At 54.9% G+C, this 57671-nt stretch carries 43 protein-coding genes and 1 tRNA gene (2 of these 44 cut by a window edge); 22 read left to right on the top strand and 22 right to left on the bottom strand.

Translation table 11 applies throughout. From position 1 onward, the window contains the following. The 3 genes from GOW93_RS12195 to GOW93_RS12185 form a co-directional block, all read right to left on the bottom strand. Nucleotides 1–517, bottom strand: partial view of a sulfatase-like hydrolase/transferase gene (locus GOW93_RS12195; protein ID WP_170384465.1) — the beginning only. Its footprint begins 1172 nt before the window's first position; 517 of the gene's 1689 nt are visible here — the first part of the coding sequence; the start codon lies at nucleotides 515–517; the stop codon falls past the left edge of the window. 63 nt (nucleotides 518–580) lie between these two features. Next, nucleotides 581–823 carry a (Na+)-NQR maturation NqrM gene (gene nqrM, locus GOW93_RS12190; RefSeq protein ID WP_170384464.1) on the bottom strand — a complete coding sequence of 81 codons (243 nt, stop codon included), beginning with the start codon at nucleotides 821–823 and terminating at the stop codon, nucleotides 581–583. Nucleotides 824–837: 14 nt separating this feature from the next. Continuing rightward, nucleotides 838–1863 carry an FAD:protein FMN transferase gene (locus GOW93_RS12185; RefSeq protein WP_254443527.1) on the bottom strand — a complete coding sequence of 342 codons (1026 nt, stop codon included), beginning with the start codon at nucleotides 1861–1863 and terminating at the stop codon, nucleotides 838–840. A 373-nt stretch (nucleotides 1864–2236) separates the two neighbouring features. Between GOW93_RS12185 and GOW93_RS12180 the strand changes: the two genes are divergently transcribed. Together GOW93_RS12180 and tviB are read left to right on the top strand one after the other, a co-directional pair. Then, on the top strand, nucleotides 2237–2761 hold the full coding sequence (locus GOW93_RS12180) for a CBS domain-containing protein (RefSeq protein ID WP_170384462.1): 525 nt from the start codon (nucleotides 2237–2239) through the stop codon (nucleotides 2759–2761). A gap of 193 nt (nucleotides 2762–2954) precedes the next feature. After that, nucleotides 2955–4238, top strand: coding sequence for a Vi polysaccharide biosynthesis UDP-N-acetylglucosamine C-6 dehydrogenase TviB (gene tviB, locus GOW93_RS12175; RefSeq protein WP_170384460.1), 1284 nt, complete (start codon nucleotides 2955–2957; stop codon nucleotides 4236–4238). 36 nt (nucleotides 4239–4274) lie between these two features. Here the strand turns inward: tviB and nqrF are convergent, their stop codons facing one another. Genes nqrF through GOW93_RS12145 form a run of 6 tightly spaced genes read right to left on the bottom strand, consistent with a single transcriptional unit; the run spans nucleotide 4275 to nucleotide 10147 of the window. Next, nucleotides 4275–5498, bottom strand: coding sequence for an NADH:ubiquinone reductase (Na(+)-transporting) subunit F (nqrF, locus tag GOW93_RS12170; protein ID WP_170384458.1), 1224 nt, complete (start codon nucleotides 5496–5498; stop codon nucleotides 4275–4277). 10 nt (nucleotides 5499–5508) lie between these two features. Further along, entirely contained in the window at nucleotides 5509–6117 is a 609-nt protein-coding gene (gene nqrE / locus GOW93_RS12165) for an NADH:ubiquinone reductase (Na(+)-transporting) subunit E (RefSeq protein ID WP_170384456.1), read from the bottom strand. Continuing rightward, nucleotides 6117–6770, bottom strand: coding sequence for an NADH:ubiquinone reductase (Na(+)-transporting) subunit D (locus GOW93_RS12160; protein WP_170384454.1), 654 nt, complete (start codon nucleotides 6768–6770; stop codon nucleotides 6117–6119). Before GOW93_RS12160 ends, nqrE begins: the two co-directional genes overlap by 1 nt. Further along, entirely contained in the window at nucleotides 6770–7597 is an 828-nt protein-coding gene (locus tag GOW93_RS12155) for a Na(+)-translocating NADH-quinone reductase subunit C (protein WP_170384452.1), read from the bottom strand. Before GOW93_RS12155 ends, GOW93_RS12160 begins: the two co-directional genes overlap by 1 nt. Continuing rightward, the gene (locus tag GOW93_RS12150) at nucleotides 7590–8798 is read right to left on the bottom strand and encodes an NADH:ubiquinone reductase (Na(+)-transporting) subunit B (RefSeq protein WP_170384451.1); all 1209 of its coding nucleotides are present in this window, start codon (nucleotides 8796–8798) and stop codon (nucleotides 7590–7592) included. Before GOW93_RS12150 ends, GOW93_RS12155 begins: the two co-directional genes overlap by 8 nt. A gap of 5 nt (nucleotides 8799–8803) precedes the next feature. After that, nucleotides 8804–10147, bottom strand: a complete 1344-nt coding sequence (locus GOW93_RS12145; RefSeq protein WP_170384709.1) for a Na(+)-translocating NADH-quinone reductase subunit A — start codon at nucleotides 10145–10147, stop codon at nucleotides 8804–8806. Between the two features lie 288 nt (nucleotides 10148–10435). Between GOW93_RS12145 and GOW93_RS12140 the strand changes: the two genes are divergently transcribed. From GOW93_RS12140 to GOW93_RS12120, 5 genes are all read left to right on the top strand, one after another. Beyond that, nucleotides 10436–11551: a THUMP domain-containing class I SAM-dependent RNA methyltransferase gene (locus GOW93_RS12140; RefSeq protein WP_170384449.1), complete on the top strand. Its 1116-nt coding sequence runs from the start codon at nucleotides 10436–10438 to the stop codon at nucleotides 11549–11551. A gap of 96 nt (nucleotides 11552–11647) precedes the next feature. After that, a tRNA-Pro gene (locus GOW93_RS12135) sits at nucleotides 11648–11724 on the top strand. A gap of 189 nt (nucleotides 11725–11913) precedes the next feature. After that, nucleotides 11914–15456, top strand: a complete 3543-nt coding sequence (locus GOW93_RS12130) for an ATP-binding protein (protein ID WP_170384447.1) — start codon at nucleotides 11914–11916, stop codon at nucleotides 15454–15456. A 29-nt stretch (nucleotides 15457–15485) separates the two neighbouring features. After that, nucleotides 15486–15743 carry a DUF4242 domain-containing protein gene (locus GOW93_RS12125; protein ID WP_170384445.1) on the top strand — a complete coding sequence of 86 codons (258 nt, stop codon included), beginning with the start codon at nucleotides 15486–15488 and terminating at the stop codon, nucleotides 15741–15743. Between the two features lie 116 nt (nucleotides 15744–15859). Continuing rightward, a complete protein-coding gene (locus GOW93_RS12120; RefSeq protein ID WP_170384443.1) occupies nucleotides 15860–17275 on the top strand; it encodes an FAD-binding oxidoreductase in 1416 nt (471 codons plus the stop codon). A 32-nt stretch (nucleotides 17276–17307) separates the two neighbouring features. Here the strand turns inward: GOW93_RS12120 and GOW93_RS12115 are convergent, their stop codons facing one another. Together GOW93_RS12115 and GOW93_RS12110 are read right to left on the bottom strand one after the other, a co-directional pair. After that, nucleotides 17308–20013 (bottom strand): DUF6493 family protein, encoded by a 2706-nt coding sequence (locus GOW93_RS12115; protein ID WP_170384441.1) that lies wholly within the window; start codon nucleotides 20011–20013, stop codon nucleotides 17308–17310. Further along, on the bottom strand, nucleotides 20010–21116 hold the full coding sequence (locus tag GOW93_RS12110) for an SWIM zinc finger family protein (RefSeq protein WP_170384439.1): 1107 nt from the start codon (nucleotides 21114–21116) through the stop codon (nucleotides 20010–20012). The genes GOW93_RS12115 and GOW93_RS12110 overlap by 4 nt, the downstream gene beginning before the upstream one ends. 640 nt (nucleotides 21117–21756) lie before the next feature. Here GOW93_RS12110 and GOW93_RS12105 point away from each other — a divergent pair. After that, nucleotides 21757–23484 (top strand): type I secretion system permease/ATPase, encoded by a 1728-nt coding sequence (locus GOW93_RS12105; protein WP_170384707.1) that lies wholly within the window; start codon nucleotides 21757–21759, stop codon nucleotides 23482–23484. Further along, nucleotides 23474–24790, top strand: coding sequence for an HlyD family type I secretion periplasmic adaptor subunit (locus GOW93_RS12100; protein WP_170384437.1), 1317 nt, complete (start codon nucleotides 23474–23476; stop codon nucleotides 24788–24790). Before GOW93_RS12105 ends, GOW93_RS12100 begins: the two co-directional genes overlap by 11 nt. A 14-nt stretch (nucleotides 24791–24804) precedes the next feature. Here GOW93_RS12100 and GOW93_RS12095 read toward each other — a convergent pair whose 3' ends face one another. Beyond that, nucleotides 24805–26844, bottom strand: a complete 2040-nt coding sequence (locus GOW93_RS12095; protein ID WP_170384435.1) for a dockerin type I domain-containing protein — start codon at nucleotides 26842–26844, stop codon at nucleotides 24805–24807. A 210-nt stretch (nucleotides 26845–27054) separates the two neighbouring features. On the opposite strand from GOW93_RS12095, the gene GOW93_RS12090 reads away from it, so the two are divergent. The 5 genes from GOW93_RS12090 (at nucleotide 27055) to GOW93_RS12070 (ending at nucleotide 36544) form a co-directional block, all read left to right on the top strand. Then, nucleotides 27055–30876 (top strand): Ig-like domain-containing protein, encoded by a 3822-nt coding sequence (locus tag GOW93_RS12090; protein WP_170384434.1) that lies wholly within the window; start codon nucleotides 27055–27057, stop codon nucleotides 30874–30876. A gap of 60 nt (nucleotides 30877–30936) precedes the next feature. After that, on the top strand, nucleotides 30937–31755 hold the full coding sequence (locus tag GOW93_RS12085) for a SapC family protein (protein ID WP_170384432.1): 819 nt from the start codon (nucleotides 30937–30939) through the stop codon (nucleotides 31753–31755). A gap of 151 nt (nucleotides 31756–31906) precedes the next feature. Further along, nucleotides 31907–33106, top strand: a complete 1200-nt coding sequence (locus tag GOW93_RS12080) for a TolC family protein (protein ID WP_170384430.1) — start codon at nucleotides 31907–31909, stop codon at nucleotides 33104–33106. Continuing rightward, nucleotides 33103–35250 carry a type I secretion system permease/ATPase gene (locus tag GOW93_RS12075; RefSeq protein WP_254443526.1) on the top strand — a complete coding sequence of 716 codons (2148 nt, stop codon included), beginning with the start codon at nucleotides 33103–33105 and terminating at the stop codon, nucleotides 35248–35250. Before GOW93_RS12080 ends, GOW93_RS12075 begins: the two co-directional genes overlap by 4 nt. Next, nucleotides 35234–36544 (top strand): HlyD family type I secretion periplasmic adaptor subunit, encoded by a 1311-nt coding sequence (locus tag GOW93_RS12070; RefSeq protein WP_170384428.1) that lies wholly within the window; start codon nucleotides 35234–35236, stop codon nucleotides 36542–36544. The genes GOW93_RS12075 and GOW93_RS12070 overlap by 17 nt, the downstream gene beginning before the upstream one ends. Before the next feature lie 490 nt (nucleotides 36545–37034). Here the strand turns inward: GOW93_RS12070 and GOW93_RS12065 are convergent, their stop codons facing one another. The 3 genes from GOW93_RS12065 to GOW93_RS12055 form a co-directional block, all read right to left on the bottom strand. Continuing rightward, nucleotides 37035–37736: a response regulator transcription factor gene (locus GOW93_RS12065; RefSeq protein WP_170384426.1), complete on the bottom strand. Its 702-nt coding sequence runs from the start codon at nucleotides 37734–37736 to the stop codon at nucleotides 37035–37037. Next, a complete protein-coding gene (locus GOW93_RS12060) occupies nucleotides 37736–39646 on the bottom strand; it encodes a hybrid sensor histidine kinase/response regulator (protein WP_438826193.1) in 1911 nt (636 codons plus the stop codon). The genes GOW93_RS12065 and GOW93_RS12060 overlap by 1 nt, the downstream gene beginning before the upstream one ends. 61 nt (nucleotides 39647–39707) lie before the next feature. After that, nucleotides 39708–41240 carry an alkaline phosphatase family protein gene (locus GOW93_RS12055; RefSeq protein WP_170384422.1) on the bottom strand — a complete coding sequence of 511 codons (1533 nt, stop codon included), beginning with the start codon at nucleotides 41238–41240 and terminating at the stop codon, nucleotides 39708–39710. Between the two features lie 262 nt (nucleotides 41241–41502). Here GOW93_RS12055 and GOW93_RS12050 point away from each other — a divergent pair, with 262 nt between their 5' ends. From GOW93_RS12050 to GOW93_RS12035, 4 genes are read left to right on the top strand one after another with little or no spacing between them, the layout of a single operon-like run. After that, a complete protein-coding gene (locus GOW93_RS12050) occupies nucleotides 41503–42627 on the top strand; it encodes an ABC transporter permease (RefSeq protein ID WP_170384420.1) in 1125 nt (374 codons plus the stop codon). A 1-nt stretch (nucleotide 42628) separates the two neighbouring features. Further along, nucleotides 42629–43444, top strand: a complete 816-nt coding sequence (locus GOW93_RS12045; protein WP_170384418.1) for an ABC transporter ATP-binding protein — start codon at nucleotides 42629–42631, stop codon at nucleotides 43442–43444. A gap of 5 nt (nucleotides 43445–43449) precedes the next feature. Then, on the top strand, nucleotides 43450–44766 hold the full coding sequence (locus tag GOW93_RS12040) for an MCE family protein (protein ID WP_170384416.1): 1317 nt from the start codon (nucleotides 43450–43452) through the stop codon (nucleotides 44764–44766). Next, nucleotides 44763–45413: an ABC-type transport auxiliary lipoprotein family protein gene (locus GOW93_RS12035; protein WP_170384415.1), complete on the top strand. Its 651-nt coding sequence runs from the start codon at nucleotides 44763–44765 to the stop codon at nucleotides 45411–45413. Before GOW93_RS12040 ends, GOW93_RS12035 begins: the two co-directional genes overlap by 4 nt. 38 nt (nucleotides 45414–45451) lie before the next feature. Here the strand turns inward: GOW93_RS12035 and GOW93_RS12030 are convergent, their stop codons facing one another. The 3 genes from GOW93_RS12030 to GOW93_RS12020 all read right to left on the bottom strand — a co-directional run bounded on the left by GOW93_RS12030 (nucleotide 45452) and on the right by GOW93_RS12020 (nucleotide 49612). Beyond that, the gene (locus tag GOW93_RS12030) at nucleotides 45452–47434 is read right to left on the bottom strand and encodes a vWA domain-containing protein (RefSeq protein WP_170384413.1); all 1983 of its coding nucleotides are present in this window, start codon (nucleotides 47432–47434) and stop codon (nucleotides 45452–45454) included. After that, nucleotides 47431–47970 (bottom strand): RNA polymerase sigma factor, encoded by a 540-nt coding sequence (locus GOW93_RS12025; protein WP_170384411.1) that lies wholly within the window; start codon nucleotides 47968–47970, stop codon nucleotides 47431–47433. Before GOW93_RS12025 ends, GOW93_RS12030 begins: the two co-directional genes overlap by 4 nt. Nucleotides 47971–48031: 61 nt before the next feature. Continuing rightward, entirely contained in the window at nucleotides 48032–49612 is a 1581-nt protein-coding gene (locus tag GOW93_RS12020) for an FMN-binding glutamate synthase family protein (protein WP_170384409.1), read from the bottom strand. 199 nt (nucleotides 49613–49811) lie between these two features. Here GOW93_RS12020 and GOW93_RS12015 point away from each other — a divergent pair, with 199 nt between their 5' ends. Both GOW93_RS12015 and crcB read left to right on the top strand, forming a co-directional pair. Further along, nucleotides 49812–50207 (top strand): CrcB family protein, encoded by a 396-nt coding sequence (locus GOW93_RS12015; RefSeq protein WP_368039666.1) that lies wholly within the window; start codon nucleotides 49812–49814, stop codon nucleotides 50205–50207. Next, the gene (gene crcB / locus GOW93_RS12010) at nucleotides 50204–50566 is read left to right on the top strand and encodes a fluoride efflux transporter CrcB (RefSeq protein ID WP_170384406.1); all 363 of its coding nucleotides are present in this window, start codon (nucleotides 50204–50206) and stop codon (nucleotides 50564–50566) included. Before GOW93_RS12015 ends, crcB begins: the two co-directional genes overlap by 4 nt. A 96-nt stretch (nucleotides 50567–50662) precedes the next feature. Here crcB and GOW93_RS12005 read toward each other — a convergent pair whose 3' ends face one another. From GOW93_RS12005 to GOW93_RS11990, 4 genes are read right to left on the bottom strand one after another with little or no spacing between them, the layout of a single operon-like run. Next, nucleotides 50663–50989 (bottom strand): cytochrome o ubiquinol oxidase subunit IV, encoded by a 327-nt coding sequence (locus GOW93_RS12005; RefSeq protein WP_170384404.1) that lies wholly within the window; start codon nucleotides 50987–50989, stop codon nucleotides 50663–50665. Continuing rightward, nucleotides 50982–51614 carry a cytochrome c oxidase subunit 3 gene (locus GOW93_RS12000; protein ID WP_170384402.1) on the bottom strand — a complete coding sequence of 211 codons (633 nt, stop codon included), beginning with the start codon at nucleotides 51612–51614 and terminating at the stop codon, nucleotides 50982–50984. The genes GOW93_RS12005 and GOW93_RS12000 overlap by 8 nt, the downstream gene beginning before the upstream one ends. Continuing rightward, on the bottom strand, nucleotides 51611–53695 hold the full coding sequence (locus GOW93_RS11995; protein WP_170384401.1) for a cbb3-type cytochrome c oxidase subunit I: 2085 nt from the start codon (nucleotides 53693–53695) through the stop codon (nucleotides 51611–51613). Before GOW93_RS11995 ends, GOW93_RS12000 begins: the two co-directional genes overlap by 4 nt. Beyond that, nucleotides 53692–54612: a cytochrome ubiquinol oxidase subunit II gene (locus GOW93_RS11990; RefSeq protein ID WP_170384399.1), complete on the bottom strand. Its 921-nt coding sequence runs from the start codon at nucleotides 54610–54612 to the stop codon at nucleotides 53692–53694. Before GOW93_RS11990 ends, GOW93_RS11995 begins: the two co-directional genes overlap by 4 nt. 229 nt (nucleotides 54613–54841) lie before the next feature. Between GOW93_RS11990 and GOW93_RS11985 the strand changes: the two genes are divergently transcribed. Both GOW93_RS11985 and GOW93_RS11980 read left to right on the top strand, forming a co-directional pair. After that, a complete protein-coding gene (locus tag GOW93_RS11985) occupies nucleotides 54842–56077 on the top strand; it encodes a lytic murein transglycosylase (protein ID WP_170384397.1) in 1236 nt (411 codons plus the stop codon). A 388-nt stretch (nucleotides 56078–56465) separates the two neighbouring features. Further along, nucleotides 56466–57671 carry the 5' portion of a peptide ABC transporter substrate-binding protein gene (locus GOW93_RS11980; protein WP_170384395.1) on the top strand. It continues 423 nt past the right edge of the window, so 1206 of the gene's 1629 nt are visible here — the first part of the coding sequence; it begins with the start codon at nucleotides 56466–56468; the stop codon falls past the right edge of the window.

Raw genomic sequence — 57671 nt, 5'->3', positions numbered from 1 at the left:
GCCAGGGGTTATCGCTCTCGTATCCTTTTTCCGTCAGGTAGGTGTTATAGGCCTTGGCACCGTCCGGGTCGTAAAACCCATCCGGTCCCTCGGGGCGCATGCCATCGTCGCGCTCAAACACATCAAATCCGCACTCGCCCACGCGAGCGCCAATCAGGCTGTCAGGCTCGAGCCCCAGTCGCGCCATCCCTTCGGCATCCGCGCGCATATGGGTTTTGCCGACCAGCCAGCAGTCCATCCCAGCTTTGCGCAGATGGTCGCCCATCGTCATTTCGCCCACCTTTAGCGGAATACCGTTCCACGAGGCACCGTGCGAATGCACATAGCGCCCAGTATAGGTGGACATGCGCGAGCTGCCACAAATCGGGGATTGGATATAGGCGCGGTTGAACCGCACACCGCGCGCGGCAAGGCGGTCAATGTTCGGAGTATGCAAATGCGGATGGCCGTAACAGCTCAGATAATCCCAGCGCAGCTGGTCAAACATTATGAACAGGATGTTTTTGGCTTTGGCCAACTTAGTGTCCCCCTATGGTCAGGGACCTAGTTAGCCAATTCCTGGCCTGCAGCGAAGCGTAAACTATGCTTCGGCCTGCTGTTCCATCTGGTCCAGCATCTTCTTCGCACGCTTGCATTGTAACTGATCGCGCAGGGGGCTGTTGGGGTCCACATCCTTTTTGCAGACCACGCATTTATCCGCTCCTGAAATCGCATTCAGACCGCCACAACTGCCCTTGATTTTCTTGCCCATCAGCATGACACCCAGGGACATACCAACAACGATGATCAGCAACAAAATGAAGGCCAGAATAAAAGTGCTCATCTCAGGTTCTTCCGTCAGTTAGAGCTCAAAGCGTCTTTGAACGCCGTGCTGTGTACCGTGATATAGGCATCTTCACTACCTGTCACATCCCGCGAGATGAAATACACGGCAAGTTTATGCTTTTCGGCCAGTTCCAGACCCTTTTCCTGACCCAGAGCTAACATCGCAGTGGCCCAAGCATCCGCCATCATGGCGTTTTCGGCCAGAACAGTGACCGATGTAGTCCGGTGTGTGATAGGGCGCCCGGTTGTCGGGTCGATGATATGCGAATATCGTACGCCGTCCTGCTCGAAGAAATTCTTGTAATCGCCCGAACTGGCCATACCAAGATCACCCACAGACACGATCAATTGCGGTGACTGCGCGCCTGCCTGCGGTTTTTCGATGCCGATCCGCCAGACTTCGCCCTTGTCGTTCTCGCCTTTGGTGACGAGATCGCCACCAATCTCGACCAGATAGTTCTCGATGCCGGCATCGCGCAGAGTTTCCGCAACCGCATCAATGCCATAGCCCTTGGCAATAGCCGACAGGTTGATCCCAACGCTGGCATCGGATTTGCTCAGCGTGCCGGCCTCGGCATCCAATTTCAGCAATCTGTTCTGACCCACACTTTCCAGTGCAGATTGAATGTCCTCATCCGAGGGCACCGGGTCTTCCGGTGTGCGCGGACCAAATCCCCACAGCTCGATCAAAGGCCCAAGGGTCACGTCGAACGTACCACCAGTCTTTTCGTGCACTTCATTGGCGGCTTGCATCACATGCACGAATTCTGCGGAGACCGGCATGGCATCGGTGCTGGTTGCAGCAGAAAATGTCGAGACCTCGGAATTCGGGTCCCAGTTGGACATCTTGGAGTTGACGTCAGCCAGCGTTGCTTCGACCGCAGTGGCCAGGGCGTTTTCGTCCAAATCCTCACCGATAGCCGTGATATTGAACGTTGTTCCCATCGTCTCGCCCGACAGGCGGACCACCTCGGGTTCCTTGTCGAACAGGCAGCCGGATAGAAGTGTGGCAAAAGCCAGTACAGGCACAAGACGCATTGGGGTCTCCTGGAAACTTGGTGCCCGGCATATGCCAGCCACCCCAGCCAGAGTCAAACCGACATCAGAGTTTGAGTGGCATAAAGCCCAAGACTAAAAGGCCAATCACCGCTGGCACCCCGAAAAGCCACGCCCGTTTCTGCCACCCCTTTGGCTGCTGTTTCCAGGCCATACGAAAATTATGGCCACACACTACCACCACAAAGAATATCAAGACAGCGACAGGCGGGGTAAGATACAGGTCGGTCAAAGGCTTAAGCTTCCATTATTGCGGGTGATTTTGCCTTTCAGCGCAATTGTACCCTATACACGTCGTTTAGCTGCGCTAAGGTGAAAGGGAAAGACTTAGCAATAACCAGGAAGGAGATTGCCCATGGCCCCAACCTCTTACCAGTCCCCAACGCGCGGCGATAAGGCTGAAAAGACCACGTATAGCCAATCGACAGAGTCGAACCTGTCCCATTCGCAGACCACCGTGTCAAAATTGCTTGAGGGCAAAGGGGATGCGGTTTTTTCGGTACGTCCGAACGAAACTATTCATTCGGTCGTCAATACGCTTAAGGAAAAGCGGATTGGTGCGGTTCTCGTGACTGATCAAAATGGCAGCTTGCAGGGTATTCTGTCCGAACGCGACATCGTGCGGCGTATGGCGGATACACCCGGTCAAACCCTGCCGCAATCGGTCGAGGATCTGATGACACGCGAGGTGAAGACTTGCTCGCCAGACGATCTGCTGAATGATGTATTGAAAAGCATGACCGAAGGCCGCTTTCGCCACATGCCGGTCCTGCGGGATGGCAACCTGTGCGGCGTGATTACCATCGGTGACGTCGTGCATTTCCGTTTGAAAGAGCTGGAATACGAAGCACTGCGCATGAAGCAGATGATCGTCGGCTGAACGGAATCTCGGAAAATCCCCTTGACCTTGGCCCGGTGACAGTATCCCTGATGCGTCAAAGACTGCTTCAAGGTCGAGGGATGAATGATACGTGATCTGGTGACAGGCACTGCGAGACTGATTGGTTTCCATCTGAAAAAACTCCTGCTCTCCAATTGGGAGCGCGGCCTTGCCCCCGGCCCGAGGTTTTCTGATGTTTGAAACCAACCCAAACTCTCGTCGGATCGCAGTAATTGGGCTGGGTTATGTCGGCCTGCCATTGGCAGTGGCCTTCGGCAAGATCGGCCCGGTCGTAGGCTTCGATATTAACGCATCCCGTATTGCCGACCTACGTTCAGGGCATGACGCGACGCAAGAGGTCGAGCCCGATGATCTGGCCGCGGCCTCAGAATTGGTTTTCACAACCGATCTGGCCGATCTGGCCGCGTGCGATACCTATATCGTGACTGTGCCAACGCCTATCACGGCGGGAAAGCAGCCAGATCTTTCTCCGTTAATCAACGCGTCTGAAATGGTTGGTGGGTTGTTGAAACCCGGAGATCTGGTGATTTACGAATCCACAGTTTACCCCGGCGCGACCGAGGAAGACTGCGTGCCGGTTCTCGAGCGCATGTCGGGGCTGGCATTCAATGCGGATTTCTTCGCAGGCTACAGCCCGGAAAGGATCAACCCTGGCGACAAAACGCACAGGATTTCCGATATCTGCAAGGTGACTTCGGGGTCTACTCCCGAAGTCGCCGATTTGGTTGATGCGCTTTATGCGCGGATTATCAGTGCCGGCACCCACAAAGCGGAGAGCATCCGGGTGGCTGAGGCGGCGAAAGTTATCGAAAATACGCAGCGCGACTTGAATATCGCGCTGGTCAACGAGTTGGCGATGATCTTCGGACGGATGGGCATCGACACCGAGGCAGTTTTACGGGCTGCTGGTACCAAATGGAACTTCCTGCCTTTCCGCCCTGGCCTAGTCGGCGGACATTGCATTGGCGTCGACCCCTATTACCTGACCCACAAAGCCGAAGCAGTTGGCCACCACCCTCAGATCATTCTGGCCGGGAGGCGGCTGAACGACGCCATGGGCGGCTACGTCGTGTCACAACTGGTCAAACGGATGATGCGAGACGGTATTAACGTGGCCCGCGCACGCGTGCTGGTCATGGGGTTGACGTTCAAGGAAAACTGTCCCGATCTGCGCAATACTCGGGTGGTCGATATCATCGATGAGCTACAGGATTACGGGATCGCAGTCGATGTCTACGACCCCCACGTCGACAATCAGGCAGCGCATGCGGAATACGGGATTTCAATGATCAAAGAGCCCGAGGACGGCATCTACGACGGCATAGTTCTTGCGGTGGCTCATGAGGAGTTTCGCGCGCTCGACCCCGAACAAATTCGCTCTTATGGCAAAGAGCAGTCCGTGCTCTACGACGTGAAATCCTGTTTACCCAAAGACGCAAGCGACCTGCGGCTGTAAAAAAACCGACGCATTTCGCGCCGGTTTCTTCGTCTCTTACCCGCCGAAATCGTCGAGCATGATGTCTTCGCGGTCCACGCCCAAATCCAGCAGCATGTTGATGACCGACTGGTTCATGATTGGCGGCCCACACATATAGAACTCGCAATCTTCAGGCGCTGGGTGGTTCTTGAGGTATTCTTCGAACAACACGTTGTGGATGAAGCCGGTATAGCCTTTCCAGTCATCCTCAGGCTGCGCGTCGGACAGGGCCACGTGCCATTCGAAATTGTCAAATTCCTTGGCCAGCGTGTCGAAATCCTCGACAAAGAACATCTCTTTCTTTGACCGCGCGCCGTACCAGAAGCTGATCTTGCGGTTACGGTTCTCAAGGCGCTTGAGCTGATCAAAGATGTGGCTCCGCATTGGTGCCATGCCAGCACCACCGCCGATAAACACCATCTCTTTATCTGTCTCGCGCGCAAAGAACTCACCAAACGGACCTGAGATCGTAACCTTGTCGCCCGGTTTCAGGTTGAAGATATACGACGACATCTGACCCGGAGGGATACCCTCGGAGCCCGGAGGCGGCGAGGCAACCCGAACGTTCAGCATGATCATGCCTTTTTCATCGGGATAGTTCGCCATCGAATAGGCGCGCTCGATCGGCTCATTCACCACAGATTCATACTGCCACAGATTGAAGCGATCCCAATCCTCGCGATATTCCTCTTCCACGTCGAAATCGGTGTATTTCAACTGGTGCGCAGGAGCTTCGATCTGGATGTAACCACCAGCGCGGAAGTTCACATCCTCACCTTCAGGCAGGTCTAGAGTTAGCGCTTTGATGAATGTCGCCACGTTCTCATTCGAACGCACGGTGCATTCCCATTTCTTGACGCCGAAGACCTCTTCGGGAACCTCAATATCCATGTCCTGCTTGACCGCAACCTGACAGGACAGACGGTCACCGCATGAGGCTTCTCGTTTGGTGATATGGCTTTCCTCGGTCGGCAGGATCGACCCACCGCCTGAATGCACCTTCACTCGGCATTGTGCGCATGTACCGCCACCGCCACACGCAGACGGGACAAACAGTTTCTCAGCCGCCAGCGTTTGCAGCAGTTTGCCGCCTGCGGGCACCGAGATGGTTTTCTCACCATTGATTGTGATGTTGACGTTACCGGTCGAGACCAGACGCGAGCGCGCGGCCATGATGATGGCGACCAGTGCCAGAACGATCAGTGTAAAAAGGATGACGCCTAAGCTAAAAGTTTCCATTGCGCCCTCCTTACAGTTTCACGCCCGAGAAGGACATAAAGGCCAAGGCCATCAGTCCAGCGGTGATGAAGGTGATCCCCAGACCCTGCAGGCCGTCGGGAATATCCGAGTATTTCAACTTTTCGCGCACACCCGCCATCGCGGTGATCGCCAGTGCCCAGCCAAAGCCGGAAGACAGACCGTAAGTTGTTGCCTCGGCAAAGTTGTAATCGCGTTCCACCATGAACAGCGAACCACCCAGAATGGCGCAGTTCACCGTGATCAGCGGCAGGAAAATCCCCAGCGCGTTGTAAAGCGGTGGGAAGTACTTATCCAAGATCATCTCAAGGATTTGCACCATCGCCGCAATAACGCCGATATACGAGATCAGGCCAAGGAAGGTCAGGTCCACATCCGGGAACCCAGCCCAGGCCAACGCACCCGGTTTCAAAAGATAGCTCAGCAGCAGGTTGTTGGTTGGCACGGTAATTGCCTGCACCAGCATCACCGAAATACCCAGACCAAGCGCGGTAGAAATCTTCTTGGAAACGGCGATGAAAGTACACATCCCCAGGAAGAAGCTAAGCGCAAGGTTTTCGACAAAGATGGCCTTTACGGCCAGTGAGATCAGACCTTCCATCAGTGGGCCTCTACCTGCTGAATTTTGTATTCACGTTCTTCCACCTGGTTTGGCTTCCACGTGCGGAAGGCCCAGATGATCAGACCGATGATGAAGAACGCCGACGGCGGCAGCAGCAGCATGCCGTTTGGCACGTACCACCCACCATTGTTGACGGTCTCCAGAATGGTGATACCGAACAGCGAACCAGCGCCGAACAATTCACGAATGAAACCGACCAGCAGCAGGATCAGGCCATAGCCCATCCCGTTGCCCAGACCGTCGATGAATGATGCGACCGGCGGGTTTTTCATCGCAAACGCCTCGGCGCGGCCCATCACGATACAGTTGGTGATGATCAGACCGACGAAGACCGACAGGGTTTTCGAGATTTCGAACGCATATGCTTTCAGCACCTGATCCACCAGGATCACCAGCGAGGCGATGATCACCATCTGCACGATGATCCGGATCGAGCCCGGGATCTGGTTGCGCAAGCACGAGATAAAGAAGGACGAGAACGAGGTCACAAAAGTCACCGCCAGCGCCATAACGAAGGACACCTGCAGCGATGAAGTTACCGCCAGTGCCGAACAGATACCCAGCACCTGCAGGGTGATCGGGTTGTTGTCGACAAGCGGGTCGACCAGCATCTCTTTCTTGGTCTGGGACATCAGAACTCTCCTGCTTGCAGTTTGGCCAGGAAGGGACCGTAGCCCGCATCACCCATCCAGAATTTCACCAGGTTATCAACACCAACCGAAGTCAGCGTGGCACCAGCCAGCGCGTCGACATAAAAGTCAGGGCCAGCCGCTGGTTGTGATTTGGCGACGGTGATTTGCAGATCACCGTTGTCGTCCCGCAACCTCTTACCGTTCCACAAGGCTTTCCAACGCGGGTTGTCCACCTCGGCGCCGAGGCCCGGGGTCTCACCATGCTGATAGAACTGTAGGCCGAAGATATCGTTGCCGTTGTTCTCAAGCGCGATAAAGCCATAGAGCGTGGACCACAGCCCATAGCCGTGCAGCGGCAGGATTACCTTGTCCAAATCGCCTGCATCATCGCGCAGCAGATAGATCACGCGATACTGGGATTTGCGGCCAATCCCGGCTGGATCATCGTCCAGAGCGACGCTCAATTCCGGATCGCTTGCGGCAGCGATATCGTCGAAAGTGGCCGGATCGAACTGATCGTCAACGAATTCGCCACTAGACAGTTCCAGCACATGCGGCTCGAATGCGGCGAATGCTTCGGTCACGTCGACGCCGGGTTCATAGACGCCCGCCACCTGCAGGACGTTAACCTGCTTGTCTTTCAGCTTGTTCGCCTCTTGCACGGGGCGCAGGCTGACAGCAGCCGACGACACGACCATCGAAGCAACAAGACATACGGCGACAGCGATAAAGATCGTTTTGCCAACCGAATCTGGCGAGGCCGCCAGAAACTTGGCAATCGCGCCCTTGGGTGCCTCGTTATTGTCTGGGGATTGCGTATCAGACATGGCGACGCGCCCTCCGTTTAATGTTGGCCTGAACGACGAAATAATCGATCAGCGGTGCGAAGACGTTGCCGAACAGGATAGCCAGCATCATGCCTTCGGGGAAAGCCGGGTTAACGACACGGATCATCACAACCATGAAACCTATCAGCGCGCCGTAGATATAGCGGCCCAGATTGGTGTGACTGGCCGAAACCGGTTCGGTGACCATGAAGACAAGGCCAAAGGCGTAGCCACCAACGACAAGGTGCCAGTACCACGGCATTGCAAACATCGGGTTGGTTTCCGAGCCGATCAGGTTCAGCAGCAGGGAAAAGACGATCATACCCCCCAAACAGCCAACGATCAGGCGATAGTTCGCTATGCGCGTCGCCAGCAGGAAGCACAGACCTATCAGACAGGCCAGTGTCGAGGTTTCGCCAAAGCTACCCTGCATGAAGCCCAAGAAGGCATTCCACCAGGTCAGACCTTCGGCTGCCAGCGCCTGATAGCCTTCGGACGCAGAAACCGACAGTGCAGTTGCGCCCGAAAAGCCGTCAACCGGTGTCCAGACCGTGTCACCCGACATGTTCGCCGGATAGGCAAAATACAGGAATGCACGACCGACCAGCGCAGGGTTGAGGAAGTTTTTGCCGGTGCCGCCAAAGACCTCTTTACCGATGACCACACCGAAAATAATGCCCAGAGCCACCTGCCACAATGGCGTGGTCGCCGGCATGATCAGCGTGTAAAGCATTGAGGTCACAAGGAAACCTTCGTTCACCTCATGGCCGCGCACAGTAGCGAAGATAACCTCGAAAATGCCCCCCGCCACAAGAGTGACGATGTAGATGGGCAAGAAATACAACATCCCGTGCATAACATTAGCAAACAGGCTGGACGGGTCCAGCGAGATGCCAAACATCTGCAGCAAAGCGATGCGCCAGCCGGTAGCGGCGTCCGGTCCCAATGCGGCAATGGCCGTGTTCGCCTGATAGCCGGTATTCCACATCCCGAACAGGATGCAGGGGATCGTCGCAATCACGACATAAGTCATGATCCGCTTCATATCCACAAAGGACCGCGCATGGGGAGCGACGGAAGTGACAGTTTTCGGAGTGTAAATGAAGCTCTCCACCATCTCGTAGATGGGGAAATACTTCTCGTACTTGCCGCCCTTGGTAAAGTTCGGCTCGATCCGATCAAAGAAGTTGCGCAAACCCATTTGGATCAGCCCTCCTTTTCGATTTTGGTCAGGCAGTCGCGCAGCGCCAGCCCGTATTCATATTTCGCCGGACAGGCAAAGCCGACAAGGCCCAGATCCTCTTCGTCCAACTCGAGCGCACCCAATGCCTGAGCGCTGTCGGTATCCATTACCAGAAGCGCGCGCAACAACTGCGTCGGCAGGTAATCCTGTGGCATCAGCCGTTCAAACACACCTGTCGGCACCATCGCACGACGGCCCCCATTCAGGTTGCTGGTCAGGTTGAACAATTTGTTCGAAAGTGCCGACCCCAACACCGGCTGTACCGAGTATTTCGATGGCATTGGACGAATCCAACCCATTGGAATCTGGTCGTGATCTTCGCGGATGATAGAAATCTGGCGCGCGAAACGACCCAGATATGCAGTGGGGCCTTCCGCATGGGTTCCGGACAGGATCGAGCCCGAGATGACCCGCGGCGTACCATCTACAGCGATCTCATCACGGGTCAGGTCGTCGGTCGAAGCACCCATCACAGTACGGATCAGGCGCGGTTGACGCGCGCCCGGGCCGCTTATTGCGATCACGACATTCGGGTCCAAATGACCGGTCTGCATCAGACGGCCTATGGCAATCACATCTTGATAACCGATGGTCCAGACCTGCTTATTCCCTGCCAGCGGCTCGAGGAAATGGATGTGTGTACCAGCCAGACCCGCTGGATGCGGCCCTGAGAATGCCGCGGCCTCAACCCCAGGCACATCCGCGCCCGGAATAGAATCGCCATCTTTTTGGCACAGATAGGTTTTGCCCTCTGTAAGCTTGGCAATCGCGCCCAGGCCTGCTGCAAACGCCTCACCAGCATCGGCAATGATCACGGCCGCGTCAGCTGCAAGTGGCTCACTATCCATGGCGGTAACGAAAATAGCCTCAGGCTTGGTGCCCGGCACTGGCATTTTCGAATAGGGCCGCGTGCGGAACGCCGTCCAAAGACCAGCCGCGCACAGCTTTTCGGTCACACCTTCAGCGTCGTCCGAATTACCAACGCCCGAGAAATCCAGCCCCGTATCGTTGGGGTCGGACACCTCGATCACCACACTCTGCAACACACGGCGGGCGCCGCGATTGACGGCCACAATCTTGCCGCTGAGCGGGGCAACCATCATCGCCTCTGGCGCGTCCTTATGACAGAACAGCGGCGTTCCACGCTGAACCGTATCACCTTCCTGAACCAGCATGCGTGGTTTTAGGCCCAGGTAATCCCCGCCCAATACCCCAACGGTCCTAAATTCAGGTCCTGGCTGGATAATCTGATCCGGCGCACCCAGCACCGGCAGCTCCAACCCCTTTTTAAGTTTGAACGTTTGCATGTCGGTACGGTCTTCCAAGCCTCATTCCCTGCGCCTTAATATATCTACCCCATATCCGGTCCAGACAATAACGCGTGATTTCTTTGGCGTCGCCGCAAAAGCGTCAGAATGCGTTAAAAGTCCGCGGGCGGAATTCAGATTTGGCACCGTTTACGCGGGGATGACGTCAAAAGCAAACCCGTTGACGCGCAAATTGGCCGTGATCGCCGCTTTCCGTTGTAAATTTACGATTTGTCGCAGGAAAATTTGCCGGTCGCACCCGGAATGCTTCCGGTGTAGGTACTGCCAATGGAACAAAACACCGAATTTGAAATTTTTTTGGTCGCCACACCCGGGCTTGAGGCTCCGCTACATGCCGAAGCTTTGGAAAAGGGATTCGCAGACGCTAAAATCGTGGCTGGCGGGGTAAACGTCCACGGTGCCTGGCCTGAAGTCTGGCGTGCAAACCTATGCCTGCGCGGAGCCAATAAAGTTCTTGCCCGGATAGGCAGTTTCCCGGCTGTCCATTTGGCGCAGCTTGACAAACGCGCACGCAAGTTCCCTTGGGCCGAGTTCCTGCGCTCGGACATTCCGATCAAGGTTGAGGCTACAAGCCGTAAATCCCGCATTTACCATGCAGGAGCAGCTCGGCAAAGGGTCGAACGAGCGATCACAGAAACACTCGGTGCGCCGATCTCGCCCGATGCGGGCCTGCGCGTTTTGCTACGCATCGAAAAGGACATTTGTACTTTCTCGATCGACACCTCCGGTGACCCGCTGCACAAGCGCGGCCACAAGTCAGCAGTAGCTAAGGCACCCATGCGCGAAACCATGGCGGCAATGTTCCTACGTGAGTGCGGTTTTGACGGGACCGAACCAGTTGTGGACCCAATGTGTGGGTCAGGCACCTTTGTCATCGAAGCCGCCGAGATCGCACTAGGGTTAAACCCCGGACGCTCTCGCAGTTTCGCTTTCGAAGATATGCCTGGTTTCGATTCAAACGCATGGTCCGCAATGCGCCAGGACAGATCAAAAGTGGAAACTGACACAGTGTTCATTGGGTCCGACCGGAATGCCGGGGCCGTCGATGCGGCCAGTACAAATGCCCATCGCGCCGATGTTGCCGCGCATACCCAATTTCTGTGCCGATCGGTCAGCGACGTAAAACCCCCGACAGGCTCAGCGGGCTTGGTAATTGTCAATCCCCCATATGGTGCAAGAATCGGAGACGAAAAACGCCTCCGCTCGCTGTATGGCAGCCTAGGTAAGACCCTAACATCACGATTTTCCGGTTGGCGCGTCGGCATCGTAACCAGCAATCAATCACTCGCCCGCGCAACGCGCCTGCCTTTGCTGCCCGCAGGACCAGTTGTGGACCACGGCGGCACTAAGATTCGGCTTTATCGAACCAACCCTCTACCTTGAAGGGAATGTGGACGAAGAGGCTGATGAATTCCTGATCACCGCCAGAAAATCCCTCTTGCACATCCATATCCTCGGGTATAGATCACCCGCCACGGTCGGAGTGTAGCTCAGCCTGGTAGAGCACTGTCTTCGGGAGGCAGGGGTCGGAGGTTCGAATCCTCTCACTCCGACCAATTTTTAAGTGTCTCAATTTCCGAAGTTTCGCAATTCCGACAGTTCCGAAACGTCTCTTATCTTCTTCACAAAAGTTTCGACGCCAAAATGTCCAGAATAGTTCATCTATCGAAGGCCATCGATAGGTTTAGGATAGGGAAAACAAGCGCGATCTTGATCAGGCATTAATTCCTACGCATGATCTCCTTATGGGCTTAGAGGTCGCTGAATGGCTTAAGACACTTGGGCTGGAGCAATATGTTGACGCATTTGCCCACAATGATATCGACACGCGTGTATTGCCCCTGCTGACCAACGACGATTTGCGCGAAATAGGCGTGTCTTTGGGACACAGAAAAATCCTGCTCGCTGCTCTACAGGGTTTGCGCGAAACACAGCAGGACAACGTCGTCTCACCGAGCTTTGCACCAGACCGCACTCAGGCACAGACCTCGCCAGCGGCCGAGCGGCGCCACTTGACGGTTTTTTTTGCTGATTTGGTTGGCTCGACAGAGCTTACCAATCGCCTGGACGCCGAGGACATGCGTGTGTTGCTGCAAAATTACCAAGACGCCGTGGCCGGGGCCGTTACGCGGTACGGTGGTTATGTTGCCAAGTATCTGGGCGACGGGCTGTTGGTTTTCTTTGGCTGGCCGCACGCTTTTGAGGATCACGCTATTCGCGCGGTTAAAGCTGCGTTGGATGCGGTCGAGCGCGTAAAAACCTTGAAAACCCTGGATGGTGAACCCCTATCTGCCCGCGTAGGCATAGCTAGCGGGGACGTCGTTGTTGGCGACACAATTGGGGAGAACACCTATGAAGAAGGGGCGATGACCGGGCCTATCCTCAACCTTGCCGCACGCATTCAGGAAAAGGCCGCGCCGAATACCATTGTTCTGCCCAAGGAAGAAACCGAAAGCACCTTACATAGGATTTTCGAATTTTCTTCGCAGGGCTCGGTCTCTTTGAAAGGGTTCAAAGACCCGCGCACGCTGTTGCAGGTGGTCGCAGAGCGCAGTGCTGAAAGCCGGTTCCGCGCTGTCCACGGGGAAGACGCCAGTAGCACTTTGATCGGGCGAGATTTCGAAAAAGACATTCTACATCAGGCATGGAAACGCGTCCAAGGTGGCGAGGGCGAAGTTGTTCTCTTGGCTGGTGAGGCTGGCATTGGAAAGTCGCGGCTTACCGAAGATTTTCTGAGCAACAAAGACATTGCCAATACCGCGGACATACTGCGGCTGAACTGTTCGCCCTATCTTAACACCAGCCCGTTTTACCCAGTAACGGAACGCATTGCCCAGGATGCTGGGGTCGGCCCGGACTACGAAGATGACAAGGTCGTGGGCCATGTTCGCGCCATGTTGGAAACTCGACCAGGGATCGAACTTGATCAGGTGCTGCCAGTATTTGCTGCACTCGTTGCCCCTCGCAGCGGCCTGGCCAAGCAAGTGCTCAACCTCTCTCCGCAGGAGCAGCGTGACCTGACCATTCAAACCTTGATCAGCACGGTAAAGGCACGCTCAGCGGTTCGCCCGGTTGTCCTATGTGTTGAGGATGCCCATTGGATCGACCCTTCGACCCAAGCACTGCTGGGCCGCCTCAAATCCATCTGCACCGACTTGCCCTTGATGATCCTGATAACGCATCGTCCGGGTTGGGATCTAGATAGGGACGAAGGCGATACCCACGTGCATACGCTGCAACTTCGACGCTTCGACAGCAGTCATGTGGCTAACCTGATCCGCAATGTTTCGGGGAAGGAACCGGATGACAATCTGGTGGCTTTGATCGCTGAAAAAACCGATGGGGTTCCCCTGTTTGTCGAAGAGATGACGCGCACCATGATGGCCTCGGGCACCCAGGGACAAATCGGCGTACCTTCATCACTGAAAGGCGCCCTCATGGCACGGCTTGACGCCGTATCCCCCGATGCCAAACAAGTGGCCCTAACCGGCTCGGTGATTGGTCGTGAATTCGAGCCCACGCTTCTGCGTCAGGCCATGGGAGCAGACGCCGCGATGGTGCAAACCGGGTTGGAGGAACTGTGCAAATCAGGCTTGATATTTGAAAGCGGCCACAACAAGGATCACTTTGTCTTTCGCCATGCCCTCATCCGCGACACAGCCTACCAATCCATGCTCAGTGCAACCCGCAGAGCGCAGCACGCAAATGTTGCCAAAGCCCTGATCGAATTGCGGGCGGCCGAGACCGCGCGCCGCCCCGAATTGGTTGCCCACCATCTGACCCAGGCTGAGGACTGGTCTGCCGCTTTTTCACGTTGGAAATCGGCTACCGAAATGGCGCTAGCCCGTTCTGCAAGCCAAGAGGCTATGGCCAGCGCCAAAGAGGCTCTCAATGCAGCGCAAAACCTAGGCCCGGACAATAAGGTCGAAAGAATCCTGGGGCTGGTTTTGCGGGGCCGAAGCCTAGACAGCGTCGGGCGATTGTCTGAGGGTGTTCGACTGCTCAAGGAAGCATCAGATGCAGCCCGCGAGTTAGAAAACGCGGAATTGGCCGCCGATATCGCAGGCTACTTCGCAGATTCCTGCATGATGTCCAGTGAACGACACGATGAAGCGATTGAAGTTTGTCTGGACGCACTTACCAATCTGCCGGACAGCGACGACGTTCGCCAATGCGGGCTGCAAAGCCAGTTGGCACGGGCCTACATGTTTATCGGCCAACACAAGGAAGGTGCTCGGTACGGCCAGCAATCCATGGAATTGGCAGCCCGCTTGGGGGATTACAAATCCCAGTTTTCGGTCATGATGATGAGGTATGGGGCACCGTTTATTGCGCGGCGGGAAAATGAGATGCGCAATTGGCGCGAAAACCTTGAAGCGATGCACACGGTTGCTGAAAACCTAGGAACAATCGATCAGGGCCGCGACAGGACGCTCAGCCTTTTTGTTGGAGCTGAAATGGCGGACCGGCAATTGATGGATCACTCTCTGAACTTGCTGACGGAAGTATCGCAAAAGGACAACCACTTACAGCTTTATTGGGTGCAAACGCATGCTCGGGCGATGGTGGCCATTATGGATGGGCAGTTTGAGGATGCCGAACAATACGCCAATGAGGCTGTCCGGATCGGGCGGCAAACACACGGCAAGCACGTTGAAGGCGTATTTGGGGTTCAAATGTTCACCATACGCCGCGAACAGAACCGCTTGCATGAAGTCGCACCAGTCATCAAACATCTCATGTCCGAAAACCCCGAGGACCAAACCTGGAAGCCCGGGTTCGGATTGATCGCTGCCGAACTGGGCTATACCGAAGCTGCAGAACGCATCTTGAATGAGCTGGCGGAAGGCGGGTTCGCCCTACCCCCGGATGCGATGTATTCGACCACTCTGTCCTATCTGGCGGATATCTGCGTCATTGTACAAAGCAGGGATCACGCCCAAACACTGTATGATTTGTTGGCTCCGTTCGAAGATCTGACCATCACTGCCGGGGCCACGACAGTTTGCACCGGATCAGCCGCACGACGGTTGGGGAGCTTGGCCGCATTGCTTGGCGATTGGCCGACCGCCGAAAAGATGTTCACAAAGGCCATCGAAATCGACACCAAAATGGCCTGCCCCCCGTGGATCGCCCATAGCAAAGCGGCGTTCGCCCAGGCATTACGAGGTCGCGGCTCAAAGCAGGATCATGATCTGGCTTTGCATCTGGAGGCCGACGCGTTGGCAACAGCCCAGAAATTGAGTATGGTTTCCCTTAGGTCAAAACTGGAAGGACCTGTCAGTTAAAGCCTGATTACATGCTCTGGGGGGTGCATATGCCAAGGTATATTATCGAACGTAATTTTGCTGAACAGCTCAGCATCAGCGACGATGACAAAGCTCATATCAAAGAGATAAACGACGAAACCGGAATCGAATGGATTTTCTCGTTCCTCAGCGCTGACAAACGCAAAACCTATTGCCTTTACGAAGCACCCGATGAGGAGAGCCTGAGAAAAGCAGCTGAACGGCTGAATATTCCGGCAGATGTCATTACACCTGTGGATCGGATCGATCCCGGTATTTTTGCCTGACCCGGTTCAACTGCCCGCCGCGCCGGAACACCGGTCGTAGTTAAGTACAAACCCAACGCATTCCCATTGAGGCAGTCAGACAAGAAACCTTACCAACGCAAGGAAGGTTTAAAGTCATGTTTGATTTGAAAGCACTTGATGGCCAATCGGCCTCGATAGATCAGGCCGCGCTGGACGCATTGGACGCATCACTGAGAGGGGCCGTCCATCTGCCCGGCAGCCCCGGTTATGATGAGGCACGCACAACCTGGAACAGCGTCGTTGACCGTCGGCCTGGCTTTGTTATCCGCGCCCTTGGCGCCAGCGACGTGCAAAAAGCAGTGAATTTCGTACGCAATGCCGGATTAGTCATGTCGGTACGTTCCGGCGGCCACCAGATTGCCGGGCACGCCGTTGCGGACGACGCGGTTATGTTAGACCTGTCACAGATGCGTTCAGTGCACGTTGATCCTCAGGCCAGAACCGCTCGGGTGGCTCCGGGTGCGGTTCTGGGTGATGTCGATCGCGAAACTCAGGCGCACGGGCTGACAGTTCCGGTGGGCATAAATGGCACCACTGGAATTGCAGGCCTAACGTTGGGCGGAGGATTCGGTTGGACAACCCGCAAATTTGGCATGACAATTGACAATCTGATCTCAGCCGAAGTCGTCACAGCAGATGGTTCCATCGTCCATACCTCGGCCACCTCGCATCCCGATCTGTTCTGGGCCATTCGTGGTGGAGGAGGAAATTTCGGCGTAGTGACGTCATTCGAATTTCAGTTACACCCCCTAGGCCCCGAGGTCCTGTCAGGTTTGGTGGTTCATCCAATCGAAGCAGCGCCAGACCTACTGGCACAGTATGTCAAAATTGCCGATACAGCACCAGATGAGCTGACGGTTTGGGCCGTGATGCGAATGGCTCCTCCCCTACCCTTCCTGCCCGAAGAATGGCATGGGCGCGAGGTTCTGATCTTTGCCGCCTGTTACGCCGGTGCGATGAACGACGGCGAAGCAGCCATGGCCGAGTTGCGCGGGCTGGGTAATCCAATTGTGGACGTCATATCGCCTCACGCCTTTGTGGACTGGCAATCCGCGTTTGACCCGTTACTGGCTTCAGGCGCGCGCAACTATTGGAAAAGTCATGATTTCAGCACCCTGACGCCCGACGCGATTTCCGGTCTGCTAGAGGGGATCGCCAAATTGCCGGACCCGGCCTCGGAAGTTTTTGTTGCCCATGTGGGCGGCGCCATGGCCCGTGTTCCGACCGATGCTACAGCATATCCGGAAAGATCCGCGCATTTTATTATGAACGTCCATAGCCGTTGGGAGGACCCGACCAAGGATGAGGCCTGCATCAACTGGGCGCGTGCTCTCTATGATCGGATGACCCCGCACGCCACCGGAAGCGCCTATGTCAACTTCATGCCCGCTGATCAAAGTGACGCGCTGGATGGCGCCTATGGAGCCAATGGAAGCAGGCTTGCCGAGATAAAGCGAAAATACGACCCGGACAACCTATTCCGGATCAATCATAATATTCTGCCTGCCTGACGCCCTCTCCATCACTGGAAAGGGCCTGCGCGTCAGGAAGTGTTCTTCTGGAATGCAACTATCTGACGCGCAAATTTTCCTGTTTTGCCACCAGCTTTTACATTCTCCAATGCTGCTAAAGACGACGCCGATCCAATCCCGTCACTGGAGGCGACACAAAGTTCGTACAGCAATTCCAGAATTCCACCCAAATCGCGCGGTAGTTCGGTTGGCAGGTCAATCATCATCGCCCCCAGCGCAGTCTTGATAGACTGCGCGTGTAAGTCAGACGTTCTGGCAACTTCGGCCATTCTTTTTGTCCAGCGACGTAGTGGAATTCCTGCGTCAAAGACAAGGGAATGCGCCGCGGAACTAAAGACCAAAGGATCAAACCGCTCCTGTGCAACCAATGTGGTTATCGCGTCTATAGTGGTGGATCCGATACCTTCATCCGCGCTGGCCAAATACCAGGCAAGCATGGCGTGAGCCATAACGCCGGGATTGGGGTCGGGACGGAAAAGCGGTTCCAAAAACATCAAGCAGTGATGGTTTGTAAGCTTTTGGTCCAATTCCAACTCAAATATCCCAGTTGAAAAAAACAACTCGGAATGCGCCGGGCGGATCAAACCAACCCAAGGATTTGGATGTGTCATCCAACTGGCGCCCTGTTCAGCTCCATAGGTGTGTTCAAACTTTGCAGGCAGCGCGAAACCCAAGGCGGCGTCCACGCTTTTGGGAATGGGCGGCAAAACCCGTAACTTGGGTCGAGGCCAGACGCAGGGTTCTATCCGCTTTATATCCGCATGAAAGCCATAGCTGGCTGGCACACCCAAACCGGGAACCGATCCGCCGACCAACCGTTCAATAGCTGAATCCACGCGCAGCGGCACGGTCGAGGACCAGGCAATTGCCCACAACTGTCTGTCTGATTCAGGCGCGATGTCTGCGCCGAGCGCATAGGCCGAGGCGCGTTCGGCCTCGGATTGCGGTCGGAATCGCTCCAAGGCACTTTTACGCCCTTCGGGTGCGAGGCGCATCAGCGCAAGTTTAAAATCAGCCTCACCAGGTTGCACACCCAGATTTCGATAGCGATCCAGCCGATCAAGTAATTCAGCCGCCGCAAGAAATCCGCGATTGTCGTTGGGGGCTGACAACATGGGAACTGAAAGGCCGTTACGCACGAAGCCCAGCAATTCCTTGGCTCGTGCTGCAAACATCCCCTCGAAACTGTCCTGCTCGATCTCAAGCGGGACATGACCATGATAACGTGGCACTTGAAAAGTTAACATTTCGGTGTCGAAATCCGTTCTATTTGCCCAAGCCAGAGCCGTCGCCAAGATGGGTTTTTCAAATGTCTTGCCGGTGTTGAATGTCTCTTGTAACGCGCGTTTCTGCATCTGCGACGCCCGCTTTGCCAGCGGCGACAGCAAAGGCTGTGCTTTAACCCCGTATCTGGCCAATCCGTCAAATGCGCACTCGATCAAAAAGGGGTCATGGCGGTTTTCCAAAAGCTCAAGAAAAGCTGCTACCGCATCCTCTGCCGATGTGACCGGCTCAATGACCTCCAATTTCGCGACCAGAAAGTCCGGTTGCAGGGTCAACACATCTGGTTCAGTATTCAAAACGCTCCGCAGCCGCGTTTTCACCGTAGGCGCGGTCACGTCCACATAATCGGTTAGTTTGGCTTGAACTTCTGGCGCGTTTTGTTGATCGAGGGCTTCGATGAGGTCCAATGCACGGGCCTGAACATCCGGAGCCTCGGAAATCAAGGCTGAACTGGCCAGTAGAGCTATGCCAGCCGCCCGTTCAGGATTTCGCTTGGCGCAGTTCTTCAGCAACTGCAACGCCATGACGGCACTGGTCTTTTGGCGGCTTTGCAACGCAGGCTCGAGAGATGACAGTAACGCATCAGCGTCGATACCGGAAGTTTTGTCAATTTGTTTCAACACCTTGAGCGCAAATGCAACGGTTGGCGGAATCGTACTGCGAAGCAAATCCAGATATCGTGCCACTCTATCTTGCATTTCCGGACCCGTCGGACAAAGTCCGGCATGAAACCGCGAATACCACCCTGCTCGAAACTGCCCGAAATCCCGCTCAAGGGCATCCAATGAGGCATCCAACAACCGGGTTCTATCCAGGGTACCATCTTGGCAAAGCCCAATCAGTGCGTCCGCCCAAGACATCCCCGGCCCGCAATATTTGTCATGCGCGGCCAGGCTGAGATCACCTCCACCTTCCACCTCGAAAAATCGCCAGACGTCTTGCTTCAAAAATTGCGATCGCGCGTTGGCCGGTACGGCCGCCTGGTGAGCGTAGTAACCCAGAATATACGCCTCGTTCCGCGGGATTCTGCACAGCCCTTCGTGAAACAGCGCATGTATGGTCTGGATCAGGCGGGGGTTGTCCTCGACCGCAGCCTCAGCCCACGCATCCACCCAGCTAAGTCTGAGCACACGAAACACTTCTGGCAATGCAAGCGAACGCGGCAGAACCTGCCAATCTCCGCATTTGTATTCCGAAGGGCGCGCAGTCGCCAAAACAGCGATCCCCAATGACTCCGCATCTTTTGCTATTTCCGGGGGCTGTTTCTTGCTGTTGAACTGCCTCTCCCAATAGGCCTTTTCGTGGGCCTTGTGTGTTTTCAACGCGACCGGCGCAAAGGCACGGCGGTTGGCTTCGGGAATTGCGGCCAATACTTTAAGAACCTCAGGCGCCCGTTTGGTTGTTATCAGTTTCAAAAATTCTGCTTCTGTCACGCCGATTGCTCCAGCGCTATTTCTACGGCCAGAATGTGCTTGCAAGGCCCCCGCGCCGACTTGTTCCTTGAGTACCAAGGGCACGTGCAACTTGGACTGTCACCTTCGAGCCGAACACGATGCGTCACGGCCTCGCTGGTCACGTCTGCGCCATTGGGCAGAATTTTGATGGCTTTGTCTTCTACAAGTTGCTGGGCCGCCAAGAGACGAGGGTTCATCGCCGCCACCCTATCCATGTCAAAGGGCAAAACCCGGTGGAACCACGCAGAGCGTGACAGATCAAACCCAACAAGACCGGAAGCTGCCAGATGTGACATAGCTGTCTTCACCTGATCGAGAGACAGGTTTCCGCCCCGCGCGAGGGATTGCAGATCCAGTTCGTCCTGCCAATTCAACTGCGCGCGCAATGCGGCACTTTCAACTTCTATATGTGCCAAGTCGGATAAAAGACGACCGTCCCCCGGAAACCCCCGCCACGGCTCGACGTTCAAGACCAAACATACTCTCTGGGTCCCAAAGTCCAGCACCCAGGCTGAGCTTTCCAACACCTCACTAAAATAGACATGCAAGGCGCTGGCCTTGCTCACTAAAGATTCCAAAACACGCAGCCGATGGCCCCCTCGCAACGGCACGCCACCGGGGACAGGACGCGTTGTCGTCCGAACGCCAGTGCTGTTACCCTTTACCCAAATCCGATGATCTGATTTCGAGCGCGGCAAGCCGCGCAAGAACCGCTGCGCCTGCACGGTTGACAGCGAAAACGCTTTTTCCATGCAAGAAAGATGCCCCTGCACTTCAGCCAAACCTTTGATCCACCGAACGGGTAATGGCACCTTTCGCTCGGTGACTGTGCCCAGTTCATGAGACAATCCAACGGTATCTGATCCAATAGTTATTTCCATGCGGCTATCCGGGCTGGTGCGCGTAAGAAGGGCGCGCAGTTCCGGACCGAAATCTACATTCGTCGTGCCTTTGCCACGGTGTTCGACTTCAAGCGCATCGTCATCAATGTCCAACCGGATATAGGCGCTGCAACAGCCCGAGAACCCTTCAAACCGCAGGGTGTCTCTTCCCACGGTCACAACAGGGTCCGCTTCGCGCATAATTCGCGCCAGCATCGAGGGTGGTACGTAAAACCGTGAGCCAACAATTTCTGACACAGCCCGCAAAGATTTGGCGGTGACTTCAGGTTCCTTTAAGACCGCGGTCAAGTAGGCAGGTGACACATTCGTAGCGGCTTGATCAACCGCCAGAAACAACGAACTCTTGTCACTTTGCCCAGTCAACGATGACCGTCTGGCATATCGGTAACTGTGGTTAACTCCGGTCATTCAAAAAGGACTCTCGCCACATTGCAAGTATACTTAAGTACGCATTCAAACGCGCCCGAATTGTTCGAACCTACCAACACAAAGTAGACGTGGGAATATTGTCAGCAATGTGACTCAAATACTGGAACTAAAATTCCGGATGAAAACTGTCTTGTCTGCGCGACCGGCCCACTGGCAGGACCACGCATTCAATTTTGGATCACTCGGCGGACTCTGGTCAAACTTCGGCATGAATCGGCGCATAGCCTTCATCAATATGATCGGTGATTGACGGCCCGCTACTTTTCAATAATCCACCAGTTCTCGCTTTTTGTGGCATTGCGGCATACACTGAATATCAGCCCGTAATGAGTGCAATAAGCCCGCTATTAACAGTTACTAAAGGCCCAGTTTCGTGAACACTGTAAATCGCATGATGCCACCCCGCCATGAACTGCGTAATGTGCGCAATCAAGGGATGACGTTTCTGGCCCTTGCGTTCCTGTTCAGCATTTTCGTCAATTTGTTAATGCTGACAGGGCCTTTGTTCATGTTGCAGGTCTATGATCGGGTGCTGAGTTCGCGCGCTGTTGAAACGTTAACCGCGCTGTTTTTACTGGTGACGCTCCTCTATGGCCTGATGGCAATGCTGGATTTTGCCCGCGGTCGCATCGTGGCCCGGTTTGGTGCCCGTTTTCAGTCAGAATTGGATGAGCGTGTGTTTGACGCGACATTGCGCCGGTCCTTATTCCCACAAATTCGGTCGGCTCCAGCTACCGGTTTGCGCGATCTGGAAGCGATTCAAAACCTGTGTTCCTCGCCTGTTTTGTTGGCGGTCATGGACATCCCTTGGACACCGGTGTTTTTGGCCGCAATCTTTCTGTTCCATCCGCTATTGGGTTGGCTGGCCGTAGCTGGCAGTGTCCTGCTGATTTTGATCGCCGTCCTTAACCAAAACTTGACTCACCGCAAGGTTGCCTCAGCACAACGGGCATCTGCGCAGGCCAATGCCTTTTCGGAACACGCGCGGCAAGCCGCCGAAGTCGTACGCTCCCAAGGGATGCAAGAGGACATCACCCACCGCTGGCAAAAGCAACGAACCAACGCTTTGAGCCAGACAATTGCAGCCAGTGATTGGACCGGCAGCTTTACGTCCTTAACCAAGTCACTGCGGCTGTTTTTGCAATCGGCGATGCTGGCTCTTGGTGCATGGTTGGTGCTTCGCAACGAACTAACCCCAGGTGCTATGATTGCTGGGTCAATCCTGTTGGGCCGGGCGCTTGCGCCAGTTGAACAGGCAGTCGGTCAATGGGGGTTGGTCCAACGAGCACGATCTGCCTGGACCTCACTAAACCAGTTTCTGGACGCAACACCGCCCGAAAATCCACGCACCAAATTGCCCGTGCCAAAAGGCCAGCTAACCGCAAAGGGGTTGACCGTTATCCCACCCGGAGCAGATAAACCGACCCTTCGCAATGTCACGTTGCAGCTTGAGCCGGGCAAGGCACTTGGTGTTATCGGCAAAAGTGGATCAGGAAAATCCACACTTGCCAAGGCGCTATTGGGTCTATGGCAACCCGCAGCCGGAGAAATCCGGCTGGGCGGTGCAACGTTGGATCAATATGATTCAACCGATTTGGGCCAGCATATCGGCTACTTGCCGCAAGAGGTCACCCTTTTCAACGGGACGGTGGCTGAAAACATTGCCCGAATGTCTGAGAACCCTGACCCCGAAGCCGTTGTCGCGGCAGCAAAACAGGCCAAGGCTCATGAGTTGATCTTATCACTCAGCAAGGGGTACGACACGTTCCTGGAAGGGAATGACAGCCAATTGTCCGGCGGCCAGAAGCAACGTATTGCACTTGCGCGTGCACTGTACGGCGACCCGGTTCTGCTTGTCTTGGATGAGCCTAACTCGGCATTGGACGCCGAAGGAACCGAAGCGTTGAACGCCGCTGTGCGTGGCCTGAAGGCGGCTGGCAAGTCAGCCATCATCATGACTCATCGCCCGCAAGCGATCTCGGAATGTGACGATCTGGCGGTGGTCGAAAAAGGCCAGGTCGTGAAGTCCGGCAGCCGAGACGAGGTATTGGGCGTAATGGTGCATAATGCCAGTGCAATTAAACGTGGCCTGAGCCAGGTGAAAAAAGATGCAGGATAAAACGGCTCAAAATTCGCGCCCAGTGTGGCACATCACTATACCGGCCATCGTCGGCTTTCTTGCGCTGGCCATTCTTGTCGGCGGGATTGGCGTCTGGTCGGTCCAGACGCACCTCGCAGGGGCCATTATCTCACAAGGCAGCATCGAGGTCCAAAGCAACCGGCAAGTGGTTGAACACCCCGATGGCGGCGTTGTTGGTGAGATATTCGTTCGTGATGGTGATGTTGTGTCTGATGGCGATTTGCTGGTGCGCCTGGACGACACATTTTTATCGTCAGAAAAAACCATCGTCGAAACTCAACTTTTTGAATTGATGGCGCGGAAGACCCGGCTGGAGGCCGAGCGCGACGGAACCGACGTGGAAGCCCTGGCGCCTCAGTTGGCCAAACTTCAACAGCAAGAGAACATCGACCCCGAATTGGTCGCTGGCCAACAACGCCTGTTCGAGGCGCGTTTGGACACCTTGCTGCAGCAAACCGAACAACTGGGCAAACAGCGAAACCAGATCGAGAGTGAAATCAAGGGCACCGAAGCCCAACTGGTATCATTACGCCGCCAGGTCGATCTAATTCAGGATGAGCTGAAAGATCAGCAAAGCCTATTTGACCGCGGTCTCACTCCGGCCAGCCGCGTATCTGCCCTGCAACGGGAAGAGGCTAACCTGATAGGCCAGATTGGGCGCTTGGAATCAACTGTCGCGCGCCTTAGGGGCCAGATATCTGCCACCGAAATCAGAATTGTCGAACTAACCGCCACGCGGCGCGAGCAGGCAATCACTGAGTTGCGGGATGTGCAGGCACAGATTTCGGAACTGGCTGAACGTCGCCTGTCGCTGGATGTGCGCTTGTCACGACTGGATATACGTGCCCCTGTCTCCGGAACCGTATACGGAAGTCAGGTCTTTGCGCTGCAATCGGTGATCCAGCCAGCCGAACCGATGATGTATATCGTACCTCAGGACACACCTCTGCTTGTGGCCGCTCGCGTAGATGCAATTCATGTCGACCAGTTGCATGTCGGTCAGCCGGTTTCCCTTCGCTTTCCCGCCTTCAACCAACGGGAAACACCCGAGATTGACGGTCGGGTTATCACGGTCTCGGCAGATACTTTCAGCGACGAGGCCACTGGACAAACTTTCTATCGCGCTGAGGTCATACCTGAAGACGACCAGCTCGAGCGACTGAACGGGCAGCCTCTATTGCCTGGTATGCCGGTGGAAACCATGATCAAGACAGACGAAAGAACCCCGTTGTCTTATTTGGTCAAACCGCTGAGCGATTACTTCAACCGAGCCTTCCGCGAATAGCCAGAGGATATGTCTCAGGCGGGCTCCAAATTGCCCAGTAGGATCGAAGTCATGTCAGCGGTGACGACATTGTCCACAATCGTGACTTCTATACCTGTCTCATGATTGACATCTGAGCTGGTGATCCCAGACAGGTCAGCATCCGTGTCAAGGAACACCCATTCTGCGTCATGCGCCGAAGGCAGCCCCACAGCCACCTGAAGAATAATCAGCGCGTCCAATGATGTAACCGTTCCGTCCTGCGTGATATCCGCTGCAATCAGGTTTTCGGGTGACGCTGGCCCCCAAACTGGATCCAAACCAACCGAGATTCGCAGAACTTGCAATGCATCAAGCGCAGTGATTTCCGAACTTGCTGTCGAATACGTTTTGAATATCTCCAATTCGCCGGGGAACGACCCTGATGGGAGCCCTAGATCAAACCGTCCTTCGTCGTCCGCGCGTACGCTGATGGTCCCGCCACCGTTCGGAGTGAAATGAATCTCGGCGTCGGATAATCCCGGGTTTGCGGTCTCTGAATTCAGGTTGATATGACCTTGAATGCCTTCTGAACTGGCCGGGTCCAGAACTCCGAAATCCTTAAAATCGACCGTGACATGATCTGGACTCTCAAACCCCGATCCGAACACCTCATCATTGGTCAAAGGTCCACCGGTTTCGGAATTAATTACAACCACTTCGTCACGATATTCTATTCGCGCGCCTTGCGACGTTGCTGTGAATGTCAGCTGCTCCGGTGAACGCAACAGTGGATAGTCGAATAGATCGAGCCTGTCTGTCCCGGCGGCGAAGTCGTTTATTGTCGTCGTATCACTGCCGTATTTCATGACAAAGATGTCCGCCCCAGCCCCCCCGTACATCGTAGTTGCTCCAACACCTGCGATCAGAATGTCATCACCTGCGCCGCCAATGAGAGTGGTGTCGAGGACACTGCCGCTGAGCATGTCATCCTGTGTTGTTCCGTTGATAGTTCCGAACCCGTCTTGCACAACGCCCAAGTTTTCGATCGAAAAGGTCAGCTGCGTCAGCCCTGGGTCCTGTTGCGATGCGACCAAAATCTGCAGCTCATTCGCGACACGCGCCACGCTTAGGGCTTCGATATTTTGCAACCCGCTTTGCAAGGTATCTTCGACGCTGTCCAGATGCACAAGCTGGCCACCTGGCGTTAGCTTGAACAGGGTCACGCCATCATCCCCGCCACCGGCTACGACAAACACATGCCCTTCAACTTCGACAACAGCAAGATCCTGCACCGAGCCAAATCGGGTATGCAGAGTATCCAACACATGATCCGTCGGCACCAAGCGCCCATTGATCGCCAGTTCCATCACGCTTAGCGAATTGCTGCCTGCCCCCGCTACAATGATCCATGATTGATTGTAGGTCTGTACCACTTCGACTGCAGTGGGCGTCGCGATCCCGAGCGTTGGCAAAGTTTCAGAGTTGTCTACGACACTCAGCGCACCGGTACTGTCATCGAGATTGTAGGTGTTTATCATTCCACTGACGGCATCACATGCGACTGCGTAATTATGGTCACCAACTTGCAGCACCTTCATTGAATCAGCCTCTGCCGTGACAGAGGCTGAGGCATTCATTGTTCCGTCCGCATTTACTGTGTAACTGGTGATTTGCCCTGTCGTTTCATGTGCGGCGATCAGAACATCGCTGACTTGAGCAAGGGCTGAGATATCGCCGCCACCTATCAGAGTATCGGTTTCCTGCAGGGCGCCAATGGTCCCGCTCGGGTTCAATTCGTACCCGACCAACCCGGTTGCTGATCGCACGTCTAGGGCTAAAATCTCTTCTCCGGCCAACGTGACCGGCGTAACACTGCGACCGACCTGATATGTGATCGATTCGCCGAAAAACTCCGTATCCACCAATTGTGGCAGCGCGCCTTCGACCAGTTCCCAAACCGCAATACCACCTGCAGGACCAGTCACGCTGTACAGGTATGTGACGCCATTAAACGTTTTTAAAGCCGTATCACCGATACCTGAATCGAGCGTCGCGCTCCCCGTTGCAACCACGCCTTCGAACTGAAGCACCATATCGAATTACCCCACGCCACATCTGGCACTGTCTAAAGGATGATCTGATGCCCAGTCCGAAACCAAAGCGGGAATGTGGAGAAAACGAGGAGTTCGGCTTCAGTTTAACTCAATTTTTTCTGGTCCGGCCGCATGAGCCACCGATGGAAAATACAGATGAAGAAAATCTGGACCCTTCGGTCGAATGCGGAAACCACATGTGAGGGCAAGATGACAAAAGACTCCGAATCCAAAGACAATCCGGTTGACGTCCAGCCTGATTTCGAACGCAAGAAAAACATCCGCAAATGGATCGACGGTAAAATGCGCCGCTGGACCGGGCGAGGCATCGCCGGTGGGCTCAGGTCAACGATTCTCGCCTTGCCAGCATTGGCGCAAGCCACGATCGAAGAGCTCTATGCGTTTCAATTTGCCGAAACGATTCCCGGCGTTCGCTCTGTAAAGCTGTTGGACAATGGCGATGTTCTTTTGAAACTGGCCGATGGCCGCAAGGTGATTGTAGCGGCTGAAAACGTCCAGGTGCTGGATAGCGGCGCCATCATGATCGCCGAAGGAGTGGTTTCCGAAATCGCCCAGTTCACCTTGGTCGAAGCGGGTGGTGCCGCAGCAGCAGGCGGCATCAGCGGGGCCACGGCCGCTCTGGGGGGGCTTGGGTTGGCCGGCGTTGCCGCTGCAGCAGGTGGCGGCGGAGGAGGAGACGATGATGAGGCTGCTCCTTCACCCACACCCAGCCACCCAGGGCTCAATCTGGCAGGCGTGCAATCCGACGCGCTTAGCAGCACTCGTCTGAACCTGAGCACACCCGACGGGACAAATACCGTCGAAGTCACAATTGGCTCGCTCACCAAAACCGTTACCCCCGAAGCTGACGGAACCTGGGTTGTTTCGCTTTCTCCTTCCGAGGCCGCCGCTTTGCCGCAGGGGATTCCCAGAGTGACCTTCCGAAATCTCGATCTTGATGGTGCGGAGTTGTCGACTGAAACCATCACATTCGATGTGGACACCATCCCCCCCACTTTAGCGATTTCCGGGTTCTCGGACGGCGCGATATTGAATGTGTCCGAACAGGCCACGGATTTGACTGTTACCGGAACGACCGATGCAGAAAATGGGCAAACCGTCTCTGTAGAGGTAAACGGACAAACCTATACGGGGACTGTAACTGGCGGGCAATGGAGCGTCTCAGTTCCTGCCGTAGACCTCGCGACCTTGCCGGATAGTACATCGATCATCGTCACCGCGGATGTCACCGACCAGGCAGGCAACCCGGCAGTACAAGCAGCTTCGAGCTTTGAGACGGATTTCACCGTTCCGACAATCTCATTGGACCCGGTCGCAGGCGGCTCAATTGAATTGATTGATGTGACAACCGACCTGATCCTGACCGGGACAACTTCGGCAACGGATGGTCAGCCGATTACAGTTACATTCGCCGGTCAAACCTATGCGGCTACAGCATCTGGCGGGACCTGGAGCGTAACCGTTCCCCTGGCCGACCTTGGTGGATTGTCGACGGGTGACCCTGTCGCCGTCAGCGCCACAGTCATTGATGAGGCAGGCAACGTCTCAGTGCCTGCTGCGGCGTCTGTTCCCGTGGACCTGACCGGCCCCTCCGTTGCCATCTCTCCGCTGTCTGTCGGTGCCGTACTGAATTCCGCCGAAGCTGGATCGGATCTGACGATCTCAGGTACGACCAGCAATGTCGAGGACGGTCAGCAAGTCACAGTATCCTTGAACGGGCAAACCTATACGGACACGGTTTCGGTCGGAGCATGGAGCGTCACTGTACCAGCCGCCGATTTGACAACCCTTGCCGATGGCGGAAGTTTTTCGGTCACTGCAGATGTTACAGATTTCAATGGGTTGGTCGCGCCACAAGCCAGCGTCGCTTTGACCAAGGACGTAACTGCGCCAACCTTGTCGATCGATGCATTCTCGGATGGCGCCATCCTGAACGCAACTGAACGCGGAACAGACCTGACAATTTCAGGATCAACCACAGCCGAAAATGGGCAGATCGTAAATGTCTCAATGAATGGGCAGGCGTATACCGGCGTGGCCTCTGGTGGCACCTGGTCTGCAACTGTTCCAGCGGCAGATCTCGCGGCTTTGTCCGACGGTTCAACCGTGTCGGTCACCGCTGATGTTCACGATGTTGCCGGTAATCCGGCAATTCAGGCGAGCGCGAGTTTTGCTACAGATTTTACTGCGCCGACGCTAAGCATTACTGGCCTATCAGATGGTGCGGTCTTGAACGCCGCTGAACAAGGCACAGATTTGACGATCACCGGCACCACTGATGCTGCCGACGGCGCAATTGTCACAATCGAAATCGCCCGGCCCGATGGGACGATCGATGTCAGTGGAACTGCTACAGTGAATAGTGGCATCTGGAGCTATACGGCCCCAGCCGCAGAATTGGGTTCTTTTCAAGATGGCATTTCATATGAAGTGGGCGCATCGGTTGCCGATGCAGCCGGTAACACCTCAAATGTTTCCTCTAGCTTTGACACAGATTTCACTGCACCAACCGTGTCACTTAACCCCTTGCCGGTAGGGCCCGAGTTGGACGTCTCGGAACAGAGCAATGATCTTGCTATTTCGGGCACGACCAGCGCCGAGGACGGCCAGACTGTGTCCGTAACACTGAACGGCCAAACTTACATCAGCATCGCATCTGGCGGCACCTGGTCCACAACAGTTTCCGCAGCCGACTTAGCCGCCCTGACGGACAGCACGGAATATCCGATAATTGCCAGCGTAATGGACCTGGCGGGCAATGCCGCGCCCCCGGCGACAACTACTTTGACCACGGATTTGCGGCCAATTCTGACAATAAATCCGGCTGGCTCAAACGGCGCAGTTTCGCTGACCGACGCGCAAAACTCCGGAGTGACTGTTTCGGGAACATCTGTCGGGCTAAGTGCGGGGCAGTCGATAGATGTTACCTTGAATGCTGTGTCCGTTGGTTCGGCATCGGTCGGGGCGGATGGCTCCTGGTCCCTCACAGTTCCAGCTTCGGAGTTTTCGGGTTTCGATGCCGGGGATGATCTGAATTTCTCGGCTGGTGCGACAGTTTCCGGCGGGCTGAATCCCCTTGACGCAGTTGACGAAAACACGGCACACGAACCCGCGACCTATGTCATCTCACAGGCAGGCATCAGCGGTAACACCGCAACATTCGAAGTCTACGCAGACACGGATCGAGATTTTTCGGGGGGGCTTTCCCTGCAAATGGATCTGGGTTTTGACCCGTCCGTGGCGTCCTTCAACACAGGGTCGGATGTCGCCCACAGTGATTTCCTATCTCTGCTTTCCAACCCTATCACCGCATCAGAGATCCGCTTTTCGGGATTTGGATTGACTTTCTCTGATCCAAGCCAACCTTTGCTGACCTTTGAAATGACCATCATTGACCCAAGCAAACCCATCGAGCTGTCGATTACGACTTCTGATGGTGGGCCTTCGGTCTTCCAAATCGGAACAAACGGCGACGATACACTTGTGGCGACAGAAGTGGACAATGTTATCCGCGGTCAGGACGGCGATGACATGATTGATGTCTCGGATGTTGGGCGCGACGTCATCGTTTTTGAGGCGGACCCAGCTGAGAATGGCGTAGATACGGTGACAGGCTTTACTCTCGGCTCTTCGGAGGATGTCGCGGATGCTGTGATGTTCGCTGGTCTGAGCTTTGCAACTCTTCGTGGCGAGGGAACGGACGTAGAAACCCTGGCGGTTGGCGATGCGATTGGAGCGGATACTGGTGTCGTCGGGCTGACAACGGTTTTAGGCGATCTGTCCGAAAGCACGATCGAAACCGCCGTCGAAAGTTTCACCGGGCTTCAATCCGGTGACGAACTTTATGTGATGGCCACGGATGGATCAGATACCGCTTTGGTCAAAGTCGATTATTCTGCCCCGAACTCTGCTGTCGTGGAAACGGTCGCGCAGTTTAACGGGTTGGATGACCTGAGCAATCTGACCACCGACAACATCTTGCACACCGATCCTACGGGGGCATCGGCCTGATTAGAAAATTGGCTGCTGATTTTAGGACTCGGCAGCCACATTCAATGGATGGGGCAGAAAATGGAAGAAAATGGCCTGGTTCCAGTTACCGTCGCTCGTCACGGACGGAAATACTGGAAACGATTCACCTCTTACAAATTTGCTGCTGATCGCCCTGACTGCGCAATCGTTCTGCAAGAAGTCGCACAAGCAGCCGCAGCATTTCCCATCATTTTCAAGAAAACCAAGCTGGGCATTGAGCCAAGGGTGATTTTGTCCCTATCGGAGGGTTCGACCACGCCTTTCGTCTCGCAAAGCGGTCAATGGTTGGCCTCATATGTGCCCTCGGATTTTCGATGTTATCCGTTTCAGGCTGAACCCATCAGCGGAGCTACAAGTGGCCACACCCCCACCTTTCGCCTGAATGTAGATGAAGCATCCGGACTGGTGACGACCAATCCAAGTGACGAAGCGTTCTTTGACACTGATCGCGTGGTTTCATCAGCGCTGAACGGTGTGAAAACCTTTTTGCAAGCCCGCGAGGCGACCAAAAAGACGACACTGGAACTTTGTCAAAAAATCGCAGCTATGGACCTTTTTGAACAGATAAATTCCCATCGAGGGGTTGCTTTGCCAAATGGATCATTCGGAGTTTCCGCCCATCGGCTCGAAAGTCTGACACGGGCCGAAAAGCTAAACTTACTTGATTCTGATGGACATTTGTTGCTGCACGCACACCAGATTTCGCTTTCGCATTGCGAATGGCTGGAGCGAGCACAGCGGCAGATCTCGCAACCCAAGTTCGCGGAAAAATACACCAAAAATTCAGATGTTTCAGATTTCCTCTGTGCAATGGCCAATGTGCAGAATGACGAATTTCCTGGAATTAGTGAGGTGTGAAACACCTATGCCAACTCGCACCATCAGACTTAGAATTGCATCCTTTTTCTGTATTGCTGTGATATCCTCAGGCTGTACAACCCCGCCCGATCTGACAGGGGTTGAAAGGTCTCTGTCCCGTGGTTCGATTGGTGCTGGTGCAAGTGAACCTTTGCCTCGACTTGCACAAAGCGCGTTTGGCCAGCGAATTCGGGGCGCGGTCGAAGCCAGCCCGGATCTTGCGCAAAGCACAACACGGCTTGAGATGTCCGTAGCCAACGAAGACGCTGCCAAGGGTGCATTTTTACCGCAGCTCACGGTCGGCGCAAATGCTCGGTCCGAACGTGTGGAATCGAATATTGCCGATGTCACACCATATCTTCGCATTTCGCAGCTCGTCTATGACGGCGGTGCCGCTTCCAATGTTTTGGCGGCAACAAAAGCCCGCGTGCTGCAAAGCCGGGGCGACCAACTTCAAACTGCGGCCGCTGTCGCTCTATCAGCAATCGAAGCCTATGTCGTGGTTCTGGACAGACGGGAGTTTCTGGAAATAGCGGCACGGAACGTCAGCGTTCATGATCAATTGCTGCAACAGATCACTGAGCGCACTGATCAAGGCGTTGGATCAAACGCAGACGTCCTGACCGCACGCTCGCGTATGGCCGACGCGCGAACACGGTTGGCCGATGCGAAATCACAACTGGATCGCGCCAACGCTCAATTCCGAGAATATTTTGGCACGGCACCCGGGGCCCTGCCCTCCCCCATCGAAGCCCCAGAACTTTCCCAAACCGACGTTCAGATCGTAATGGATAGTCCTCAGGTAAGACGCTCTGACGCCTTCTTGCTGGCTGCAAAAGCCGAATACGCTGCGGCCGTAGCAAGGCGACAACCCGGTGTTCAAGTTGCGGCCTTTGCAAATCGCGACGACGGCAACGATGCCAATTATGGGATTGATCTTTCGCTAAACTACGAAATCGACAGCACAGGCCAACGCCGCGCCGCTATCGCGGCGGCCGAAGCGCAGGTCAAAGAGGCGGAATTCTCACGCGACTCTGTAATCCGAGATATTCGTCGAGAACTGGAGTTTGTCCGATCAGACCAGCAAGCCGGAGCAATTAGACTGAAAGCGGCCCAGTCCGCAGTTGAGGCTAATGCAGACAGCGTCGCAGCAGCCCGAGAGCAATTTACAATAGGCCGGCGTAGCCTGATCGAGATTCTGGATTCACAACGAGACTACGTTAATGCACAGGAAAGACTAATTCTGGCGCAACGAAATTTCTTTTTAACGAACTACGCCGCGCTGAGCCTTACAGGGGACATTCTAGACCTGCTAGGGGTTTCGACGGCCGATTGGGAGAACGGCCTATGACCGAACTACCTCCAAAAATGCGGGCTAACGCGCTTTCACCTCTTGAGGCCTGTCTATTGCATGTTGCAGCTCAACTAAACCGCCCGATGACGGTTGCGGCTTTGTATGCTTCGCAATCAAGCACAACAGGCGGCTTAACTGTTGGGGATACGCTTGAGGCAGCACATAAGGCCGGGCTACAGGCGGGGTACGGCAAACACAAACTGCAAAACTTCGACGTAAATCTAGCACCCGCTCTATTGCTGTTAGAGAATGATAAGGCCGTTGTTTATCATGGCCAAACGCGCGATGGGCAGCTTCTGATTTTTGACCCGGACCTCGGGGACGGTATCGGTGAGGTCGCGAAAGACAAGCTGCGCCAGGTTTACAGCGGATATGCAATTTTGTTTCGCCGCAGCCATCAAGAAGAAGTTTCAGCAGGTCAAACACCTATTTCCGAGCACTGGTTCTGGTCGGCAATGGCCGCAAACAGGTGGTCATATATTCAAGTGATCCTAGCTGCGGCTCTCGCCAATCTACTGGGGCTGTCGACCTCTATCTTCATTATGGTCGTCTATGACCGGGTCCTACCCAACGAGGCCACCGAATCCCTGATAGCCTTAACAGCCGGGGTGAGCATCGCTCTAGGATTTGATTTCATTTTAAAGCTGTTACGCGCGGGGTTTATTGATCGTGCAGGCCAGAAAGCCGACATGCTCATGGGGCGCCGCGTCTTCGATCAAGTGCTTAACATTCGCATGAAGGCGCGCACCGGCTCAACTGGTGCGATGGCAAGCACAATCCGTGAGTTTGAGACCCTGCGCGAGTTTTTTACCTCCGCAACCTTGGTCGCATTGGTGGATCTGCCGTTCATTGCCCTTTTCGTTTTTGCCATCCATCTGGTCGGCGGGCCATTGGCGCTGGTGCCAGCCCTTGCCGTTCCAATAGTTCTTTTGGCGGGTGTTGCCGTTCAACCGGTGCTGTCACGTCTAGCAGAACAAAGTTTTGCAGATGGCCAGTCCAAACAGTCTGTTCTGGTCGAAACAGTTTCCGGACTTGAAACCATAAAAACCACGGCCGCCGCCAAACAAATGCGTTCTCGCTGGGAAGCCGCAATTGAACGACAATCTTCACATGGCGCGCGCAGTCGGGCCATAACACAGTTTGCCTTGAACCTTACGGGCTTTACACAGCAAGCTGCGCAAGTTCTTATCGTATTCTACGGTGTCTTCTTGCTTAGTGATGGTCAGGCCAGCATGGGCGCTTTGATTGCGTCTGTGATGCTGACCGGACGAGCGCTGGCGCCTTTGGGCCAACTTGCCCAGACTCTGGCACGAGTTAATCAAGCGCGCAGTGCCTTTCGAAATCTGAATGCCTTGATGCAAGCCGAAAGCGAAAGGCCGCTAGGTCATAGCTGGATCAGCCGGCGCGAATTCGCGGGCCGCATCAGTTTCAACGACGTGCGTTTTGCCTACCCGGACCAGACCGAGGACACGTTGGCTGGGGTATCATTCACAATCGAGCCTGGTGAAAAAGTAGCTATTTTGGGCCCAATTGGGTCCGGGAAAAGCACAATTACCCGCTTGTTGCTTGGGCTTTATCAACCGCGATCTGGTTCCGTAACAATGGATGGCGTCGATATCCGCCAAATCGATCCGGGCGATTTACGACGGAATGTCGGCTCTGTATTGCAAGATATCTGGCTATTCTCGGGCACGGTGCGCGAAAACATATTCAGTGGCGCTGCCAGGCCGCGTGATCAGGATCTGATCGCTGCAGGAAAAGTGGCCGGCGTGGAAGATTTTATTGCCCAAACACCCAACGGGTATGACCTAAAACTGGCCGAGAGGGGCGAAGGGTTATCCGGCGGGCAGCGGCAGGCAATAGCTTTGGCACGTGCATTGATCGGACGGCCTCCGGTTCTGCTTTTAGACGAACCAACCAGCGCGATGGATGTGAAAACCGAGTCCGAAGTTATTCATCGTCTCAAACAATCCACGCAGAATACCACGATGGTTATTGTCACACATCGCACCAGCCTGTTGGAGTTGGTGGACCGGATTATCGTCATTGAGAATGGGCGCGTAGTAGCAGACGGGCCCAAGAGCATACTGGCCCAACATAAGCGCAAATCAAGGAGGCATCTGAATGTCGCGGCATCCTGATCTCTCCACCCTCGCGCGGGAAATGCGCGGACGGTCACCAATCCGAGGGTCCTTGCTTTTGCTCGCGATTGCCTCATGCCTGATCGCTTTGGGACTGTGGGCTCATTTAGCCGAGTTGGACGATGTAACTCGCGTTGACGGGCGGATCGTGCCTTCAGCCGACATTCAGGTGATTGAAGCCACCGAACCCGGGGTCGTCCTGTCCCTACAAGTCCGCGAAGGGCAAGTGGTTGAAAAAGGCGCACTGCTGATGGAATTTGAAACCACACAGATTGACAGCCAATTCAGTCAGGAACAACAGAGAGCCTTTGGTCTGACAGCGCGCGCCGCGCGTTTGCAGGCGGAGATTGACGGCACTCCTCTAATTTTTTCGCCGGAACTGATCGCTGGAGCGCCAGAAGTTGTTCGGTCAGAGACCGCATTGTACCACGGGCGCCAATCCGAATTGCAGGCAGAAATCGCTATCCTTGAACGACAGCGACAGCAAAAACAGCAAGAATATGAAGAGGGATTGGTCAACCGTGTCACAGCGGATCAAACACTCAGGTTGCTGGCCGAAGAGCGCGCCATGATGGAACCCTTGGTGGAAAAACAGATGGAACCAGCCACAACACTTTTGACGCTTCGCCGTGGTGAGGCCGAATGGGAAGGCCATCGCACCCGAGCGATCGCCGCAACCAATCGATTGAAAACCGGGTTGGACGAAATTGACGACAGAATTAGCGCGACTCACAGCCGCTTTCGCACCGCCGCGCTAAATGATCTGGCCCTGGCAACAACTGAGCTGGCCGCGCTCCAGCCAATATTGCCTGCGCTTCGTGACCGTGCTGAACGGGCACAAGTCAGGTCACCGGTACGCGGCATCGTAAACCGGGTGCATCGCAGTACGATCGGGGGGTTGGCGCGTGGCGGCGAGGAATTAATCGAGATTGTGCCTCTGAATGACTCATTGCTTGTCGAAGCTTATGTAAGGCCAGAAGACATTGCATTCCTTCATGCCGGCCAAGCCGTCAAGGTCAAGATCACGGCTTATGATTTCTCGCGTTACGGCGCATTAGACGGGCAGATTATGCGGATTGGTGCAGACACAATCACACGATCCGAACGAAATGATGAAGAGGTCTTCGTTATTAAAATCGAAACCAGCAACTCAATGTTGGATGCCGACGGCATCGCGGTTGAAATCATTCCCGGCATGATAGCAGAAATCGATATTCTATCGGGTCGAAAAACTGTCTTAGAGTATCTATTGCAGCCTGTGGTCAAGATTAAAGAAAGGGCCTTGCGCGAATAAGGCTTGGTACAAGTGGTACTTAGGCCAACACAATAGCTTTGACTTTCGCGATCACTCCGTGGCTTTACATTGGCCAACATGTGCAGCACCATCTTTAAAATCTGCCCGCCTTGGAGCATCAGAAGGACCATCCTGGCTGGTGTAGTAATTTCCTAGTTGAACGTGTCAAAGTTCATTTCGGAAACCTTAAGTCTAGCCTTCGACCGCTCCATTTTCAGGGTTTCTAAACCGGCTGGTCAGGCCGAAGATTGTCGATATTGCTATCACCGAAACAACCAACAAAATTGATTTTCTGTAAAACTCAGAGGGCGGGCTTTTCTTCGAGATGCTATTGACTTTGCAGCGCCACAAAAGAACGAGGTTCCGGCGCTCGGTTTTATTCAGCAAAAAAACCGTGTTTTGCAAAGAGGCTTGGCCGCGGAGCTATTCGCGCTATTCAAATGGCTTTCTTTAGAAAAAAGCTATTGTCCATTGGGAATTTGATCGTCTCTTAGTGCCATTCCACATCACCCAAGAAAATGTATCCTGCACCGTAAATTGTCTTTATCAGTCTTGGGTTCTTAGGGTCTTCACCAAGTTTCGTTCGCAAGCGAGAAATACGTACGTCCATCGCCCGATCAAAACTTTCACCGGCAGCCCCACCCAAGGTTTCTTGCATCTGTGCGCGGCTGATCAAGCGTTTCGGGCTTTCAAGAAACAGGCGCAAAACCTCTCCCTCAGCGTGGCTGAATGGAAATTCAGTGCCGCTGGCATCCACCAAAACATATCGGTCAAAATACGCCGTCCACCCGTTAAAGCGCGCCACTTCTGATTGCGCGGCCTGCGTTCGCGGAGACCGCAACCTGGCACGAATGCGGGCCACGACTTCAGCCGGATCAAACGGCTTGGTGATGTAATCATCCGCTCCAAGTTCCAGCCCAGTAACGCGGTCTTGAACCTGCGCGCGACCGGAAATGATGATCACCGCCGCGCCCTGCTCAAGCGCCAACCGGTGGACAAGAGCCAACCCATCGGTATCCGGCAAAGACAAGTCAACCAGACACACGTCTGGTGTTACTTTTTTCAACGCTGCTTCGAATTCCCGCGCACGCGCAAAACTCTGAGTGCGAAAACCTGCTTCTTCTAGCGCATCGGTCAGTACTCGTCGGATTTCGGGCTCATCGTCGACAATTGTGACCAGAGGTTGAGTCATTAGGCGGCCTCACTTCGGATTAGGGCAGACAGTTGCGCCTTCGTGAACGGTTTACTCAGCACCGGTGCAAGGGTCAGCGCCTGCCGGTGCAGCGGATCAGAATAAGGCAGAGAGGTCATCAGCAAGCAGGGCAACCCCGACTTGAGCTTTGCCAAAAGATCAAGCCCCGTGCCTTGACCTTCAAGGCGAATATCCGACAGCACAAACGCGATTTCGTCGATATCTGCCGTCAGCGCCAAGGCTTCATCGACCGATGTCGCCTCGATCACCGAGAACCCGAGCTCCACGAGCATGTCACGAAATTGCCGACGTAGTTCGTCATTGTCTTCAACCAGTAACACCAGCCCATTTTGCGCGGGCGGTGTGGGGCGATAGGGCAGCCGCATGGCGACCGTCGCGCCTGAAGGCGAATTTCGCAGGTTCAGATCGCCACCAGCTAGCTTCACGGTGTCATAGACCATCGGCAGGCCCAGCCCGGACCCTCTACTGCCTTTGGTTGTAAAGAACGGGTTCAGCGCTTTTTTCAGAACTTCCTTGGAAAATCCCGGGCCAGTGTCTGAGACAGCCATCTCAACCCAAATATCACCGATTTTATGCGCGCTGATGGTAATCTGTCCAAACTCACCGCAGGCATCGCGCGCATTTAGGACTAGGTTCAACAAAGCATCCTGTATCATACCCGGATCCAGCATCAGAGCGTCGCCAGGCAGCGTATTTACAACGGAAAGGCCAACGCCACGCGGCAGAGATGGTGATGCCAGTATACGCAAATCCTCTAGCAATCCGTGCATATCAGTTGCCTTCGGCTGAAGCGTCCGGTTGCCTGTCATATCCGCGATCCGGTTTAACAATTGCCCACCCCGGCGCGAAGTTTGCTGGGTGGCCGACACAAGCTCACGTGCTTCCTGGGGCAGGTCCATTTTCTCCAACCGAGATTGCATTCCTAGAATGATCGTCAGCAGGTTCGAAAAATCATGTGCCAGCCCGCTGGTCATCTGGGCAGCCATCTCACGGCGCCTGGTTTGTTGCAGCGCAACGCGCGCCTGGGTTTCCTCGGTAATATCCACCGACATCACATAAACACCGCCCTCCCCGTCCGGAGAAAATGAGACGCGAATACGGCGGGAATCTTGGTCTTCGGTAAATTCGAAAACCGAAGTTTCGCCGCCATACGCTTTCTGTAAATGAGGCTCGACGCGCGTAAAAGCCGCCGCACCCAGAGCTTCGGAAATATGCATTCCCAAAATTTCGGATGGGCGACCAGGCATGACGGAACTGAGCCTTCGGTTCGAATAATCGTACCTTTTATTTTGATCCAGATGAGCGATATGAGCCGGCATCATCTCGGTGGTCATGCGCGTGCGGGCTTCTATTTCCGTCAACTGGCGCTTGGCCTCTTCCAAGGCAGCGTTCGTCGCGGCAAGTTTGCGATTGGTAGCAGACAACTCCTCAGCCCGATCCAGCAATTGACCGGAAAGTTCTTCGGACCGAGCCCGTAGTAAGGCCTCGGCCTGTTTAGTGTCAGTGATGTCGGTATAGACGGACACCCAGCCACCTCTGGGCAATGGCGCACCTTCGACCGAAATAACACGTCCGTTGGCGCGCACGCGCTCCATGTAGTGGGGCTCGAATGTCAGTGCCTGTTGAACCCTCTGGTTGACGGCCTCGTCGACATCAACTTCTGCGCCGTATTCGCCGTGACTGGCAAGGTAACGGATTGTGTCGCTGAACAATGCGCCGGGCTGCACCAATTCTTCCGGCAGGTCGAACATATCCTGAAAACGGCGATTGCTGACCACCAGCCTAAGCTGACTATCATAGATCGACAAAGCCTGACCAATCAGGTTTAGGCCCGCAGTGGTCATTGTCTTGATCTGCTGTTCAGTAATGTCCAAATTCACCCTCCCCATGATCCATGCGTAGCATCGGATACGTTACAGGTGTAGAGGGCATGAACGCCACAGAATGAACCTAGTAGCGAGGTTTGGATTTTGCACCCTCAGGCGTAAGCGAACACAAAGATAACGTGTGATCCATATTGCGCATTCGGTGCCGCAACATCATTCGCCCCAAACGCGCCAAATCCGCCGCATATTCAGGGTCCGAGGCAACGTTCTCCAACTCTCCTCGGCCGTGATGATCGAAAAGGATCGGTGGCAAGTCCGCAGCAAACTCAACCAGCGTAAAACGCTCGTCCCGCAAAATACCCAGACACGAGTCGCTATTACCCGTGCCCAGTTGCCGTTGCCAAAGCGTTGAATTTTCGGGCTCTGAAAAATCCAGTTCGCTAAAGGAATAGCTACGCCAATCCTCAGGCTCTTGTCCTTGCAGCAGGGGCATCAGTGACCGACCATCCATCGCATTTGGAATCGATTGACCGACCCAATCCAAGATCGTCGGTGTGATATCAATGGACTCGGTTGGCGCAGACACCACTGTACCCCCCCGAGCTTGGTTGCCCGGCAGACGGATCATCAGGGGCGTGTGATAGGCAGCGTCATAAACCGACATTTTCCCCCAGCTATGGCGATCACCCAGCATCTCTCCGTGGTCGGCGGTGACAACCAGTAGGGTGTCGTCATACTGATTGCTGTCCTTAAGGAACTGGATGATGCGGCCAATGTGATGATCCACCTCGGTCGCAAGCCCCAAATATACCGAGCGCATAGTCTTTATGTTCTCAGGCGTTGGCTCAACCGAGTCAAAGCCCTCGACGAAATCCGCTGCTGTCTGGTTTTCTATCGTAGAGCCAAAAAACGGATGAAGGGCTCGCTCCGCCTCCACCTCGGGCAAACCAACGGGCATAGGCAACGCCGCCGGATCATACATGTTGTTGTACGGCGCCGGAGCCACCAAAGGCGGATGCGGCCGGATATATGTCAGATGGGCAAACCAATTCTGACCTTTGAATGGCGCAATATTGGACAGAAAAGTATCGGTCAAAAATGCGGTGTCGCTGTGTTCGGCACGATACACGGCGGGATCGTTCAGGCGCGGAGCATCACCAGTTGGCGAAACCGGTTTGTACAGATCCCAATAGTCGTCAAAGGCATAGCCCTGATCCATCAGATGCGCGCGCCATGGATATGACTCCTCTAACCGCATCTCGACAACTTCGTGAAACCCGGCCATTGGGTTTTCATAGGATTTCAGAAGCGGATCACCCGGATCATGCACGCGCGGATCGGCAGCAGTATCAGTATATCCGAACAACATGGGAAGATACCCGGCCTTGCGCATCTCGGTCGCAATATTCGGAACGTCGTGCCGCAAAGGCGTGCCATTGCGCACCGACCTGTGGTTCATCGCATATTGCCCCGTCAGGATCGAAGCGCGCGAAGGGCCACATGGATTGGTGACCGAAAAATGCCGGTCAAAGCTGACTGCTTCGTTCCCGAAAGCTCGCAGGTTCGGTAGATCGACATGTGCCGCTAGGGCACCGTTCAGACAATCTGCCCGCAATTGGTCAATGATGATGAACAAAATATTTCCGGCGCGCTTCATTTACTTATCCCGATTCCCCCGAGGCGTTTCAGAAGCGAACTCTGTAGTGGTTCTTTGATCTCGGCAAGCGGTTCTTCGCACTGAATTTTTATTCAGGCATAATGAGGAAATCAGAACAACAAATGTTCTTGGTAAACATGCATGAGCATATCAATGGATTGCCGCCCTCAAGTTGTCGCTCCCTTGCTATGGTTTGGCTGCAAATGCCGTGCGCTGGTAAAAATCCGTTGCAGGTCAATGCGGTTTCACTTCACATACGGACATGACGCGGCCCAATATACATTCGGACCATGACGCCAACGGCGTCTGCCTGCGGATTTCGGGGGCGTTGCTGACTCAATCTCTGGAAGCCGTGGAACAGGCCTTTACCCAGGTCAAACCGCAAGGCGGCAATGTCACGCTTGACCTATCTGGGGTCGAAGCACTGGATACCGGAGGCGCTTGGCTGATTGCCGATCTGGCCCAAAGGGCTCGCGCGGCGGGCGCCCAGATTTCGTATGAAGGGCTTAGCCCAGCATATTCTGCGTTACTTAAAACGGTAGCACAGAGTATACCGGACGAACCCGTCGCGGTATCTGAACGCCGCAGCTTTGCAGATTGGGTCGCTCGCGTCGGCGCACGGACCGTTGGTGCATGGAACGATACTCTGTCCATGCTGGGATTTCTGGGGTTAACGCTGCATCGCCTTGCCCGTACCATCGTGATGCCGTGGCGGCTGCGCAAGGCGGCTTTGGTTTCCCAGATGGAGGAAGTCGGCTTCAAGGCCATCCCAATCGTTGCCTTGATGGGTTTTCTTATTGGCGTGGTGCTGGCCTTTCAGGGCGCAACTCAACTTAAACAATTCGGCGCAGAGATTTTCGTGGTCGAACTGATTTCGATCTCAGTTTTGCGCGAGTTGGGGATATTGCTAACGGCCATCATCGTCGCCGGCCGGTCCGGTTCGGCTTTTACCGCGTCAATCGGTTCGATGAAAGTACAGGAAGAGATCGACGCCATGCGCACACTGGGTTTGGACCCGATAGAGGTGCTGGTAATCCCACGCGTAGTGGCCTTGCTGATCATGTTGCCGATCCTCGGATTTATCGCGGATATCGCCGCCCTGATTGGTGGCGGATTGATGAGTTGGATCGACCTTGGCGTCAGCCCCGGCATGTTCGCCACCCGGCTGAAAGAAAACACCGGCATCTGGCAATTCGCCATCGGCATGATCAAAGCGCCATTTTTCGCTCTGGTCATCGGCGTCATCGCCTGCTGGCAGGCAATGCAAGTCAAGGGATCTGCCCAAAGCGTCGGCCAAAGGACAACAGCCTCAGTAGTGCAGTCGATATTCATGGTGATCGCGCTGGACGCTCTGTTCTCGATCTTCTTCTCGGTGTTGGAGATCTGATATGGACGGGACCGTGCTGGAACAGACCTCGGATACCGGCGTGCAGCGTGAGGCTGTGATCCGTGTGCGCAACCTGACCAACCGGTTCGGGCCGCAAGTGGTACACGATGACCTAAATCTGGATGTCTGGCGGGGTGAGGTGCTGGGCATCGTGGGCGGTTCAGGTACGGGTAAGTCGGTGCTGCTGCGCACGATTGTGGGGCTGAACAAGCCTGCAGCAGGAAGTATCGAGGTTCTGGGCGTTGACGTTTTAAACGGGCCCGAGCAGGAACGCCGCCGCATTGAAAAACATTGGGGTGTCGCGTTTCAGGACGGCGCACTGTTCTCCTCGCTGACCGTTTTGCAGAATGTCATCGCCCCACTGCGCGAGCATACAGGCATCAGCGAGAACCTAATGCGGGCGCTCGGAAGTTTGAAAATCAGCCTTGTAGGCCTGCCGCAACTAAGCTGCGGCAAGTTCCCGTCCGAACTGTCTGGCGGCATGCGCAAAAGGGCCGCTCTAGCCCGCGCCCTGGCGCTGGACCCCGAGATCGTGTTTCTGGATGAGCCAACCGCCGGGTTGGATCCGATCGGGGCTGCTGCTTATGACGAATTGATCGGCGAATTACAACACGCGCTGGGATTGACCGTTTTCATGGTGACCCACGATCTGGACAGCCTATACGCCATTTGCGACCGCATCGCAGTACTTGCAGAAAAACGTGTGCTAGTCGAAGGACCGATTGAAGAAATGACCAAAGTGGACCATCCTTGGGTTCAGGAATATTTCACCGGCCCCCGGGCGCGAGCGGCGCAAGAGAAGGGGCAGGACAGGTAGAGGCCATGGAAACCCGAGCGAACTATATCCTGATTGGCGCGTTTACCCTTGCGGGCATCCTTGGGGCGTTCGGCTTTTTCCTGTGGCTGGCGAAGTTCGAGATATCGCGGCAATACGCCTATTACGACGTGCTTTTCGACAATGTCTCGGGGCTGTCTGCCGCCGGTGGTGTCAGTTTTAACGGTCTGCCGGTCGGGCAGGTTATTTCATTGACGCTAGACGATAACGACCCGTCCAAGGTGCGCGTGAAACTAGAGGTAGATGCAGAAATCCCTGTAACTGAGGATACGATTGCGCAGTTACAGTCCCTTGGCGTGACGGGAGTGAGCTACGTTGAATTGACTGGTGGATCCGCCAGCGGCCAAAGGTTGCCGCAAAACAGCGTGATCAAAAGCAAGCGCAGTGCAATACAATCGCTTTTTGAAGGGGCGCCGAAGGTACTGGATGAGGCGGTCACGCTGCTGGAAAACCTCAATGCAGTGGTCGATGACAAGAACCGTAAATCAGTCAGCGACATTCTGGAAAACCTAGCTTCGGCATCGGGCCGGTTGGACAAGACATTGTCTGATTTCGAAAACCTGTCTGCGGATCTTGGTGGAGCAGCCAAGAAAATTGGAGACTTCACGGACGGACTGGATACGCTGGTCGCTTCTGCCGAAACGACGCTGAACACAGGCACGGACACGTTGAAGAGCGTGAAGACGGCATCTGAATCTGCCACCGCCACCTTGGACAGCGCCAAAACGGCCATCGAGAACGCTGATCGCGTGATTCAAGACGATGTGAAACCCTTCATCGACCGGGCCTCGACCCTGGCCGAAAACCTGAACGGCCTGACAGATGAGGCCGAAATCTCACTGGCGACGATTTCCGAAACCTTCGTGAATGCCAATGAAACACTCGGTTCGATCAACGGTGCGATGGAAACAGCGCAGGGCACACTTGCCTCAGCGGAACGTGCTTTTGACTCAGCCAATAAGGTTATTAACGACGATGTCGGCGCGGTAATGGAAGACATCAGCACCGCCGCGAACGAGGTGGCGAGCACGGTGAAAAATGTTACCGAACGACTGGATGATATCTCGGCCGATATCCTCAGCGCGTCGCAATCCGCCTCGGATCTTCTCGGCACCATCGACGGGATCGTTCAGGACAACCGGCGCCAACTGTCAAACTTCCTGCGGGTCGGCCTACCGCAATTCACACGTTTCATAGAAGAGTCGCAACGTCTGGTGATCAGCCTAGATCGGTTGGTGGACAAGGTTGAGCGCGACCCCGCACGTTTCCTACTTGGAACCCAAGCATCGGAGTTTCGCCAATGATCAGGCCTTTCCTTTTGGCGCTTACACTCGTTTCGCTTGGTGGCTGCACGGGTCTGGGGACGTTGCGGCAAGCCTCGCAGCCGAATGACCTCTACTTGCTGACACCAAAAAGCACGTTTTCAACTTCGTTGCCGCGTATTCAAAAACAAATCGTGGTGCAGGAACCCACAGCCACTGCGGCGGTCAACACCGACCAGATTGCAGTCCAACCTACGCCGCTGCAGGTCCAGTACCTGCCCCGTGCCCGGTGGGTGGACCGAGCGCCGTTGATCGTTCAAGCCCTGTTGGTTGAAAGCTATGAGAACAGCGGCAAAGTCGCAGCCGTTGGCCGCTCGACCGTGGGTTTGCGGGCGGACTATGTCATCGTTCCAGACCTGCGCGAATTTCAGGGTCTGGTGATCACCAACCCTGATGGATCGCAAACTATCCGGGTCGAAGTGCGCATGAACATCAAAATCATCGACGAGTTCGAGGACAAGATCATCGCTTCGGATTCTTTTCGCGAGTACATGATCGCTGCCAGTGATCAAACCCCGGACCTGGTCAAGGCGTTCGACGATGCCTTGGGGAAAACCATGCGAGATGCGGTGGAATGGAGTGTGCGGAAAATAAATACCCATGCCGCAAATAACCCCAGACAGTTTTGACATGGGTAAGGGCGCTATCACATAACGGCGCCCCCGCTTTATTCAGCAAGCGTTTCGGCCAGCCGCATTAGTGTGACAGCTTCGGCACGATATCCAAACGGGTCCTCTCCTTTTGCTGAATTGGCCAGCGCAATGGCGTCCTCATAGGACCAAGACCCCAAATAATCCCCGCCGCGCAGCAACTGTCCGAACCCGGCAATCGCGTAAGAGAACTGCACATCCGTAGTCATCTGTCCTTGCCCCTGACGGATCGGTTCTTCAATTAGTTGGCTTTCTGTTGTGCCGGGTAATTTGTAGCGTAGTTTGAAATATCCTATCTCATCTTCGCCTTCTGATACCGCTTGCTCCGCATATCTCAGCGGACCATTGCGGATAGCGTCCGATCCAACCGGGGTAACTTCGTAGATTGCTGTCACCGAATGACCCGCGCCGATATCGCCTGCATCCACCTTGTCATTCGAAAAATCCTCGCGCCGCAGGGCACGGGTTTCATACCCGATCAGGCGATATTCAGCGATCTGGGCCGGATTGAATTCCACCTGTATCTTGACGTCGTTGGCAATAGGAAACAGCGCGCCGGTCAGCTGATCAACCAGCACTTTGCGCGCCTCACCCAATGTATCGATATAGGCCGCCTGCCCGTTTCCATTCTGCGCCAGCGCTTGCATGGTTGCATCGTCCAGATTGCCCCGACCAAAGCCCAGAACGCTAAGGAACGTGCCGCTGTCGCGTTTCCCGGCAATGAAGTCCTTAAGGGCCTCGGGGTCCGAAAGACCAACGTTGAAATCGCCATCGGTGGCAAGGATCACACGATTGGCTTCACCCTCTAAGGCCATGCTTTCCGCCACTTGATAAGCTTGCTGCAACCCGGCCTGTCCAGCTGTGGAGCCACCGGCCTCCAACCGATCTAACGCTGTCAGGATCTTGCTTCGCTCTGACGCTGCAGTCGGTTCCAGAACCTGCCCGGCACTACCTGCGTAAGTGACAATTGAGACCTGATCTTCCGGTCGCAGCTCTGACAACAAAAGGCGGAAGGACTGCTTGAGCAGCGGCAGCTTGTCCGCATTCTGCATTGATCCGGACGTGTCGATCAGAAAGACAAGATTCAGCGGCGGGCGGCCTTCGATCTCGGGCAACGCGCCCTGAATTCCGATATGGACCAGTTGTGTGCCATCGTTCCACGGCGTCGGTGTTACTGCTATTGTCGGGCGGAACGGTCTATCGCCCTCGGGCGCGGGATATTTGTAGGGAAAGTAGTTCACCATCTCTTCAACCCGCACTGCGTCCTTGGCTGGCAAATGCCCACGCATCAGTGAGGACCGGATAATCGAATAAGATGCCGTATCTACATCAATCGAAAAGGTCGATACCGGGTCTTCTACCGTGACTTTCAGGGGGTTGGTGTCAGCGTTGGCAAAAGCTTCGGTATTCGCTTCCGGCGCAATGCTCAGATCCGATGGAACCGGAGCCGGGGCAATTGATCGGGCCTCATCAAACAACGCACCAGCGGCTATACCCAATCCGGAGCTGCCATCGGCTTCCGAACTGACAGCGCGTTTTTTAAGAGCTGGCGCTGCTGATTGTTCAGAAATGCTTTCTTCCACTATCACGGGCGCTTCAATGACCGGTTTGGCAAGACCACCTTGGGGAATTGCGTGTGAAAGTTCACTTTCCCGATCTGACGCGGTCGTTAGGTTCTGCGATTCAACACGCTTTTCACTAGGCAGGAAGGTCGGGTTTTGAGTTTGGTTCCAAGCCTGCGGCAAGATCGCCACCAAAGCCACGGCTGCGATTGCGGTTGTCACGGTCAGAGCGCCGCGATGGGAGAGGACGTTCAACATGGATTTTGCTCCTTCTGTCAGGCGGGCCATCGGGCCACGCTTGTCAGTCGGACGCTTGCCAAACCGCGTTCCTTGGGCGCGCAGGAAAATTTTTTGCGCTTGTTCCATATTTTCCGCCCGACGCTGTGCATTCGGGGCAGGCGTCGCTGCATCCATCAGAGTTTTGAGGTCATCTGTCATTGTTTCAGCTCCTCCTCCCGCAAGGCTCGCAAGCGTTTGCGGATATCAGACATGCGCCATGACACAGTGCCTTCAGACAAACCCAGAACCTCCGCTGCCTGAGCATGGGTCATCTCATCCTCCAACGTCAGGGCCAGCGTATCTTGCAGTTCTTGCGGCAAAGATCGCATGGCTCTTTGCAACCAATCGACGGCTTCGGCAGTTTCCGCAGCCTCAGCCCTGCGCATTTGCTCCACGTCTCCCCACCCCAATGCTGCACGGCTGTGGCTCGCCTGGCGACGACGTGCATCCTCAGCCGCGTTCACAACAACCCGGTAAAGCCATGTTGTGAACTTGGCCTGCGCCCGGAAACCAGCAATTTTGGCAGGCAACGCAGCACAGATATCCTGCGTGAGATCTTCAGCCTGATCTGCCCGTCCTGACAAGCGAAAGGCGAGACGAAAAATCCGATCGTAGTGCCGTGCCAATAGGGACGCGAACGCATCTGCGTCCCCTTTCGCGGCGGCTTTGGCCAGATCCTCATCCGATGTTGTCATACGCATCACGATGAGTATGACGGATCGAAAAGGTCAATCCTTGGCGGTTATTGGCAAAAATTTAAAAATGATCCGCCGACGCCAATTTCCAGTCCGTTGCGAACTCATCTGGTATCTGGTCTGTCAGCAAAACACCTTCGCCGAGAAAAGTGTAGAGGTCCGCATATGACCGCTCCCGCTCATCCGCAAGGCGGCGACGAATATCGCCCGGATTCAGCTCTGATACCTTATCCTTGCCCATAGCACCTAAAAGTTCACGAAAACTTTCCAAAGTGGCATCGTGGTAGCGATGCACCCTCTTGCGCTTTTGTGGCACGTTTACAGCGCGCCCCCGGATCGGATCCTGCGTTGCAACACCCGACGGGCAGCGGTTCGTGTTACAATGCAGTGCCTGTATGCAACCTACCGCAAACATCATCGCCCGCGCTGCATTGCACATATCCGCACCGAGGGCGAACTTCTCGACCATGTCATAACCTGTCGCCACTTTGCCCGAGCAAATAATCCGGATATCGTCGCGTAGGCCGACTCCGCGAAGGCAGTTGTTGACGAAGATCAGCGCCTCGTTCAGTGGCATACCCAATCGGTTGGTGAATTCTACCGGAGCCGCTCCGGTACCCCCTTCGGCACCGTCAATGGTGATGAAATCGGGCAAAATGCCGGTTTCCAACATGGCTTTGCAGATTGCCATGAATTCGGAGGGCCGCCCGATACATAGTTTGAAACCGATAGGCTTGCCGCCAGACATCTCACGCAAGTGCTGGACGAAATGCATGAGCCCGGTCGGACCATCAAAGGCCGAATGGACAGGCGGCGAGATGACATCCTGATGCTCTGGCACACCGCGGATTTCAGCGATTTCCTCATCCACCTTGGCCGCAGGCAAAACCCCACCATGGGATGGTTTCGCACCCTGCGAGAGTTTTATTTCGATTGCCTTGACAACGTCCTTTTGCGCCTTTTCGGCGAACAAATCCTTGTCAAACTCACCCTCGGGTGTGCGGCAGCCAAAATACCCGGTGCCGATCTGCCAAATGATATCTCCACCCTCTGCCAAATGATGCGGAGAGAGACCGCCCTCGCCTGTGTTATGGGCAAAATCACCATCCTTGGCACCACCGTTTAACGCCCGGATCGCATTGGCGCTCAAGGCACCAAAACTCATAGCCGAAACGTTCAGACGCGAGGCATTGTAAGGCTTGGTGCATTGCGGACCGCCCAGCACCACGCGCTCCTCACTTTCCTCTACGTGTTTGGGCGCAAGCGAGTGATTGGCTCTGTGGTAGCCAACTGTCTGAATGTCGTATTGTGTACCAAAGGCTTGGGTGTCCACTTGCCCCTTGGCGCGAGAATAGACCAGACTGCGAATGATGCGGTTATAGGGACGTCCACTTTCGTTGGTTTCGACGAAATACTGGCGGATTTCCGGGCTGACGAATTCCAGCATGTACCGAAAATGACCCAGAACCGGGTAATTGTTTAGCACGTTATGCTTGGTGGTCAGCATATCGTATAATCCTATCACCGCGTAAGGGATCAGGATAACCAGAAGCCAATGGGCCGGAGGCCAGAAAAAGCCCAACAGCACGGTCAGCGGCAAACACACATAACTGAGGAAGTAATAGAGTCTGCGTACAATCATTTCGTGCTCTCCTAAAGTGTCGCCGAACCGGGCTTATGGTAACCGTTGATCAGTTAGCCGTTGGGTTGCAAGCAATTATCTCAACACATCACAGGACAATTATGATTTGTGAAATCGGCCTTGAACCGAGGTGCAGTTGAACCTTCGGTCAGCAAAATGTATGCCAAAATACAGATGGAATTGGGCAGAAAGATTGGCCGTGACACAGACCCGACCCGCTGCCCTCATGTTTATCGCCGTTTTTGTGGGTGGCGCTGCTGGGTCGTTGTTGCGAGAGGCGTTCGCGGTCCAAATTTCCGGCGCTCCAATTTTGACGGCAACGTTTGGCATCAATATCATCGCTTGCTTCATTCTCGGCTGGCTCTATGCGGTCAGGCACCGTGTCCATGCTCATGTTCTACATCTTGGGGCGGTCGGGTTCTGCGGTGGGTTGTCAACATTTTCTTCGTTTGTGGCCGAGTTAGAGCGCATGGCAATGTCGAATATCTGGAGCGCAATCTCGGCAGCAACTCTGGAAATTGCCGTCGGAATCGCCGCCGCTATTTTGGGAGAGGTCATCGGGCGGCGGTTTCACGGGCGGGGATTGTCGGGATGAGCGAGCTACACCTGCACGCCATGTTTGGGCTTGGTGGTGGTCTTGGGGCCGTGTTGCGTCACTGGATCACTTTGCGGGTTCGGCATGACCTTCCCTTTGCGACCCTGATTGTGAATGTTCTAGGCAGCCTGCTGTTGGGCCTTTGGATCGGTTACCTGGGCGGACCTGTCGAAATGGGCGAAGAAGAAAGAAGGCTGGTCTTCGGATTTTGCGGCGGTTTCACCACCTTTTCCAGTTTTGCCTATCAATCGCTAGAATTGCGGCGCGAGCGTACGATTGCCCTGGCCGCCGGAAATATCTTGCTGAGCCTGGTCTTGTGCTGGTTCGCTCTTTGGCTGGGTCTATTCCTGATACGTTAGTCGGCGAACAGCGCTTTGGCGCAGACCACTTGACTAGTCGCCCTCGCCTCAACACAGGCATTCTTGGTTTGGGGATAACGCCATTCATGCAATTCACTACATGGGATAGGTGTGCATCCGCACCGCCAGATTTCCCATGATCCAAACGGTTCCGAGAATGATAATCAACAAGACAAGAGTTGAAAAAAGAACCAGATCCAGATCCTCGCGGCTGCTGCGACGACGGTCGATATGGAGAAAGTAAACCAGTTGTACGATCAACTGCGCCAACCCCAGCAATGCGATCGAAAGGTAAACCCCTTTGGTTTCAATGCCGAATTTATAAGCAATCGTGAATACGGCGATTGTCAGCAGCAATGAGCCACCATAGCCAATGATATACCGCCGGCGCTCGCGCCGGTGCATCTCGCTGCGCTTATCCATAGGCTAGGCCTCCGAAATATACGATTGTGATGATGCCAATCCAGATCAGGTCAAGGAAGTGCCAGAACAACGCCAGCCGAACCATGCGTGACATTAGCAGATCGGTCAGGCCAAAAACCCGCAGCTGAATGCCCAGCACGATCAGCCATAGGCACCCTGCCGCGACATGCAATCCGTGCAGCGGTACTAATCCGTAGAACGCCGACAGAAAGCCACTGCGCTGGGGAATGCCACCCTTTTCGACCATTGCCATGAAATCCCGCATCTCCAGCACCAGAAAGCAGATGCCCAACACCAGCGTCATGCAGAACCAGAAAACGATCCGCCACCGCGGCAGGTTGTATTTCAGCGCCAGCATCGCCAACCCCACGGTCAGGCTGCTGGTGAGCAGAATCATAGTCTGGGTGAAGATGCTTGTGAGATCGAACAATTGATGCGGTCCAGGCCCGCCTGCCTGCGCGTCAATCATGGTGATGTAAATGGCAAACATCAGGCCGAAATAGACCAGATCGCTCATCAAAAAGACCCAGAAGCCGAAAGTGACGACTTCGCTAGCTTTGTCCGCACCGGCGTGTCTTCGACCGAGGTTTAGTCCCGGATAGCTATGTGTCGGCGCGCGTTTCATGTCATCGCCTCCAGATCTGGACCGGCAAGGCCGCGGTTATCCGGAGCAATTTCGTGGTCACGGTCGACAGGCGTAGAGTCTTGCACCAAGTCCAACCAAGCCTCGTGCTGCTTTCGAACCTCCTCGGCTGGGATTGTTTCTTCGGTGTCCAGTCTGAAAGTCCAGCGAATGAAGGCCAGCAACATCAGCACTGTCGTCAACGCCGCCAGCCACCAGATCCACCAAACAAGCGCAAACATCCATACACCGCTGAGTACACAAAGGACGAACCCAATGGCGGTATTGCGCGGCATCACGATGTCTTCATATTTTTCTGGTCTTGGATACGCATCGCCCCGTTCTTTCGCGGCGGCAAAGTCATCCCGGTCAGTGACCTGCGGAATAACGGCGAAATTATAGGCAGGCGGCGGTGCCGGAATCGACCATTCCAGCGTGCGCGCATCCCAGGGATCACCAACCGGAACTTGGGTTTTTTCCCGGTCACGGATACTGATCCACAATTGAGCGACGACAGAAAGCAGAGCCAATAGGATCACCAGCGCGCCCACAGCCGCAACAATCATATATGGGTGAAAACTGGGGTCTTCCCAACTGAACGATCGACGCGGCATCCCCATGAGACCAACAAAATAAAGCGGCAGGAAAGTCAGCATGAACCCGACTGTCCACAGCAAAACTGTGACGCGACCCCAGTATTCGTTCAGGCGGAAGCCGAAAGCTTTGGGAAACCAGTAATTATACCCGGCCAGCAGACCGAATAGCACTCCGGGCAATAGGACGTTGTGAAAATGCGCCACTAGAAACAGGGTGTTATGCACCTGATAGTCAACCGTAGGATTGGCGAGGATCACACCTGACAGACCACCGATTACAAACAGCATCAAGAAGGCCAAGCCGTACAACATCGGCACGGAAAATCGGATGCGACCACGGTACAAAGTGGCCATCCAATCATAGACCTTCACTCCGGTAGGTATCGCGATCATCATAGTCGCAATACCGAACACCGCATTTATCAGCGCGCTTTGGCCCATGGTGAAGAAATGATGCAGCCAGACGGTGAAGGACAGCACCGCGATGCACATCGTAGCAATCACCAGTGAGTTGTAGCCATAGAGACGCTTGGCCGAGAATGTGGCAAAAATCTCGGAATAGATGCCGTAGGCGGGCAAGACCAACAGGTAGACCTCGGGGTGGCCGAACAACCAAAACAAGTTGGCATAGTTCATCATGTTGCCGCCCAGATCGTTCGTAAAGAAGTGGAAGTCCAGATATCTATCGGCCGCCAGCATCAGCGCGGCCACCCCTAGCGGCGGCATGGCAAAGACGATCAGGATCGAGCTGCTGATAATCGTCCAGCAATACATCGGCAACCGCATGAACTTCATGCCCGGCGCGCGCAGCTTGTAAATAGTTACCGCAAAATTGATACCGGTCAGCGTCGTACCGATGCCCGAGACGACAATTGCCCAGATCCAGTAGTCCGGCCCCACCCCCGGGTTGAACGCCGCGCCAGTGTAAGGCGGGTATGCGGTCCAGCCGCCGGTTGAGAAATGACCCACCACCAACGACACCATCAACATCATCCCCGCCGATACAGTCAGGCCAAGGCTGATCTGATTCATCACGGGAAAGGCCACGTCCCGTGCGCCGATCATCAAGGGGATTAGATAGTTCGCAATCCCCAAGACAAACGGAACGGCCACGAAAAAGACCATTATCGTGCCATGGGTGCTGAACAGTTCCGCGAAATGTTCGGCCTCAAGAAAGCCATCGCCCGGCCCTGCTGCTTGTTGGGCCCGCATGACGACACCTTCCAGCACACCGCGAGCCAACATGACGATGGCAAAGACGATATACATGATGCCTATCTTCTTGTGGTCTGCGCTGGTGAGCCAGTTGCGCCACAGCGGCGCCCAAAGGCGGAACCAAGTAAGCAGCCCGACCACTGCAATTACACCCACAATAACGATGCCCGCTGCAGCGTTGGCCACGATTTCATTTGCATTGGGGTTTTCGATCAGACCCGCAATTGGGAAGGAGTCCCAACTCAGGCGGCCAAAGAAACCAGTGTCGGTCATTGCCCACCCTCCTGACCGAATTCAGCAGTGCCGGGTTGCTGATCAGCCAATAGGGGTTGCCCGCCGTGATAACGATGTAGAATGGACTGAAACAGGTCGCCTTCCTCCAAAGTGAAATACAACGCGTTTTCGGGCATCTGAGCTGTCCCCAATGCGGCCTGAACTTCGTCCCGATCACTACGCATTGCGAGCGTCCGGTAGGTGTCAGCGTTCAGTGGAATACCATTCGTTCTCACTTCCTCGGTCCAGGCGCTGAAATCTTGGGGCTGCATGGCAAGCGTTTGGAATTTTTGCTTGGTAAAACCCCGACCGTTATATTGCGTGTTCTCACCTTGCATCGTCTCGGGCTTATCCGCGACCAGATGCAATTGAGTGGTCATGCCCGGCATCGCGTATATCTGCCCCGCTAAGGCCGGGATCATGAAAGACTGCATGACCGTGTCGGTCGTCAATGTCATGGCGACCTGTTGTTTGACAGGAATACCCAGCTCTCCGACGCTGGCGATGCCAAGATCGGGGTAAATGAACAACCACTTCCAATCCAACCCAACGACCTGCACGTTCAACGCAGGCGTTTCCCCGAAGGTCGACGCATAGGGATCCAGCCGATGCGTGGCTTTCCACAGGTAGAAGGACAGCAACGCCACAATTACAACCGGCACACCCCACATGACAAATTCCAGCCGGGCGGAGAAGTCCCATTTGGGGCGGTAAGCAGCGCCGCCCTCTTTTCGGCGGCGGTATCGAAACGCAATTAACGGCACCAGTACCAGCACCGGTATCACTGCAATCAGGATAAGAACGGTTGCCCGCAGTAAATGGGTTTTTTGGACCGCCGCGATTGGACCCTGTGGGTCCATAAAACTGTCACTTGCAACCGCCGTTTGTGTCGAAACGAGCGCAATCGCAGCCGCCATGGGTATAGCATGTGACACGGAGAAGGGTTTGGAAGAAATCACCTAAAATCGTCCTTGTGCGCGTAGGCTTTCGGTCAACTATCGGCAGAGTCATGAATTTTCTCAAGGTTTTTCCGAAACCAGCAATTGCCCTACATATTCCCCGGACAATCAGAACAGCAAGATTACGCAACTCACAGCCAATGCCAAGGTTGACTTAACTTCTACAGCGCGCGAGACATTTTTTGTGATGCGTTGGATCGTTTTTGCCTTCAGCCTTTGCTGTTTTTCGACAGCCTCATTCGCTCAAGATCGCGCCGCGGTTGAGCGGCAATTTCAATCTTGGCTGGAGGATACAGTCTGGCCGCAGGCCAATGCCAAGGGAGTTTCGCGCCGCACAATGCGCCGGGCCTTTGAAGGGGTTACACTCAACTGGAAGCTGCCGGACCTAGTGCCCCCGGGCAGCCCTCCGAATGTTCCCAAACAGCAGAAACAGGCAGAGTTCGGATCACCCGGACGCTACTTTAACGCAGGCTCTGTTCAAGGTGCGACGGCTACAGGTCGACAAATGTCGCGCCGCCATGCGGAGACTCTGGCGCGTGTCGAAACTGAAACGGGGGTGCCCGGACGTATCATTCTGGCCATTTGGGGGCGCGAAAGTGGATATGGGCAGGTACCTATTCGCCACAATGCTTTTCAGGTACTGGCTACGAAAGGGTTCATGAGCAACCGTGCTGACTATTTCACGAATGAGCTGATTGCCGCGTTGCAAATTGCAGAAGCCGGACACGCAACGCCCGGCGCTTTAAAAAGCAGTTGGGCCGGCGCCTTGGGCCAACCCCAATTCATGCCCTCAAACTTTTTGAACTACGCCACAGATGGCAACGATGACGGGCGCGCAGATATATGGAATTCGCCAGAGGATACCATCGCATCGATTGGGAACTTCCTTAAGGAACACGGCTGGGTCACGGGGCGCGATTGGGGGTTCGAAGTGACCGTTCCAGCCCAAGTTTCTTGCGCATTGGAAGGCCCGGACCAAGGCAAGCTCATCCAGGACTGGGCAGCGGTGGGGATTATGCGCGTCTCAGGCCGACCCTTCCCTGAGCATGAATTGCAAGGCGAAGGCTATCTGATGATGCCCGCAGGGCGCAACGGCCCTGCATTCATTGTCACGCCGAATTTCTACGTCCTCAAGGATTACAACAAGAGCGATCTATATGCCCTTTTCGTCGGCCATGTAGGGGATCGTATTCAATACGGTGTGGGAGACTTCAAAGGAAGCTGGGGCAAAGTGGGGAACCTTTACCGTTCAGACATCGCCACCATGCAACGGGCATTGGAGCAGCAAGGTCACGATGTCGGCGGGGCAGACGGGCTGCCTGGCTTCAAAACACGCCGGTCAATCGGACGTTGGCAACAGCAGACAGGAAGACCCCCCACCTGCTTCCCTGAGGCCAGCATGAAGGCTGAACTGGCTAGGTAGCGATTCGCCTAAATTCACCACTTCGGTTGGTGGGGCCAAAGGTTAATTTTGGTGACACCTTTCACGAATATGTCAAGAACACCTCAAGTTTCATCATAAAATTTCGAGTGACCTAAGGGCAAATTTCAGAATCCACCTGTGGTTGCCTAAAATTAAGGCTGCTCTTTATCCTTTTTGGAAATAGTGCCACCTTCTTCGCCAGTGGAAGGCGACTTTCGCAAATACGTTCCCGACTGCATACCAAAAGACTGCGACGCGGTGTTCATTGCGATCTGAAAAAGCAAAAATCGAACCAGTCCTGGTCTTGCTCAAGGTCGGACAAACATGATGGTCAACGGCCATCCTGATGGGGTGCGCGTGCCGCGCCCTAAAATGGGAGTAGAACAACATGAACAAATACATTCGAACATCCTTGGCGGGGCTGTTGACCTCGACCATGATCACAGGCGCTGCCTTTGCCGCGGGGACTCATCCGGAAACCGGTGAAGCATTGGCAGATGACCAGACCTTCATTTACCGTATTCTGGACGAGCATAGTTCGGTTGACCCGCAGGTCGTTGAAGATGTAACCGGCGCCGAAATCGTCCGCGACCTGTTCGAAGGTCTGATGAACCAAGACGAAGACGGTAATCTGGTTCCCGGTGTAGCCACGGGTTATACCACCAACGACACCAAAGACGTTTACACCTTTACATTGCGCGACGATGCGAAATGGTCGAACGGTGATCCAGTGACCGCAGGTGACTTTGTTTTCGCTTGGAAACGCGCTGTCGATCCCGCCCTGTCCTCGCCCTACGCGTGGTTCATGGAACTGATGTCGATCGAGAACGCATCCGAAATCATTGCAGGCGATAAGCCGGTAGATGAGCTGGGCGTGACCGCCATCGACGACAAGACCCTTGAGGTTAAACTGAGTGCGCCACTGCCGTATTTCGCGCAGATGACCACGCATTCGACCACGTTCCCTGCCCCACAGAAAGTTATCGAAGAGTTTGGCGATGCATGGACCAAGCCTGAAAACATCGTCTCGAACGGTGCCTACGTCCTGACCGAGCACCTGCCGCAAGAACGTTCGGTCCGTGAGCGCAACGAGATGTACTGGGACAACGACAACACTATCATCGAAAAAGTTGTGGCACTTGTCATCAACGACGAAAACGTCGCGCTGACCCGATATCTGGCCGGTGAGCTGGACCGTACAGAAGTCCCTGCAGGTCAGTTCCCACGTCTGCAGAAAGAACACCCGGAAGAAGCCATCAGCTTCCCGCGCCTGTGCAACTATTATTACACATTCAACCTGTCCGATGGCGGCCCCGAGGCATTCAAGGATCCGAACGTGCGCCAGGCTCTATCGCTGGCCGTAGATCGTAAGATCATCACGGAAAACATTATGGCTGGCGGTCAACCGCAAGCGTACACGTTCGCGCCAGAAGCCACTGCCGGGTTTACCGTGCCGGAAGTCGAGATGGCCTCGATGTCCCAGCAAGAGCGGGACGAACTGGCCAAGGAACTGCTGGCCGCTGCAGGCTATGGTCCGGACAACCCGCTGAGCTTTGAGATGGTTTACAACACCTCTGAGGCACATAAGAAGGTC

Source organism: Ruegeria atlantica, from assembly GCF_013032455.1.
Taxonomy (GTDB): Bacteria; Pseudomonadota; Alphaproteobacteria; order Rhodobacterales; family Rhodobacteraceae; genus Ruegeria; species Ruegeria atlantica_B.
This window is presented reverse-complemented; position numbering and strand designations above follow the sequence as displayed.

What these genes read in the sequence shown, in the direction of transcription:
- GOW93_RS12150 (WP_170384451.1), bottom strand. Translation starts at nt 8,798, where the DNA reads ATGGGTTTGCGCAACTTCTTTGATCGGATCGAGCCGAACTTTACCAAG.
- GOW93_RS12040 (WP_170384416.1), top strand. Translation starts at nt 43,450, where the DNA reads ATGGAAACCCGAGCGAACTATATCCTGATTGGCGCGTTTACCCTTGCG.
- GOW93_RS12105 (WP_170384707.1), top strand. Translation starts at nt 21,757, where the DNA reads ATGATGCCACCCCGCCATGAACTGCGTAATGTGCGCAATCAAGGGATG.
- GOW93_RS12120 (WP_170384443.1), top strand. Translation starts at nt 15,860, where the DNA reads ATGTTTGATTTGAAAGCACTTGATGGCCAATCGGCCTCGATAGATCAG.
- GOW93_RS12145 (WP_170384709.1), bottom strand. Translation starts at nt 10,147, where the DNA reads ATGCAAACGTTCAAACTTAAAAAGGGGTTGGAGCTGCCGGTGCTGGGT.
- GOW93_RS12025 (WP_170384411.1), bottom strand. Translation starts at nt 47,970, where the DNA reads ATGACAACATCGGATGAGGATCTGGCCAAAGCCGCCGCGAAAGGGGAC.
- GOW93_RS12075 (WP_254443526.1), top strand. Translation starts at nt 33,103, where the DNA reads ATGACCGAACTACCTCCAAAAATGCGGGCTAACGCGCTTTCACCTCTT.
- GOW93_RS12110 (WP_170384439.1), bottom strand. Translation starts at nt 21,116, where the DNA reads ATGCGCGAAGCGGACCCTGTTGTGACCGTGGGAAGAGACACCCTGCGG.
- GOW93_RS12035 (WP_170384415.1), top strand. Translation starts at nt 44,763, where the DNA reads ATGATCAGGCCTTTCCTTTTGGCGCTTACACTCGTTTCGCTTGGTGGC.
- GOW93_RS12125 (WP_170384445.1), top strand. Translation starts at nt 15,486, where the DNA reads ATGCCAAGGTATATTATCGAACGTAATTTTGCTGAACAGCTCAGCATC.
- tviB (WP_170384460.1), top strand. Translation starts at nt 2,955, where the DNA reads ATGTTTGAAACCAACCCAAACTCTCGTCGGATCGCAGTAATTGGGCTG.
- GOW93_RS12045 (WP_170384418.1), top strand. Translation starts at nt 42,629, where the DNA reads ATGGACGGGACCGTGCTGGAACAGACCTCGGATACCGGCGTGCAGCGT.
- GOW93_RS11985 (WP_170384397.1), top strand. Translation starts at nt 54,842, where the DNA reads ATGCGTTGGATCGTTTTTGCCTTCAGCCTTTGCTGTTTTTCGACAGCC.
- GOW93_RS12005 (WP_170384404.1), bottom strand. Translation starts at nt 50,989, where the DNA reads ATGGATAAGCGCAGCGAGATGCACCGGCGCGAGCGCCGGCGGTATATC.
- nqrF (WP_170384458.1), bottom strand. Translation starts at nt 5,498, where the DNA reads ATGGAAACTTTTAGCTTAGGCGTCATCCTTTTTACACTGATCGTTCTG.
- GOW93_RS12155 (WP_170384452.1), bottom strand. Translation starts at nt 7,597, where the DNA reads ATGTCTGATACGCAATCCCCAGACAATAACGAGGCACCCAAGGGCGCG.
- GOW93_RS12100 (WP_170384437.1), top strand. Translation starts at nt 23,474, where the DNA reads ATGCAGGATAAAACGGCTCAAAATTCGCGCCCAGTGTGGCACATCACT.
- GOW93_RS12140 (WP_170384449.1), top strand. Translation starts at nt 10,436, where the DNA reads ATGGAACAAAACACCGAATTTGAAATTTTTTTGGTCGCCACACCCGGG.
- GOW93_RS12065 (WP_170384426.1), bottom strand. Translation starts at nt 37,736, where the DNA reads ATGACTCAACCTCTGGTCACAATTGTCGACGATGAGCCCGAAATCCGA.
- GOW93_RS12000 (WP_170384402.1), bottom strand. Translation starts at nt 51,614, where the DNA reads ATGAAACGCGCGCCGACACATAGCTATCCGGGACTAAACCTCGGTCGA.
- GOW93_RS12030 (WP_170384413.1), bottom strand. Translation starts at nt 47,434, where the DNA reads ATGACAGATGACCTCAAAACTCTGATGGATGCAGCGACGCCTGCCCCG.
- GOW93_RS12020 (WP_170384409.1), bottom strand. Translation starts at nt 49,612, where the DNA reads ATGATTGTACGCAGACTCTATTACTTCCTCAGTTATGTGTGTTTGCCG.
- GOW93_RS12050 (WP_170384420.1), top strand. Translation starts at nt 41,503, where the DNA reads ATGACGCGGCCCAATATACATTCGGACCATGACGCCAACGGCGTCTGC.
- crcB (WP_170384406.1), top strand. Translation starts at nt 50,204, where the DNA reads ATGAGCGAGCTACACCTGCACGCCATGTTTGGGCTTGGTGGTGGTCTT.
- GOW93_RS12185 (WP_254443527.1), bottom strand. Translation starts at nt 1,863, where the DNA reads ATGCGTCTTGTGCCTGTACTGGCTTTTGCCACACTTCTATCCGGCTGC.
- GOW93_RS12060 (WP_438826193.1), bottom strand. Translation starts at nt 39,646, where the DNA reads ATGGGGAGGGTGAATTTGGACATTACTGAACAGCAGATCAAGACAATG.
- GOW93_RS12095 (WP_170384435.1), bottom strand. Translation starts at nt 26,844, where the DNA reads ATGGTGCTTCAGTTCGAAGGCGTGGTTGCAACGGGGAGCGCGACGCTC.
- GOW93_RS12180 (WP_170384462.1), top strand. Translation starts at nt 2,237, where the DNA reads ATGGCCCCAACCTCTTACCAGTCCCCAACGCGCGGCGATAAGGCTGAA.
- GOW93_RS12090 (WP_170384434.1), top strand. Translation starts at nt 27,055, where the DNA reads ATGACAAAAGACTCCGAATCCAAAGACAATCCGGTTGACGTCCAGCCT.
- GOW93_RS11995 (WP_170384401.1), bottom strand. Translation starts at nt 53,695, where the DNA reads ATGACCGACACTGGTTTCTTTGGCCGCCTGAGTTGGGACTCCTTCCCA.
- GOW93_RS12160 (WP_170384454.1), bottom strand. Translation starts at nt 6,770, where the DNA reads ATGTCCCAGACCAAGAAAGAGATGCTGGTCGACCCGCTTGTCGACAAC.
- GOW93_RS12055 (WP_170384422.1), bottom strand. Translation starts at nt 41,240, where the DNA reads ATGAAGCGCGCCGGAAATATTTTGTTCATCATCATTGACCAATTGCGG.
- nqrE (WP_170384456.1), bottom strand. Translation starts at nt 6,117, where the DNA reads ATGGAAGGTCTGATCTCACTGGCCGTAAAGGCCATCTTTGTCGAAAAC.
- GOW93_RS12085 (WP_170384432.1), top strand. Translation starts at nt 30,937, where the DNA reads ATGGAAGAAAATGGCCTGGTTCCAGTTACCGTCGCTCGTCACGGACGG.
- GOW93_RS12070 (WP_170384428.1), top strand. Translation starts at nt 35,234, where the DNA reads ATGTCGCGGCATCCTGATCTCTCCACCCTCGCGCGGGAAATGCGCGGA.
- GOW93_RS11990 (WP_170384399.1), bottom strand. Translation starts at nt 54,612, where the DNA reads ATGGCGGCTGCGATTGCGCTCGTTTCGACACAAACGGCGGTTGCAAGT.
- GOW93_RS12130 (WP_170384447.1), top strand. Translation starts at nt 11,914, where the DNA reads ATGGGCTTAGAGGTCGCTGAATGGCTTAAGACACTTGGGCTGGAGCAA.
- nqrM (WP_170384464.1), bottom strand. Translation starts at nt 823, where the DNA reads ATGAGCACTTTTATTCTGGCCTTCATTTTGTTGCTGATCATCGTTGTT.